Below are 57,671 nucleotides of genomic sequence, written 5' to 3' on the forward strand. Positions count from 1 at the left end.
TCAAAAATCATGTCCGTTTAATGCTATTGATGTATTACTTGATAAGAATACTGTTGTTATAAATGATAAATGTACTGATTGCGGTAACTGTATAGCTGCCTGTGATATAGGAAATTTAATCGATAAAATTGAGTTTTTACCATTAGCTGAATATCTTAATAGTAAAGAGGATGTATATGCAATTGTTGCCCCAGCATACATTGGACAGTTTGGGAAGGATGTAACCCCTGGAAAATTAAGAAAGGCTTTAAAAGCCATAGGTTTTAAAGACATGATTGAAGTTGCATTATTTGCTGATATATTAACGCTTAAGGAAGCTGTTGAATTTAATAAGCATGTACATAGACAGAAGGATTTCATGATTACAAGCTGCTGCTGTCCAATGTGGGTTGCAATGATTAAAAAGTTATATGCTGACCTTGTTCCTCATGTAGCACCATCAGTTTCACCGATGATTGCTAATGGACGTACTATAAAAAAATTATATAATAATGCAAAGGTAGTATTTATAGGCCCATGTGTTGCCAAAAAAGCCGAAGCTAAGGAAAAAGATATTAGTGATGCGGTGGATTTTGTATTAACATTTAAAGAGCTTAAGGAGATATTTGATATATTAAAAATAAAACCTGAAGATTTTTGTGAAGATGAGGGTGAGCATGCATCAAGAGCAGGAAGAATATATGCATATACAGGAGGAGTAAGCAGAGCAGTTTATGATACTGTAAATAAACTTTTCCCAGATAGAAGTATAAAAGTAAAAGCAGTTCAAGGGAATGGAGTTAAGGAATGTAAAGAAATGCTTCAGAGAATATTGAATGGTGAGATTGATGCAAATTTTTTGGAAGGTATGGGCTGTGTTGGAGGATGTGTTGGGGGGCCAAAGGCAATATTAAACAAAGATGAAGGAAAAGAAAATGTGAAAAAATATGGAAGTTCAACAGATATGATAACTCCTATTGATAACCCTTGTGTATATAATATACTAAACCAACTGGGTATTGATAATATATTAGATATTGCTGACGAGGAAAAAGGACAAATATTTGAAAGGAATTTTTAAATTTATTTCAAATAAGTCCCTTTTCCCTTTTTATTTCCTCAAGGCTCTTTGATGTTGCTAAGTTTTTATCTATTTTAAGCTTTTCAAGTAAATCAAATATATCTTTTTCACATTGTGCTTCAATTTCAATATATGGATAAGGAAATACATCTTTATCCCAAGTATCGAATTCAACGATTGCATTGTCTATTAAATAGCTTTCACGAAGCTTGTTTTCTTGTTTTAAATAGGAGAGTTTAATAGAGTCTAAAAAAAGCTTGCACTCTTGAAAGTCAGATACTTCAAATTCATGTTCTTCACAACTTCTATATTTACCTTGGAATAATAATTTTTTTACACAAAGCACAGTTTTGTGGCTATTATTTAATAGATTATGAATTTTTCTTATCCTAATATATCCTTTTGTTTCATTCACATTGTCTGGAAGCTTATAATAAAAGTTTTCCTGGTATTCTTTCTTAATTAAATTTCCTCCTAATGATATGATATCTTTTTTTGTTTTCTCTATATCAATTCCAAGAACTTTTACTTCAATTTCTTTCATATTCTTCCTCCTATATTGTTAAAATATAATATCTATTATAACAAAAAAAATAATTTCTTTGTAAAATCTTTATAATATAAATTTAATAATGTAAAATATCAATATATGAAGAAATTATATTAAATTTGTAAAAGAGGCTTATATATGTTTGGATATGTATTACCTTTTAAACCTGAGCTTAAAATAAAAGAGTATAATATATTTAAATCATATTATTGTGGTGTATGCAGAGCAATTGGAGATAAATCTATTATTTCTCGCTTTGCACTAACTTATGATATGACTTTCTTATCATTATTATTATCATCAATATATGAAGATGAGCAAATATTCAGAAAGAGGTTTTGCTTTTATAAAATGAGAAATGTTGTTCTAGCAGAACCTAATTTATATATAAAATATGCAGCTGATATGAACATAATTTTATATAATAGGAAACTAATAGATAATTATTTAGATACAAAAAATCCGATTTACATTTTATTATCTAATATGTTAAAATCTAAACAATATGCAGATATTGTAAATGAAAAAATTCAAAGAATTGATAATCAGCTAAATGAGCTTAGAAAACTTGAAAGGCTAAAATGTAACAGTATTGATGAAGTAGGGCACTGTTTTGCAAATATAACAGCAGAGATTTTTTCGATATATGATGATAAATATAATAAAATATTAAGGCAGTTCGGCTATAACATTGGTAAGTGGATATATACTATTGATGCATTTGACGACATTGAAAAGGATATAAAAAATAATAATTATAATCCCTGTATCTATAAATTTAATTATAAAGGTAACGATCCAAAGAAATTTAAAATGAGTATTAAGGAAAACATAGAATTTACTCTTTTTATGTGTTTAAATGAGATATCAAAAGCCTTTGAGCTTTTAGAATTAAAAAGAAATAGAGGAATAATTGAAAATATAGTATATATAGGTCTTGAACGTAAAACTATGAATATAATTGAAGGAGGATGTAATTGTGAGAAATCCTTATGAAGTATTAGGGGTAAAGGAAGGAGCTACAAAAGAAGAAATAAAACAGGCATATAGAGAACTTGTAAAGAAATATCATCCTGATAAGTATGCAGATAATCCTTTAAGAGAACTTGCAGAAGAAAAGATGAGGGAAATAAATGAAGCTTATGATTATCTTATGAGAAACGAAGCAGGAAGTTACAATAGTACAAGTGAAAATTATAGATATAGAAGTTATAATGAAAATAATTATGATGATTTTAATAGAGTTAGAACTTTTATAGAAATGAACAATATAAGGGCTGCAGAGGAAGAATTATCACGAATAAGGGTAAGAAATGCAGAATGGTATTATTTAAGAGGAATAATATATATGAAAAAAGGATGGTATAGTGAAGGATACGAAGATTTACAAAGGGCTGTACTTATGGATCCTACAAATATCGAATATAAACAGACTCTAAATAGGTTCATGGAAGCTAATAGAAATTATAGAAGCTATTCATATAAACAAAGAGGAGGGGCAGATCCTGATCTTTGTTCTATTTGTACATGCCTTTTTTGTAGTGACCAGTGCTGTGAATGTATGGGTGGGGATTTAATAAACTGTTGTTAGGAGGCTAACATGTTAAAATCAAAGAATATGAGCATATCTGGAATTACAGTTTCTTTAATAATAATTAGCCTGTATGCTGGTACTATATTAAAGAGCAATAAAATATTTTTTATTGCTCTTGCCACATACTTTGAAGCCATACCAATTATTAGATGCGGGATAAAAACAGGCATTCTGTCATATATTGCCTCATCATTACTTGCTATAATATTGATTCCCAATAAAATTTATGCGTTAATATTTATAACTATTGGAGTATATCCTTTTAGCAAGCTTTTTTTTGAAAGATTTAATACTTTTTTTGAATTCCTCCTTAAATATTTATGGTTTAATGTTACTTGCATTATTATTTATACTTTTTTAACAAAATATATAATGATAAATGATATATTGATAAGAAATAGGGAAACAATATTAATAATGGTTTTGCAATTTATATTTTTTGTTTATGATTATGTATTTACAAGATTTATTATTTTTATTAATTACAGGATATTAAAAGGAGAGTGATTTTGTGGAGATTACAATTATGGCAATAGTAGTTGAACATAGAAATAATAGTGCACCAAAGGTTCAAGAGATATTAACTAAATACGGATGTATAATTAAAGTAAGGCTTGGGCTTCATGAATCTGCCAAAGAGAATTGTTCCGAAAGAGGGCTTATACTTCTTGAACTTGAAGGAAGGGAAGAAGAAATTGAAAAATTAAAAAATGAGCTTATGGGTATTGGAAGCATAAGAGTAAACACTATGAAGGTATGATTAAATCATACCTTTTTGGAGGAATAATTATGGACAAGTTTTACGAACAACTTTTAACAACAAAAAAAAATATTGTGTATATATTTTTAAATATTTTAATGTATATATCAGCAATCATAATTATATTATCTTTAATATTTTCTATTTTAACTTTTAACTTTGCATATTTTATTATATCAGCTATAATTTTATTATTGCTGCCTATTATAAGGTATTTAAGAGATAACCAGTATAAAGAATTTGAGTATATATTTACAAATGGCAATTTGCAGATAGATATAATATATAATAAAAAAGAAGAAAAACAATAATAGATAAAGAAATTAGAGAATTTGAAACTTATGGGAAAATAAATGATATTAAATTAGATAATAAAACAAATAAAATATATTGCATACCCTGGGATAATAAAAATGATGTTTATGTTTTAATTACTAATGAAAATCCAAAAAAAGCATTATATATAGCTCCAGATAGTGAAATGCTTAAATTGATAAATCCTTATTTTTCTTTTGGAAGAAGATAAAACTTATTAAAAAGATATTAGTTGTTTGTTTTATGATATACAAAGGGGGTTAGGTATGAAAAAGATATTATTTATTTTAATTCCATTTTTGCTTATTTTCGGCCTTGGGGTTGGTTCATATTATTATATAAACAATAAAATATACATTCCGACTCCACAGAATTTTTTTACAAGTGAAAAAGAAAAAAATGATGCTAAATATGATGAAGAACACGGTATAATAAATGTGCTATTAATTGGTGTTGATAGTAGAAGTAAGTATGAGGATGCAAGAACAGATTCAATGATTTTAGCAACTCTTGATTTAAATAATAAAAAGATTAAGTTGACTTCTTTTATGAGAGATATGTATGTTCCTATACCTAACCATGGATTAAATAGGATAAACAGTGCTTTTTTCTTTGGGGGACCAGAACTTCTTATAAAAACAATAAATCAAGATTTTAATCTTAATATACAATATTATGTTTCTATTGATTTTAAGGCATTTCAAAATGTAGTTGATACCCTTGGAGGTATAGACATTGAAATAAAGGATTATGAGGTAGAGCAGCTTAATTACTATATAAAAGAAGCAAATTGGAACAATCCTATATATATAAAAGGGGCAGGCTATCAGCATCTTAATGGCCAGCAGGTTCTTTCATACTGCCGAATAAGGAAAGTTGGAAACGGTGATTATGAAAGAACTGAAAGGCAAAGAAAAGTACTGTCTTTACTTGCAGAAAAAGCAAAAAACATGGGTATTTTAAAGTTTCCGGAACTTTTTTCTTCAATACTTCCAAATATAAAAACAAATATCCCAACTTCAAAACTTATGAGTTTTGCCTATTCTACTTTGAAGATGGGTAATACTTCTATTGAAAGCATTAGAATACCAGTAGATGGAACCTTTGAGAGCATGATAGTAAATGGTATGGATGTGCTCGTACCTGATTTAGAAAAGAACATAAAATATTTAGATAGATTTATTTTTTCAATTGGTACAGCTGATTCTTCTAATATGCCTGTATATATGATAAATAATTTCCATTTAGAAGATGAACCGGTTGATAAACGTGGTAAAAATAAAAATATAATAAAAATAGAAATACCTGCCGATGCTATAAGAAATAATTCCGAAAATACCCAAGAAGTTGGAAATTATGATCAGAATGAGGAAGATAATAATCAGTATCCTAATATTGATGAATTAAATGAAAATATAGAAAACGCACCAGCAACTCCATAAAAAAGCGGAATTTAAAATGATTATATCTACTTTGGAGGTTGAGTATGGAAAAACAGAATATACTCATTGTAGAAGACAGCAGGTTTCATGGGGCTATTACGAAGGATATATTAACAAAAAATGGATATGAGGCTATATGGGCTATGTCGGCTGAAGAGGCTATGAAACTTAATGATTTTGATAAATATGATTTGGTATTACTTGATGTAATGCTCCCAGGAATTAATGGATATGAATTTTGCGAAATAATTAAGAATAGAAATCCTCTAATACCTGTTATAATGTTAACTTCAATGGAAGATGAAAAAAGTATGGTAACAGCGCTTGAATCAGGAGCTGATGATTATATAAAAAAGCCTTACAGTATCAAAGAGCTTCTTGCAAGGATGAAGGTTCAACTTAGAACAAGAAAATTACAAACAGAACTAATAAAAAAGAATGAAGAACTTCAGAAGGCTTATGAGACTATTAAAAAATTATCAATTACGGATGTATTAACAGGAGTTTATAATAGGGGGTATATAAAAGAGTATATTGAAAAACTATTAGAAAGTCGTAAAAATAGTAATATTGAACTTGCATGTGGTATGATAGATATAGATAACTTTAAGAATGTAAATGATACTTATGGTCACCTTACAGGGGATATAGTTTTAAAAAGCGTTGGATTAATATGTAAGCAGTGCGTGGGAGATAACGGTAAGGTGATAAGATTTGGAGGGGAAGAATTTCTTATAATAATTGATAAGAATTTAGATAAAACAGAAGAAATTGCAGAAAAAATAAGATATTGGTGTGAAAAGGATAGGTGTTGTGGATTTACTTATACTGTAAGCATAGGTTTAAGTATTTTTAAAGCAGATACAAATAATCTATTTAAAGATTTAGAAGATGGAATAAAAGAGGCTGATAAACTGCTTTATATATCAAAAAATATGGGGAAAAACAAAGTTACCCTAAATAAGGGTTATAATTTATAGTATGTGCGCCTAAATGATATAAAAGGCAATGCATTTTGCATTGCCTTTTATAATTAATATGCACTATTGCTACATCCAAGAACGTTTTTAATCTTATGCTTAACCATTTCCTTTATAGCATCTCTTGCTGGTCCTAAGTATTTTCTTGGATCAAATTCTTCAGGATGTTTTACAAAATATTCTCTAATAGTTGCTGTCATTGCTAATCTTAAATCTGTATCTATGTTTATTTTGCATACTCCCATAGTTGCGGATCTTCTAAGCATGTCTTCAGGTACTCCCTGAGCTCCTGGAAGGTTTCCACCAAACTCATTGCATTTAGCAACAAATTCAGGCATAACAGTTGATGCACCGTGAAGAACAAGAGGGAATCCTTGTAATTTCTTTGTTATTGTTTCAAGTCTTTCAAAGTCAAGGGATGGAGTTCCTTTAAACTTATATGCACCATGGCTTGTTCCGATAGCAACTGCTAATGAATCAACTCCTGTTCTTTCAACGAATTCAACAGCCTGATCAGGATCAGTATATGTAGCTTCTTTTTCAGATACCCTAACAGCATCTTCTACACCTGCAAGTTTACCAAGTTCAGCTTCAACAACAACTCCTTTTGAATGAGCATATTCAACAACTTCTTTTGTAATTCTTATGTTTTCTTCAAAAGGATATTTGGAGCCATCAATCATAACTGATGTAAATCCACTGTCAATACATGCTTTACAGATATCGAAGTTCTCACCATGGTCAAGATGTAAAACTATTGGAAGGTTTGAGTCTTCAACTGCTGCTTCAACAAGCTTCTTTAAATATGTAGGATTAGCATATTTTCTTGCACCAGCAGATACTTGGAGTATTAAAGCAGATTTTTCTTCTTTTGCAGCTTCAACTATTCCTTGTATTATTTCCATGTTATTAACGTTAAAAGCTCCTATTGCATATCCTCCCTTATAAGCCTTTTCAAACATTTCTTTTGAAGTTACAAGTGGCATTTATAATCCTCCTTTAATATTTATTTTATGATTTAAGACTACAGTTTTTAAAATGCAGTCTCTAATGGACATATTTAGTCCCACTGGGACATAAATATTACAATACAATTATATAATATTTTAAAGATAATGCAACTAAAATATATTTTCTAGTGATATTTTTTCCATCTTAGGTATATGGCTTATGTAATGTTTTAGACTTTCCAGTGAAGCAAGGGCATCGGCTTTTTCCTTTGTATCTATAAATTCTTTTGCGGTTTTTAATGAAACTGTTATATTATCTATTTCATGATGATTAGTTATTAGTGCCCATATTTCTTCTATTTTGTTCCACTCCTTAGATGCACTTTCAATTGAACTTTTAGCTTTATTCCATTGGTCGGATTTAATAAAATTTTCAGTATTATTTATATTTTTAAGAATAAGGTTACTTGTATTGCGAAGATATATATATATAATCACTTCTAATATAATTATAGCAGTTAATATTGATAATGAGAAAATTATTATTGATTTTTCATTCCTCATTTTTCGACCTCCTTTGTATAAAAAATTCTCCTTTTGTATCAAACATGGCAATAAAAACATCTTCTATTTTGTCTATTTTGTTTTCTTTTAATATTTTGTTTAACCAATTCATATCATAGCCAGAGATTTTTAAGTTTTTAGTATTTAAAACCCCATCTAATATTATACTTATTGGCAATTTAATTTCAGAATCCTTTATATTTAAATCTTCCTTTGTAGCTGGTGCTTTATTTGATTTTGGGATGATACTTAATTTACCATTGGTTTCAAGTATAGCATATTCAATATCTGATATATTAAAATAGCCTAATATTCTAATCTCTTCTAAAAGATCGGTTAAAGTAAATCTTTGCTTCCTCATTTCTGACTCAATAACTTTTCCGTTTTTTATTAGTATACTTGGAGAGCCACAAACTATCTTTCTTATTCCTTCGATTTTTAGAGATAATAGGGATATAATAATTTCAAGGAGCATTAAAGTAAAAATAGGTATTATACCGTTTCTTAAAGGTATTCCAGTATCTTGCATTGGCACGGCAGCAAGTTCTGATAGCATAATAGCTATTACAAGTTCAAAGGGTTGAAGCTCACCAATTTGTCTTTTACCCATAATTCTCATTACAAAAACAACAAAAGTGTAAAGAATAATTGTTCTTATAAATACAACCACGTAAAACCACCTCGGATTTAGTATCTCTTATATTTTTGCACATTATATATTGAATAAAATTATAAAGATATATTCTTATCTTTCCTCTTGTTATAACTTTTTATTAAAGGTATAATTTCAAATAGTTAGTAAAAATTTAGAAAGGAAACGACCTATGAATAAAATACGATTTGAAAAATTTGAAATGAAATATGGAAATTATTTACCTGATGATTTTAAAAAGTTTATACTAAAATTTGGTGGCGATGCACAGTTTGGGAGTTGCAGGTTTGAGTATCCAGAAAATATTATAAATAATTTGATTAGAATACCTGGGGAGATGGATTTTCATCTAATTCCTTTTGGAGATATTGGAAATGGAGATTATTATTGCTTTTATAAATATGGAGCTTCTGCTAACGATTATTTTATTGGTATTTGGCTTCATGAGACAAGAAACTTTGTTATTTTAGCATCCACTTTTAAGAGCTTTATATATAAATGTCTGCTTGATGATTATTTATCCACACTAATACCTAATGATTCTTTGTCAGAAAGTGAGAATGCTATATCCTGCGAAGAAAGCCTTACAAGATGTAGAATTCTATCTGAAGAGTATAATTTTGATTTTAGTAAGGTTAAGAATATGAAGAACGAATTTGATTATCATAAATTTATGGTTGAGTATGACAACAGGGCCATACAAAGTTTATGCTTTGTTGGAAAGTCGCTGATTAAAAAGAGAGATTCAAAGGGTTTTAATATACTTGAAAAAGTTATGGAACAATGCTGGTTTTATACAGCTCCATATTACTTGATAGGAAAAATTCATTATAATTCTGGCAAGGACTACAATACATATTTTAAAAAAGCTTTAAACACATCCCTTGGAATTACTGGATATAGTTACTGGGAAGAGGATTACCTGGAAATACCTATGGATGTTCATAGAGAAATGGCTTTACTTATAGATGATACCCTAAAAAAGTCAGATAACTTTATTGAAAAGAAAATATATGAAGGTGAGGATCCTTATGATTATAATTTAAGGCTTTCTTGTGCAAGGGAATATATAAAAATCAATGATTATGCTAAAGCTATGGTTGAATATAATAATGCTCTATATTGTTGTGAGGACAAATCTGCAATAAAGGAAATTTTAAAGGAGGCTTATAATGCTGCAAAGGATGGAGGTTTTTTGTATCTTATAGGAATCATTGAAAGTGACATAAGGAAAATTAGATAAGTAAGGAGAGATACAAATGAAAGAAATTAGAGTGAGGATAGCACCAAGTCCAACAGGAAACTGCCATGTTGGAACTGCAAGGAATGCTCTTTACAATTATATATTTGCCAAACAACATAATGGTAAAATGATTTTAAGAATTGACGATACAGATATGAAAAGAAATACAGAGGAATCGGAAAGAGGGATATTTGAAGGTTTGAAATGGGTTGGAATAAATTGGGATGAAGGCCCTGATGTTGGAGGACCTTATGGACCTTATAGACAATCTGAAAGAATAGATATATATAATAGATATATTGACAAGCTAATTGAAGAAGGAAAGGCTTACTATTGTTTTTGCACAGAAGAAGAAATAGAAGCTGAAAGAAAGGAACAGATTCAAAATAAGGAAACTGTTAAATATTCGGGAAAATGCAGAAATTTAACAACAGAAGAAATTAATAAGAAGCTTAAAGAAGGTTGCAAACATGTGGTTAGATTTAAAGTACCTAATAAAATTATCAAGTTTCATGATATTGTAAGAGGAGAGCTTACATGGGATGGAAATATAATGGGGGATTTTGTTATAAGAAAATCTGATGGGATACCAACATATAATTTTGCAACTGCAATAGATGATTTAACAATGAAAATAAGCCACGTTATGAGAAGTCAGGAGCATATTCCAAATACTTTTAATCAGGTTTTAATATTTGAAGCTCTTGGAGCAGAAATACCAGAGTATGTGCATTTTCCACTTCTTTTAAATGAAGATAAAACAAAGATATCTAAAAGAGATGGAGCTTTATATATTGGTGAATATAAAGAAATGGGTTATCTAAAGGAAGCTGTTGCTAATTTCATAGTGCTTCTTGGATGGCATCCTGCTGATGATGAGGAAATCCTGATGATTGAAGATATGATTTCTAAATTTTCTTTAGATAGAATAAACAATTCTAATGTTGTTTTTGATTTTAAAAAGTTAGATTGGTTTAATGGCATTCATATTAGAAAAAAATCAGTTGAAGAGCTTACAGAGCTTGTATTACCATATCTTGAAAAAGCGGAATATTACAATGATGTGGTATGTGAACCTTTAAAATTAAAAAAGATAGTTGAAGTAGAAAGGGAAAGAATTAAAAGGCTTGATGAGGTATGTGAGGTTTTTAAAATGTTCTATATAGAACCTAAATACTATGATTTTGAACTTGTTAAGGAGTATGTAAAAAAAGTTGAAGTTGCAGAAATGGTAGATATGTTAAATAAAGCAATTTCAGAATTAAAAATCATTCAGGAATGGGAAAAGACATTTCTTGAGGATATGATGAGAAGCTTATGTAATAGAATAGGTGTAAAACCTAAAATACTTTTTATGCTTTTAAGAATTGGAGAAACAGGATCCCAAATATCACCACCTCTTTTTGATACTTTTGAAATAATAGGAAAAGATTCAACCTTAAGAAGGCTTGAAGGATTTAAATCTTTTCTTGAAAAACAAATTAATTAATTTTTAGAAACTTTTAATGCGTTTTTACATATAATAAGATACACAATGTAAACTATTAACTTTAAGATTAAGTAAGGGGGGAGAAAATGGACGGAAAAATTAGAGTTACAATGCCTGGTGGAATTGTAAAAGAATGTACTATTGGCAGTACTATCCTTGAAGCTTTAGGTTCAAGTAAGGAGATAGGAGAACCTTTAGTTGCATTAGTTGATGGTGAAGTAGCAGAGCTTTCAAAGAGGTTGCACTATGATGTTACTCTAACCCCGATAGATATTACCAATCCACTTGGACATAGAACTTATATTAGAAGTTTAACATTTCTTTTAATAAGAGCAGTTGAGGATGTATTTAAAGGAGCAAGAGTTACTATTGAACATTCACTAAGTAAAGGATTATATGGGGAAATACATTATACAAGAAAGATAAATGAAAAGGATATTGAGATTATTAAAGAAAAGATGCATGAAATAGTTGAAAAGGATGAGCCGATTGAAAAAATTAAGGTCAAAAAAGAAGAAGCAATTAGGATATTTAAGGATTATGGAATGGATGATAAGTTAAGACTTTTAAAATATATAAATCTTCCTTATATAAATTTGTATAAATGTGGGTATCTCTATGACTATTTTTATGGAACAATGGTCCCATCTACTGGCTATCTTAAGGTATTTGACCTAATATACTATAGTTCAGGTTTTATATTACTTTATCCTTCACAAAAAAACCCTAAAATTGTTTCTGAGTTTAAAGATCTTCCAAAGCTTGCAAAAATATTCAAAGAAACTGAAGATTGGGCAAGAATACATGGGGTTTATGATGTAGGTCTTTTAAATGAAAAAGTTGAGAGCGATGAATTTAAAGATATAGTTCTTGTTGCTGAAGCACTTCATGAAAAGAAAATTGCAAATATTGCAGATAAAATTTATGAAAATAGAGATAGAATAAAGATAGTTTTAATTGCAGGGCCTTCATCCTCAGGTAAAACAACCTTTGCAAAGAGATTGGCTATACAGCTTAAAGTACTTGGAATGAAACCATATCCAATTTCTTTAGATGATTATTTTGTAAACAGGGGTTTAACTCCCAAGGATGAATATGGAAATTACGATTTTGAGTCCATAAATGCTCTCGATCTTGAACTGATTAATAGCCAGTTAACTGATCTATTAAATTATAAAGAGGTTGAACTTCCGACTTTTAATTTCATAAAAGGTGAAAGGGAATGGCTCGGACATAAATACAAGATGGATAAAGATTCAATATTAATAATTGAAGGTATACATGGGCTTAATGAAACTTTAACAAGTACAATTCCTAAAGAAAATAAATATAAAATATATATTAGTGCACTTACTCAGCTTAATATTGATGATCATAACAGGATACCAACTACAGATGTTAGACTTTTAAGAAGAATTGTAAGAGATAATACAAGCAGAGGGAGAAATGCAGAGGCTACCATTTTATCTTGGCCACAGGTGAGGGAAGGAGAGGAGAAAAATATATTCCCTTATCAGGAAGAAGCAGACATAATGTTTAATTCAACTCTTGTATATGAAATGAGCATATTAAAAAAGTATGCTGAGCCCTTACTTAAAATAATAGATGTGAAAAGTCCAGTGTATATTGAAGCATCGAGGCTTTTAACCTTCCTTGGATACTTTAAAGAATCATCGAATGACGAAATAGTACCTTTAAATTCTATATTAAGGGAATTTATTGGTGGTAGCTGTTTTTATAAATAAAGAAATTGAGCCTGTATAATGCTTATTTGATTAAGCACAATTAGCATAACTTTAGCATTATATAGGCTTTAATATTTGTAAAAGTCATGTAATTTTTTAAAAGGGAAGTATTTGACTTGTGATTTTACAATTATATTTAAAACTGTATAATATAAATATATAACAATTCCAAAGGTGGGATTTTAATGGTAAAAATTGCTCTATGTCAAACTAAAGTTAAAGAAAATCTTCAGGCAAATATTGATAATGCTTATAAAATGATAAGTGAGGCCTGTAAGAATGGGGCTAATATTGTTGCACTTGGAGAAATGTTTAATTGTCCTTATGCCGGTAAATATTTTTCTGTTTATGCAGAAGAAGAAAAAAACAGCAAAACTATAGATATGCTAAGGAATTTAAGTAAAGAAAAAGGAATATATATTATTGGAGGATCTGTACCTGAAAAAGAGGATAATAATATATATAATACTGCTTATGTTTTTAATCCAAAAGGAGAGATAATTGCAAAGCATAGAAAGATACATTTATTTGATGTTGATATTGAAAATGGGATAAGATTTTTTGAGTCTGACTACCTTACTGCTGGGAACAGTGTAACAGTATTTGATACAGAATATTTAAAAATAGGACTTTGTATATGTTACGATATAAGGTTTCCAGAACTTATAAGAAAAATGGCTCTTATGGGAGCTAAAATTGTATTTGTACCTGCTGCTTTTAATATGACAACAGGACCAGCCCATTGGGAAATATTATTTAGAACCCGTGCACTTGATAATCAAATTTATATGGCTGGTATATCTCCTGCAAGGGATTATGAAGGTCTTTATACAGCTTATGGACATTCATTAATCGTTAATCCTTGGGGTAAAATTATATCCCAGGCAGGCGAAGGAGAGGAGATAGTTTATTCTGATATAGATGTTAATATAATAAATAAGATAAGAAATGAGCTCCCTCTATTAAAACATAGAAGACCAGAAATTTATGTATAAAAGTTCGGGGGGATGGAATTGAATATTCGAAAGGATATTTTGAAAAGAGTTATAATGGTATTTATAGGTGGGCTTATTACTTCAATAGGTTTAAATGCATTTATAATTCCTCATAAACTTTTAAGTGGAGGAGTTTCTGGTATATCTATAATAATACAATATATAACGGGGATTCCTGCAGGGTACTTAATATTTATTTTTAATATACCTATATTTTTATTTGGAATGAAAGAAGTTGATAGAGATTTTATAATTTTTAGCCTTATTGGCATGCTGTCTTTTTCTATTTTTTTAGTATTAACTGGAAATATAGATGTTTATTTTAGAATTAATGACATACTTTTATCTGCAATATATGGAGGAGTTATTAATGGTATTGGAATGGGGTTAACATTTAGGAATAGAGCATCACAAGGTGGAACTGATATAATAGCTGTTGCTGCCAAGAAAAAATTTGGAATTAATATATCTACAGTATCTTTTTTAATAAATGGGTTAATAGTATTAGCAGGAGCAGCTTTAAATAACATTGAGGCAGCTTTATATACACTTATATCAATGTATATCGGATACTTTATAATGGATAAAGTGATAGAAGGATTTGATAGAAAAAAGATGATATTTATTGTCACTGAAAAGGAAAAAGAAGTATCAGAGGCTATAATGAAAGAAATAGGAAGAGGGATTACTCTTATATATGGTGAAGGTGCTTATACAGGACATTCTAAGAAAATAATATACTGTATAGTAACTGCCACTCAGCTTGCAAAAACTAAAAAGATGATTGAAGATATAGATGAAAAATGTTTTATGTCAATTATAGATGCTTCAGAAGTTCACGGAAAAGGATTTAAAAGACCAGCAATATAAAAAGCCCTTTCAAGGGCTTATCTTTTTTGAATTTTAACTTTACTTACCATTAAAAAAGATAATATTAACATTAATATAGTAGAAATTAGATTATGTTCTAATATAAATATATTCAATAAGCAGTCGAGTGCAATTATCCCACCAGCTACAGTTATTGGAACTCCCATATATACGTTATTAAACTGAGTAACGTTAAACCTTGCAAGTCTATAAGCTCCTGCGATAGGGAAAAGAATTGTAATAATATATCCTATGATACCAAAGTTACTTAAAAATAAGCTCCAACATAGAATTGCAGGTGCAGCTCCAAAGGAAATAAGATCCGATAGAGAATCAAGTTCTTTTCCAAACAGGGTAACAGCATCAAATTTTCTTGCAATCTTACCATCATATCTATCAACAAAAGCAGATATTATAATCATAAGTGCAGCAAGTTTTGTATTATTTGTAAGTGTAAAAAGTATTGAAAGCATACCAAAGGACAAATTTAAAAAAGTAAATATACTTGGTAATAGTTTATAATTCATTATTTAGTCACCCCTATAATTGTAATACCACCTCTTACAATATCACCTTTTTTGACTTTAATTTCAACATCATAAGGTACTATAATTTCAGTACAGGAACCAAATTTAATAAGTCCGAATTTTTCTCCTTGTTTTAGTTCATCGCCTAATTTAGACCAACAAACAATACGTCTTGCTACAAAACCTGTAATTTGATGAACTAATACTCTAATTTTATCATTTTCTATCCCTATTGTATTTCTTTCATTTATTTCGGAAGCATGACTTTTAAAAGCAGGAAGATACTTTCCTGGTCTATAGTTTACGTATGTTACCTTCCCACATATAGGGCTTCTATTTATGTGAACATTGAAAATAGAAAGAAAGATTGTTACTTTTTTAGCTTTTCCCTTTATAAAAGTATCTTCATAGAATTCTGTTATAGCCATTACTTTGCCATCTGCTGGTGATAAAATATTTTTTTCGCAGTACTCAATATTCCTAAAAGGATCTCTAAAAAAGAATAAAACAAATAATGCCAATATCAATGGTATTATTGCAAGTAAAGGAAGAAAATAATATGATAGTATTGTAGCAAGTATTAGAATAATAACATAAGGTATACTTTCTTTTCTGATAGAAATTTTTGTCATAGACATTACCCCTTTAATATGTTTACATATTAGATATTATAACTGTAAAAATAGTATTTTACAAGAAACTGAATTAAACAAATTAAAAAATTGTAGAAAATGAGGTATTGCAGATGAGAGGAAATAGCAATAATCTTAAAAAGTTTTTTGCTATTGTTTTTGTTACAATTATTGTAATTTTTCTAATATATTTAAAAGCTATTATTAAGGTAAACTTTAAATTTTGTAATTATCATATTCTAAAAAGGTTTATTCTATCTTATGGTAAGCTGTCGGTTTTAATTTATATATTAATATATTCATTAAAGCCTTTGGCATTAGTAATACCGGCTTCATTGCTTTCTGTTATATCAGGAGCTTTATATGGACCAATATATGGAACAATGTATTCTATGATAGGAGTATTTATTTCTTCAAGTTTGGCATTTTTTGTTGCAAGGATATTAGGTAAAGAAGCTGTAGATAAAATAGTAAAAGGCAAGATTGCAAAATTAGATGATGATATAGAAAAAAAAGGCTTAATAGTTATGCTAATATTAAGATTATCAGTAGTTTTTCCTTTAGATCCATTAAGTTATGCAGCAGGTTTGACAAAAATAAAATATAGGGATTTTATAATCGGTACAATAGTTGGAACTTTACCAGAAGTTTTTATATATAATTATTTTGGAACTAATATACAAAAGCCTTTTAACAAGTACAACATTTTTTCTATATTATTTATTGTTATTTTAATATTAATATCTTTTATTGTTCAATCAAAAAGAAAGAATAGGATGAATTAATAATATTATTATTTATGGATAAAATAACATCAGGAGGTTGATTGAATGAAAGTAAACGAATTTATGAGCAAAAATATTGTTTCAGCTTCTCCTGATACGCCAATTGTAGAGATTGCAAAGTTGATGAAGGAGCATAATATAGGTTCAGTTCCAGTATTAAAGGATAATAGGGTTATTGGAATTGTTACTGATAGAGACATAGTTTTAAGAGATGTAGCCAGTGGAAAGGATGTTAATAAAGTTACAGCTAAGGATGTTATGACTTCTGGAGTTATAACAGCATCTCCTAATATGGATATACATGATGCCGCCAGAATTATGGCAGAAAAGCAGGTTAGAAGGCTGCCAGTAGTTGAAAATGGCAGACTTGTAGGTATGCTATCACTTGGTGATGTAGCAATTGATTCTAAGCTTGAGGATGATGCTGGAGAAGCTTTAAGTGATATATCTAAACCATCCAATATGATGTAGTAGTTTATGTTCCTGCTATTGCAGGAACATTTTGTATATGGTAATATATTACTCTATGGGGGGATATTATGAAGAAAGCAAGACTTATATATAATCCATATTCAGGTGATAGAACATTTAGAATAAAGCTGGACATGGTAATAGATAAATTGCAAAAGGGAGGATATGAGGTAATCCCACATAGAACGATGTCAGTTGATGATATATATAAAAGTTTTTTTGCTGGAGGAACCTTTGATTGTGTAATAGTATCAGGAGGAGATGGTACAATTAATCATGTAATAAATGCAATGATAAAAAATGATTTAGATGTACCTGTAGGCATAATACCTTCTGGTACGTCAAATGATTTTGCAGCACACTTAAATATACCTAAAAGGGTTAGCCAGGCATGTGATATAATAGTTAAAGGCAATATAATAGAGATTGATGTTGGCAAGATAAATGAAAGATATTTTGTAAATGTTGCAGCAGCAGGACTTTTAACAGACGTATCTCAAAAAATAGATATAAACCTTAAAAACACTCTTGGGAAAATGGCTTATTACATTAAGGGAATAGAACAGTTGCCTAATTTTAAGGCAATACCTATATCTATACAGCACAATGATAATTTAATAGAAGAAATGGTATATTTGTTTGTTATTTTAAACGGTTCCACGGCAGGAGGATTTAAGCTTGCTCCTGATGCTACTGCATTTGATGGTAAGCTTAACCTTATTGCAGTTAAAGAGTGCAATATAATAGAACTTTTCAATTTGTTTATAAAGATGTTAAAAGGAGAACACCTGGAAAGTAGCAATATAATCTACTTAAAAGGAAAAGAATTCGAAATCAATTGTAAGGAAAATATTGAAACCGATATTGATGGGGAATCAGGTCCTGATTTTCCTTTAAATATATCTATTTCGGATAAAAAACTGAAAGTATTTGTACCATAATATAATGTTAAATATGGCGATAATTAAGATTGTAACTTGAAAGGAAAGCCCATATACTGATTAAACAAATAAAATTTTTAAAAAATTAGTAATCAGTATAGGGCTTTTTGTTTATGCTCATATTTTATTTAATATCTTTATGTTTTCTCTTATAAAAAAATTTAATATATGAATACATTGTAAATATTAACAATACAGCAATAATTATAATCTTATTATATTCACCAATAGTTTGCTTTATAACTTCTATATTATCTCCTGTGAGCCTCCCAGCTACAATTAAAAAAGTATTATGTATAATTGTTGCTATTCCTATTGATATAAAAGCAGGTATAGGAGAAAGTTTAAAAAGCCCAGCAGCTATAAAAGTTATAGAACCAATTCCTGGAAGAAATTTATTAATTATTATTGCAAAGGAACCATATTTTTTAAACCATGTTTCTATTCTATTGATTTTATATGAATTAAAATATTTTATAATGAAAGCCTTTGACAGCATTGATTTACCATATTTAAAGCTTAAAATATAAAGCAGCAAACTACTCAAATATGTCCCAGAGAGGGTTGAAAAAAGTAAAAGATATAAGTTTAAATGTTCTTTACTGGTTAAGTATCCTTCTAAAATAGTTATAGTATCTCCAGGATATGGAGGAAATAATATTTGAAGCACTGCATTAATAAAGGAAAATAAATATATAGTAAAAGGATTGTTTGATGAAATATCTTTAATATGTTCTAATATATATTTTTCCATCTAATCACCTTTTAACTTTTGTATATCTTTTTGGTTTTACAGGAGGAATAAGGCATTTTCTATCATATCCTATAAGGTCTTCACGACCAGCCATTTTCAATGCTTTGTAAACAAGATCATAATTTTTAGGATCTTTAAACTGCAGTAGGGCTCTTTGCATAGCCTTCTCATCTAAAGATTTAGGTACATAAACTTTTTCTCCTGTGATAGGATTTAATTCTGTGTAGTACATTGTTGTTGAAAGACTTCCAGGGGTTGGATAAAAATCTTGTACTTGTTCAGGATTATATCCCATATCTCTAATGTATTCTGCAAGCTCAATTGCTGCATTTATATCGCTTCCAGGATGGCTTGACATTAGATAAGGAACCAAAAACTGCTTAAGACCATATTTTTTATTTATTTCAAAGTACTTTTCCTTGAATCTATCGTAAACTTTTCTTGGAGGTTTACCCATAAGCTTTAAAACTTTATAAGAAACATGTTCAGGTGCAACTTTTAGTTGGCCACTAACGTGATACTTAACAAGTTCATTAAAAAATTCATTATTTTTATCATATAGTAGATAATCATATCTAATTCCTGATCTTATGAATACTTTTTTAACTCCTTTAAGCTTTCGAATTTTTCTTAATAAGTTTAAATAATCTAAGTGGCTTACTTCAAGGTTAGGACATGGTGTAGGGAATAAGCACTGCCTGCTTTTACATACTCCATGTTCTAATTGTTTTTCACATGACGGATTTTTAAAATTAGCAGTTGGCCCACCTACATCATGGATATATCCTTTAAATGTAGGAAGCTTAGTTAAAATTTCGGCTTCTTTTAAAATATTTTCGTCACTTCTTGATTGAACTATTCTTCCCTGATGAAAATGCAGTGCACAAAAAGAGCATCCACCAAAGCATCCACGGTTTGACGTTATACTAAACTCTACTTCTTGCAAAGCAGGAATACCACCTAACTTCTTATACATTGGGTGGTAGGTTCTTTTGTAGGGAAGAGAATATATTAAATCTAATTCATCTCTATTTAAAGGCATAGCAGGTGGATTTTGTACTAAATATTTATTTCTGAATCTCTGAACCAGTGTTTTTCCTCTTATAGGATCCTGCTCCTCATACTGAATTTTAAATGCCTTTGCATAGGATTTTTTATCCATACTTACTTCTTCAAAGGATGGCAATTGTATAAAATCTTTAAGTTCATCTATATTATCAGAGATATAACAAATGCCATTTATATTTTTTATATCCTTTATTTTTTTCCCAAAATTTAAAAGGTTTGCAATTTCCATTATAGCTCTTTCGCCCATACCGTATATTAAAAGATCTGCACTGCTATCTATAAGTATAGAATTTCTAACTCTATCATCCCAATAATCATAATGTGCAAATCGCCTTAAACTTGCTTCAATGCCACCTATTATAATTGGTACATCAGAAAAGGCTTCCCTTATTCTGTTGCAATAAACTATAACTGCTCTATCAGGCCTATAACCAGTTTTACCCCCAGGTGAGTAAAAATCATTATTCCTTCTTTTTTTAGCAGCAGTATAGTGATTAACCATTGAATCTATATTACCAGAGGATACCAAAAAAGCTATTTTAGGTCTACCAAGTTTCATAAAACTATCTTTGCTTTTCCAATCAGGCTGAGGTATTATTCCAACTCTAAAGCCATTGTGTTCAAGTAATCTTGTTATAATAGCGTGACCAAATGATGGATGATCAATGTATGCGTCCCCTGATATAAATATAAAATCAAGTTCCTCCCATCCTCGCTTTTTCATATCCTCAATACTAACAGGTAAAAATTCTGACATAATACCACCTCATTCTTTAATTACTATAAATCATAATAGAAATATTAAAAAAATACAATTAAGATATTAAACTTGCTTAAAACAGATTATTTTTAATGAATTAAAAACTAATAAAATTGAAAAAATATATAGCAGGATAGGAGGAGGTAAGTGTGAAAAAAGTGTTTTTATCATGTTGGCTAATATTTACGGGATACTTACTTTATTTAATTATTAGTATGAGCAATATTACATATTTTACTGCATCTTATCAATATGGTTCAAGGGGGGAAACTGTAATTAAAATACAAACAAAACTTAAGAATTGGGGATATTATGATGGCCCAATTGATGGAATATATGGTTATAAAACCTATAGTGCCGTAAAATACTTTCAAAGAAAAAATGGTTTATATCCTGACGGTATTGTAGGACCTAAAACTCTTGCAGCACTGGGAATAAGTGAAAGTAAAAGTTTAGGTAGTGACAGCTATAGTTCAAATCAAAAATTGCTATCAAGGGCTATTTCTGGCGAAGCAAGAGGAGAACCATATATTGGTCAAGTTGCTGTTGGAGGTGTAATAATTAATAGAACAAGAGATCCCAGATTCCCAAATACAATACCTGGCGTAATATATCAACCAGGAGCCTTTACAGCTGTATCTGATGGTCAAATTAATTTAGAGCCTGTCAGCAGTGCAGTTAAAGCATCTATTGATGCACTAAATGGATGGGATCCTTCAGGAGGAGCACTTTATTATTATAATCCAGAAAAAACTACCAATAAATGGATATGGTCAAGGCCGGTTATTAAAGTTATAGGAAAACATGTATTTTGTAAATAGATAATATTAAAAATTTATATTAAATATATTTATAATATCTATTGATTTTTTTAAAATATAATAATATAATATAGTAAGAAATCCGAGTAAATTAATATGAATTAAAAACTATGATCAGGGAAAGTAAATTGTATGGAGTAGACAGAGAGAAACCCCGTGGCTGAGAGGGTTTTATACAGAAGTACAATTGAAGTGCCCCTGTGAGTTTTAGACCGAATCAAGTAGGTTGTTACGGGTTCTCCCGTTATAGGGATATGGCATGATTGTGCCAGATGAATGAGTTGGGCTTATGCTCAAACAGAGTGGAACCGCGGAATTAACCTTCTGCCTCTGTATACAGAGGCAGAAGGTTTTTATATTTATAAAAAAATTAAAAGATTAGGAGTGATATTATGATATATAACAATATTTATGAAACTATTGGTAACACCCCAGTTATAAGACTTAAAAATATTATAAAAGGAGATATGGCTGAAGTTCTTGTTAAGCTTGAGTATTTCAATCCAGGGGGAAGTATTAAAGATAGAATTGCACTATCAATGATTGAAGATGCTGAGAGGAGAGGAATATTAAAACCCAATGGTACTATAATAGAGCCTACAAGTGGAAATACAGGAATAGGCATAGCTATGATAGGTGCAGCAAAAGGATACAGGGTAATTATTGTTATGCCAGAAACAATGAGTATTGAAAGAAGAAAACTTATAAAAGCTTATGGAGCAGAAATTATTTTAACTGAAGGTACAAAGGGAATGAGAGGAGCTATAGAAATGGCTGAAAAACTTGCACAAGAAAATGGCTATTTTATGCCTTTACAGTTTGAAAACTATGCTAACCCATTAGCTCATGAGAAAGCTACGGCATTTGAAATATTAAAGCAAACAGAAGGAAAGCTTGATATATTAGTATGTGGAGTTGGTACTGGCGGTACTATAACTGGAGTTGGAAAAGTTTTAAAAAGGGAGATACCAGGCATAAAGGTTGTTGCAGTTGAACCTAAAGATTCAGCTGTGTTATCTGGTAAAAATCCTGGACCTCATAAAATACAGGGAATTGGAGCAGGATTTGTGCCTAAGATACTTGATTTAGGAATTATTGATGAAATAATTACAGTATCCAATGAAGATGCTATAGAAACTGCAAGAACAGTTGGAAGAAAGGAAGGAGTACTTGTTGGAATATCGTCAGGTGCTGCAATATACGGAGCAATAAAAAAAGCTAAAGAGATAGGCAAAGGTAAAAGAGTATTAACTATTGCCCCTGATACGGGTGAAAGATATTTATCAACGGAATTATTTAATATGGAGTGATTTATATGTTCAAAACGATAATAAATGAAGCAAAAAACATCATGGAAAAAGATCCAGCAGCAAAATCTATTATAGAAGTTATATTATGCTATCCAGGTTTATGGGCTATAATATTCTATAGAATAGCACATAAATTATATTTAAAAAGAAAATTTGTGATTGCAAGAATTATATCCCAAATAGCAAGGAATATTACAGGTATTGAAATTCATCCAGGAGCTAAAATTGGAAAAAATTTATTTATAGATCATGGTATGGGAGTTGTAATAGGAGAAACAGCAGAAATTGGTGATAATGTTACTATATATCATGGTGTAACATTAGGAGGAACAGGAAAGGATAAAGGCAAAAGACATCCTACTGTTGAAGATAATGTAATGATAGGTGCTGGAGCAAAGATACTTGGGCCTATTCGAATCGGCAAGAATGCAAAGGTAGGTGCAAATGCAGTCGTTCTTAATGATGTACCTGCAAATGTTACTGTATGTGGAATTCCTGCTACAATAGTAAAACCAAAAGAGAAAAACGTTTTATATATTTACTCTGATATGGTGATATAAATATAGACATAAAGAACCAGGTTTAAATTATACCTGGTTCTTTTGATTATCTTGTTAAGTTTTGATATATTTGTTCTGGCGTCATACCTGTAGCATCTATAACCGGAACTTTTGTGCTTGTATCTTCAATTCCAAGTAAATCTTTATTGCTACCAGAAACTATTATTGCATCATATTTAGAAATATTAGATGCATTAATAAGCTGACTGCCACTGAACCTTTCGGTCTTAATTCCTTTTTTTTCAAGATATTCTCTAACGTTATCTAAGTTTTGCTCAACTGCAACTTTTTTATTCATATCAATCCCTCCGTAAATATATTGTGTATTTTAATCTTAAATTCTATACTATAATTATATAAATCAATTGTAAAAACATATAAAAAGGTGATATTATAATGATTAAGGATAATATAATAAAATATGCAGGCTCTATTGGTATAGATTGTATTGGATTTTCTGATACCTATTTTGATGATATTTTTCTAAATAGGCTTAAAGAAAGAAGAGAAGCAGGGCATTTATCTGGCTTTGAAGAGGTGGATGAAAATGTAAGGATTGATATCAATAGTTTGCTTGAAGACGCAAAAACTATAATATCAATAGCCATTCCGTATAAAACTATAGAAGTTGATAAATCAAAGCCTTTTTTATCAAAATCATCACTTGGGATTGACTATCATAGGATTTTAAAGGATAAACTAAACAATATATCAGAATTTATAAAAAATACTTACGGTGCAAAGACTATCTATTTTGCTGATACAGGATGTCTTCATGACAGGGAAGTTGCAAAAAAATGTGGAATAGGATTTTATGGTAAAAACACAAGTATTATTACAAAAGAATATGGTTCTTTCGTCTTTTTAGGAGAAATAGTTACAGATTTATTTATTGAGAGGGATGTGGAAATTGAATCTAAGTGTGGTGATTGCACATTATGCTTGGATGCATGTCCTACAAAAGCTTTAGAAAAACCCTATTACTTAAATGCTAAGAAATGTTTGTCCTTTGTTACTCAGAAAAAAGAGATATTAACAGATTATGAAATGAAAAAAATGGGATTGCGATTATATGGTTGTGATGTTTGTCAGGATGTTTGTCCTTATAATAAAAATGTTAAAACTTCAAGTGTAAAGGAATTTTATCCAGATACTTGGAATATAAATATAGATCCTGATAAAATTTTAAAAATGACAAACAATGAATTTAAAAAATATTTTGGCTTAACTTCATCAGGATGGATAGGAAAAAAGAGATTTCAAAGAAACATGATAATTGCTTTAGGGAATAGTAATAATAAAAATTATATTCCTCTTCTTGAAAGTAAGCTGGAAGATGATTATTTAAAATATTATGTAGAAAAATCAATTATAAAGCTGAAGGGGGATTGAGATGTTTAAAGAAAAAGAAGGAGGTTTTTTAGCACGTACACTTATTAATGCTGTTGCAATTTATATAACCGCTGGATTTATAAAGGGAGTAAATATAAGCGGATTTGGGGCTTGTATAGTTGCTTCTGTTGTTTTAGGAATTGTAAATGCAGTAATAAGGCCTATATTAGTGTTGTTTTCTCTACCAATAAATATTTTAACATTAGGTCTTTTTACATTTGTAATAAATGGAATATCTCTTTTAATTGTGTCCATGATAACAAGTGGATTTTATATTTCAAGCCTTGGATCTGCAATTGTTGCATCGTTAATCATTAGCATTGTAAGCTCTGTTATTAGTTTGTTTATTTTATAATAAATAGATGAGGGGATAGATATAATGATTAATTCAAAAATAGCAAGTTTTATATTAAATGCTCCTTCATGGATAATAAAGCCTATTTCAAGGATGGTGACAAGCTTTTATATAAATAAATATGCAAAGATTGAGGTGAGCAACTATAGAAATTTAGATAAAATTGAGGAACCTGTAATATTCGTTTGTAATCATCTAAGCAATTCTGATGGATTGTTACTAAACAAGGTACTTAAACGGTTTAAACCATATTTTGTTGCAGGAGTAAAGCTTGCTTCAAATCCTGTAAGTAGAATAGGTCTTGAAGCAGTCAATATAATACCAATTCATCCTAATACTCCTGATACAGAAGCCTTAAGAAAGTGCATTGAGAAAATAAAGGAAGGAAAGTCAGTTTTAATATTCCCAGAAGGAACCCGTTCAAGAACGGGAAAAATGATTGAAGGGAAAAAGGGTGTAGTGCTTATTGCTAAAAAAACAGGAGTAAAGATAGTACCTTTAGGCATAATAGGAAGTGAAAAGTTAATGCCCATAAATGATAATGATATGTCAAAGGAAAAATTTAACTATGCAAATGTCAAAATTAATATAGGTGAACCTTTTATGCTACCAGAGAAGTTAAATGAGGAAAAGGATAGCTACAATGAAAAATGTTTGAATATGATTATGATAAAAATTGCTGAGCTTTTACCAGAGGAATATAGAGGGGTATATGCAGACAAAATATAATTTTAAAAAAATGGATGAAAATAAATAAGATACATAGAAATACAATATTTAAATTATTTTAAAAATTGAGAAAATAATTTATTTTATTTTTATAGGAGGTAATCTTTATGGGTAGTAAAGCACTACATGAATTTTTAAGTGCTAATATTCAAGAATTAAAGGATAAGGGGCTTTATAGAAAACTTCCTGTGGTAACAGGTCCTACAGGTCCAAGATGTATTATAAATGGCAATGAAGTTATTAATCTTTCTTCTAATAACTATCTTGGTCTTGCAAATGATCCAAGGCTTGTAGAGGCTGCAATAAAGGCGACAGAAAAATATGGTGCAGGTGCAGGAGCTGTAAGAACGATAGTTGGAACCCTTGACATACATGAAGAGCTTGAAGAAAAACTTGCAAAATTTAAACATACTGAAGCTGTAATTGTATTTCAATCAGGGTTTAACTGCAACATGGGTACAGTAAGTGCTCTTATGACAAAGGAAGATGCAATACTTTCCGATGAACTCAATCATGCAAGTATAATTGATGGATGTAGGCTTTCAGGGGCAAAGATTTTAAGATATAAACATAGCGATATGGATGATTTAAAAAGGACAATAAAAGAGGCAAAAGAGAGTGGACAATATAAAAAGCTTATGATTATAACTGATGGAGTATTTTCAATGGACGGTGATATTGCAAAGCTTCCTGAAATAGTTAAAATTGCAGAGGAATATGATGCTTTTACTTACGTAGATGATGCCCATGCATCAGGAGTTTTAGGAAAGAATGGAAGTGGGTCCGTATCCCATTTTAATCTTTATGGAAAGGTAGATTGTCAAATTGGAACATTGTCAAAAGCTATAGGTGTTGTCGGAGGTTATGTAGCCGGTACAAAGGAACTCATAGACTGGCTAAAATTAAGAGGAAGGCCCTTCTTATTTTCAACAGCTATGACTCCAGGAGCTGCTGGAGCATGCATTAAAGCAATTGAGATATTATCAGAAAGTACTGAGCTTGTTGATAGGCTTTGGGATAATACAAGATATTTTAAATCAAAACTTTCATCATTAGGTTATGACATTGGACATAGTGAAACTCCAATAACTCCAGTTATAATTGGCGATGAAGCCAAAGCAATGCAGTTTAGTGATGAATTATTTAAAGAAGGTTTATTTGCACAAGGTATTGCATATCCTACAGTTCCAAGAGGAACTGCAAGAGTTAGGAATATAGTAACTGCTGCTCATACAAAGGAAATGCTTGATGATGCAGTTGAAATATATAGAAAAGTTGGAAAGAGAATGGGGATAATATAAAATTAAAGGCAGGAATACCTGCCTTTTTATTGTGTAAATATGATATTATAATAAATAACATTAAAAAATATACTGTAAGGCAGGTGAAATGTATGAATAAAAATGAAGAAATATTAAACATACTTGAAAAAGAATATGGAGATATTGGGTGCGCACTGAATTTTAAAACGCCTTTTGAACTACTTGTTGCTACTATTCTATCAGCTCAGACAACAGATATTACTGTAAATAAAGCAACTGATATTTTGTTTAAAAAGTATAAAACTCCTTATGATTTTGCAAAAATCGATGAAGAAACATTAGAACCGTATATAAAGAGCTGTGGTTTTTATAAAAATAAAGCTAAAAATATAATAAATGCAAGTAAAAAGATAATATCTGATTTTGGTGGAAAAGTTCCAAGTACCTTAGAAGAATTAACTGCACTCCCAGGTGTTGGAAGGAAAACTGCAAATGTTGTATTATCAAATGCATTTAATATAGATGCAATAGCTGTTGATACCCATGTTTTTAGGGTATCAAATAGGCTCGGACTTGCAAATTCTGATGATGTTTATGAAACAGAAAAACAGCTAATGAAAAACATACCAAAGAAGAAATGGTCAAGAGCTCATCATTGGCTTATCTGGCATGGGAGAAAAATTTGCAGTGCAAGAAACCCAAAGTGTAGTATATGTCAATTAAGCCATCTATGCAAATATTATATTAAGAATAATAAAAATTAATATTTTAAGGAACTAAATATAAATAATTTGTGTCTTTATATTAAAAATCAAATTATAAATAAAATTAAATTATATTTACATCAAATCTAATAATGATATAATAAAAAAGAATGTAATTATGCTTGGGAGGGATAATGTGAAGAAGGGCTTTAAAATAATTATACCGGTATTATTATTAATGATTATTTCTGCTGTTTTTGGAATTATTCTTAGTGATACTGTTTCTGCACAGGAGAGGATATATGAGGGAATAAGTGTAAATGGGGTTAATGTTGGTGGGATGACGAAAGAAGAGGCAAAAAAAGTAATTGAAGAGAAGTTTAATAAAGAGATAAAAAATAAAAAAATAAATATTTATTATGAGAATAATAAATTTGTAATTGATTATAAAACTTTAAAAGCTCATTACGATGTAGATAAGGCTGTAGATGAAGCATTTAAATATGGTAAAGATGGAAATATAATTGAAAAAACTATTAAAAGATATAAATTAAAAAATGATAATTATGATATTAAACTACAGTTTGTTGCTGATACTTCTGTAATAAGCAAAGAAATAAAAACTATATCTAAAAAAATAAACACTGATCCAATTGATGCTAAAATTACATTGACCACTTCAGGTTTTAAAGTTACTCCAGATAAAAATGGTAAAAAAGTTGATGAAAAAAAGCTTGAAGATTTAATAAAGGCCTCTATAAAGCCAACAGGGGGACAGGAAAATATAAATGTACCTGTAAATATAGTTGAAGCTAATATAAAAGCTGAAATGCTATCCAAGATAGATACTAAAATTTCAAGTTTTACAACTAAATTTAATCTTGGAGATGTAAATAGGTCTGGAAATATTAAGGTTGCATCATCTTATGTAAATGGAGCAGTTGTCATGCCAGGTGAGGTTTTTTCTATGAATAAAACACTTGGACCAAGAAGTGAGGCTAAAGGATATAAGGAAGCCCCTGTAATTATTAATGGTACTCATGTTCCAGGTCTTGCAGGAGGAATATGCCAAGTTACAACTACAGTTTATAATGCAGCACTTCTTGCAAACTTTCCAATTTTAGAAAGAAGACCTCACCAATTAAGAGTAGGATATGTTCCGGCAGGAAGAGATGCTACTATTTCTGGCGATGTAATAGATATGAAATTTAAAAATACAAACAAGTACCCTATATATATAAAATCTACTGTAAATGGTGGAAGTATTACTGTAACTATTTATGGTGCAAATGAACATCCGGGACAAACTGTACAGATTACATCTGAGATATTAGAAAAAATACCTGCTGAAACAGAATATGTAAATGATCCTACATTAGTAAAAGGACAAACAATAGTTGAGGAAAAGCCAACTGATGGAATGAAGTCTATAACTTATAGAAAAGTATATCAAAATGGTAAATTAGTAAAAAGTGAGATAATTTCAAAGGACTACTATAAGCCAGGGAAGGGAAAGGTTAGAGTTGGTACAAAAGAAGTTTCAAATTCACAAGATGTTCAAACTAATAGTCAAATAAATAATTCAACCCCATAAGGAGCCTTAAAAGCTCCTTATTGTTTTAAACAATTTATTAGGAAAAGTTTTAGTTTTATAGGCTGGATATGAAATGGTATAGACAAAAAAAAGAAATGATGATAAAATAATCTTGTATTTGCGGGTGTGGCGGAACTGGCAGACGCACTAGATTCAGGTTCTAGCGGGAAACCGTGGGGGTTCAAATCCCTTCACCCGCACCATGTTCAGGGTTTAGACTCAAAGGAGTTTAAACTCTATTTTTATATTTTTTAAGGGGGCATCCCAATGTATTTTTATATAATAAATTATAATTTTAATGAAGAACAGCTGTGTAAATTAGAGATGAAATATTTATTCGACTTAATTCCAAAAAGAAAGTATTTTTTAAGTGAAAAGTATGTTGATGTAAATAGAAGCCCATTTATAAAAGCATCTTTACAAATAATTGCAAAAGCTCAGTCAATTGAGAAGTTAATTAGTATTATCATTGAAAAAAAGATTTCATATAAAAATTTTAAGATTAAATATATAAATATTGAAGGAAAGATGGATTTTGAATTAAAGCATAAGATAGAAGATGCTATTGGGAATGCTATCTTTGGAGATGCTAAAATACATGATCCTGATATAATACTTGGGATAATATATTATGAAGATTACTGGATTCTTGGGGAATATAATAAAAATGAAGGTATTTGGGATATCCATAATAAAAAACCCTGCTATTATTGTAATGCGCTTCCAACAAGGATTTCGAGGGCCGTTGTTAATATAGCCGTTGGTAATGATATGACATTAAAACTTGTTGATCCATGCTGTGGCATAGGAACTGTTGTAATTGAAGCATTGTCAATGGGATTAAATATTGAAGGATATGATATAAACCCAAAGGTAATTGAAGGTGCAAGACGAAATTTAAGATATTTTGGGTATGATGATGTGCTTGAAGTATCAGATATTAAGGATATACGAAAACAATATGATGTTTCAATAATAGATATTCCTTATGGAGTTTTATCAATTACATCAGAGCTTGAACAAATATCAATATTAAAAAATGCAAGGCGAATTTCAAGTAAAATGGTTTTGATAAGTTTAAATCAAATGGATAGAGAAATAAAAGATTCAGGTTTTACTGTAATTGATAGATGTGAAATAATAAAAAGAGACTTTAAACGATATGTAACTGTTTGTATATAACTACCAAAAGAAACACCCATAAATCTGATAATAAAAATATACTTGTTATAGATTTATGGGTGTTATATTAACTTTTTTATTACTTCTTCTATTTAATTATAACATTTGCGATCTTATTTTTATTACAGCATTTTTAAATTGAGGTATTAATGATATAACAAAGCATATTCCAACTTCCGTTCCGACTATAGTTCCATTTACTATAAGAGAATATATTATTGGGTTCATGCCTTCAGGTGCATAATTTGCAAAGAAAAATACTCCTGATAAAAAATGGAAAAATATTCTTCCAAATCCTCCTGCAATAACCCCTATGCTAAAGTTGCTTTTAAAGTATCCAGCAAGTCCAAGGGCACCAAATGCTAAAGGATAATCTAAAAGAACCTGAACCCAATGAACTATGAAAGGATCTTGGATAAGCTGAAGTATTCCATAAACCATTCCTGCAAGTATCCCTTCCGCTGGACCATAAATATAGGCAAATAGCATTAAAGGAATCATGCTTCCAGGGGTTATTGAACCTCCTTGAGGCCAATGATAAAACCTTATATAGGATAATACAAATGATGCAGCAATACATAAACTTGCATGAGTTAATTTCTTTGTTGAAAATGTACTTTTATTAAGGGATTTTTTAATTAAAAAAGATGCTGCAATTAAGGCAATAATAAATGCCCAGGACTGAATTTTTATACTTGAAAAGTCTTTAAAGATGTTTGTAATTAATGACATAAAAAATCCTCCTTTTACACCGTAAAACAGGAGGAGAACTATAATGCTTCCCTTCGCTGGAATTACCCAGTTCAGGTTCAGAGGGTCGAAGGAGTGACCTTCCTCTCAGCTTAACGCTCCCCTAGCATACGGCGAATCTATTTATATTTTATACTAATTATAATATAAAAAATTCAAGTAAAAATCAATAAAATAAAACAAAAATTTGTATAAAACAAAATATCTATGTTATTATATTCTTGGCATATTTTATTAATTAATGCTTGGAGGATGATTAAATGGTTGTGAAATATAAAATGATAGCACTCGATATGGATGGTACTTTATTAAATGATAAAAAAGAAGTTTCACAGGAAAACAAGATAGCTATAAAAAAAGCCTCTGAATTAGGAGTTAAAATAGTCGTTTGTACTGGTAGAATATTCACATCAGCAAGATTTTATGCTTCTCTTATTGGAACAGCGGCACCAATTGTTGCATCAAATGGTGCATATATAAGGGAGAAGGATGAAAATAGAATAATATATAAAAAAGCTATTAATAAAGAAATCCTACCTAAACTTATTAGTGTTATAGAGAGCTTTGGGCTTACACTTCATCTGTATACTAATCAAAGGATATATACTAAAGAATTAGTAAACCTTGCACTTAACTATGTGAGATGGAATGAAGTAGTTTCAGAAGGTGAAAAGGTTGAAGTAAAGGTAGTTAAAGACTTTGAAGATGTTATAAACAGTGAAGAAATATTAAAAGTAGCTTTGGTTTGTGATGATATTGAGCTTTTAAACAAGTTGAGAAGTAAAATTAGTAAAGAATTTGATGTTTCAATTGTATCTTCCAATTTAAATAATATTGAAATTATGGCACAGGGCATATCGAAAGGGAATGCCGTTAAGATACTTGCTGATTACTTTGGCTATAAACGTGAAGAAGTAATATGTGTAGGCGACAGCGAGAATGATATTAGTATGATAGAGTATGCTGGTTTAGGTGTTGCAATGGGAAACGGAATTGACTATGTGAAAAGTATTGCAGATTATATTACAGATACAAATGAGAGAGATGGAGTTGCAAAGGTTATAAATAAATTTATATTAAATGAATAATAAAAATAGGGGGCCAAATAACTATTGGCCTCCTTTTATATAAAAAATTTAAAATAAAGGTAAATAATTCGATTTTTATGTAAAATATTCAATGTTAGAATTAGGAAAATATTTATATATCATATTAGTTATACCAGATTTAAGTTTTTCGGATATATCCTTTGGATAGATGTATTTATAAATTCCATAGGGTCCCCATTTCTTTATTCTATTTTCTTCTTCCATATTAAGTTTAGTATTAGGAAACCTTTGAAGTATAACATTTTTAGCTTTTGCAGTGAATCTATATTGTATAAGTTCAAAACTTAAAGGAGACAAATCAGTATTTGGTATCTTATCTTTAAGTGTTTTAAAGAGCTTATCATATTCTTCTTCCCAATTTTCGTAATACATTATAGGGGCAATTATAAAGCCTAAAGGGTAACCCGCATTGTATATTAAAGAGGAGGCTTTTATTCTATCTTCTATAGTATCAGTATTATGTTCAAAATTTTTAATAATAAACTTTGAGTTTATGCTAAATCGTATTTTTGTATGATTGTTATGATTAATATTCAGAAGGTTATCTATATTGGAATATTTTGTTACAAGCCTTAATCTTCCAAATTCTTTACTTGAAAAGAACTCTATAGTTTTTTTTACAGAACCAGTAATATGTTCAACAGCTATTGGATCGCTTGCACTTGCAATTTCAAAGGTTGTTATTTTCGGTTTTGCCATATTAATATACTTATCTACGTTTTCAAGAATTTCATCTATATTTACATATATCCTTATAAAAGGTTTAAAACTTTGATTTGTTTGAAGATAGCAGTATTCACAGCTTCCAGGGCAACCTGTAACAAGTGAGAATTGATAATCTGCAGAAGGTTTGCAACATTCAAGTTTCATGCTTTTCTTAATACCAATGACAAGGCTTCGTTTACTAAAAGCATAGAATTCGTTTGGGGATTTTTTTACTTCATCAAGTCTATTAAAACTTTTTAATTTATTTATTGGTATTCCAAAAGCTTCAAATTCTCTTATTAATTTTTTGCCAAGTTCATAATTTTCAGCTCCTGGTTCTATAAATACATAGTTTGGTAGAAACTTCATTTTAACACCTCACTTTATAACTTCCTAAATATATAATTTGTTTTAAATAAAAAATTATGTTAAAGTTTTATTTTGAACTGTCGAATAATGACATGACTGGTCGGTATAAAATATTTGAATTTATTTATTTTAGTAGTAAAATAAATATATATAAATAGTAATAAATACCATATAAACAATAATATTAATATAATAGTAAAAATTAATATAAAGGAGGTATGTATATGAATCTTGCAAAGACCCGTATAGGAGAAATAGCTTTAAAAGAAGCCGTCAAATATATGCTAAAGGATCCGGAAAATAATATACCAAAGCTCATAAATTGGGCGGACAAAATATGCATTAGAGAACAAGATAAAAAATATGTTAAATCTGTAAAAAGGTATTTAGATGATAAAGAAAGCAATTGGTATAAGTATGCTTATAAGTTATTTACTGAAGTTCATCCAAATGTTAAGGAGAAAATTGGAATAAATTACTTCTTAAATGCAACCTTTTTTGGGATTCCTATTCAACTTGAAAATGAGAAAAAATACAATTGTAATATACCTTGGGCTATATTAATTGATCCAACTTCTGCATGTAATTTAAAATGTAAAGGTTGCTGGGCAGGAGAATATAACACATGGAATTTAAGTTATGAAGAGTTGGATAAGATTATTACTCAAGGTAAAGAGCTTGGAATTTATATGTATATATTTTCAGGAGGAGAACCTTTAATAAGAAAAAAGGATATTGTAAGACTTTGTGAAAAACATGACGATTGTGCTTTCCTGTCTTTTACAAATGGAACACTTGTTGATGAAGAATTCGCAAAGGATTTACAGAGAATAGGTAATTTTTCATTGGCATTTAGTGTAGAAGGTTTTAAAAATGAAACGGACTTTAGAAGAGGAGAAGGAAGCTTTGACGCTGTAATGAAAGCAATGGATATTCTTAAAAAAGCAGGAATTATATTTGGTTTTTCAACTTGTTATCATAGATATAATACTGAAGCTGTTGCTTCAAAGGAATATATTGACCTTATGATAGAAAAAGGTTGTAGGTTTGGCTGGTATTTTACCTATGTTCCCGTTGGAAGGGATAGTGATACAGATTTTATGGCAACACCACAGCAAAGGGCCTTTATGTATAAGAGAATAAATGAAATAAGAGCAACAGAACCAATATTTGTTTTAGATTTTTGGAATGATGGAGAGTTTTCAGGAGGGTGTATAGCAGGTGGAAAACGTTATTTCCATATAAATGCAAATGGAGATTGCGAACCATGTGCATTCATACACTATTCAAATGTAAACATAAAAGATCATACATTACTTGAAGTTTTGCAATCACCATTATTTATGGCATATAGAAGAAATATTCCTTTTAATCACAACCATTTAAGACCGTGTCCACTTCTTGATAATCCACAAATATTAAAAACAATGGTTCATGATTCACAGGCGTATTCAACTCAAGTATTAGATGATGAAACAGTTGATGAATTGGCTGCAAAAATTGAACCTAAAGCGATTAAATGGGCACAGGTTGCAGAGAGTTTGTGGCAAGAAAAGCATGAAAAAGCACAAAACAGCTAAAAAATGTTTGAAATTATGGCACAATATATTATATGACTTAAAAATAGTCCTATAATATATTGTGCTATTTATTTTTTATATTTTTATTTAAAAAATTAATTGATATAATTAATAATTGAAGTATAAGTATATAATATAACTTTTCAAGGAGGTGTAAGAGTGAATTTAAATATCGTATTATATCAACCTGAAATACCACAAAACACTGGAAATATCGGAAGAACATGCTTGCTTACAAATTCAAAACTCCATCTTATAAAGCCTTTAGGATTTGAAATAAATGATAAACAATTAAAAAGAGCAGGACTTGATTACTGGAATAAACTTGATGTTATATATTATGACAGCTTTGAAGAATTCTTTGAAAAAAATAAAAACAACAGAATTTTTTTATCAACTACGAAAGGAACTAAATTATACTGTGAAGTTAAATATAAAGTTGGAGATTTTATTATGTTTGGAAGGGAGTCTTCTGGAGTTCCACAGTATATTAAGGATATTTTAAAAGATAATCTTATTAGAATACCTATGATTGAAACAAGTGATAGATCTTTAAATTTATCTAATTCAGTTTCTATTATTGCTTATGAAGCTTTAAAACAAATTGGATTTCCTAATATGAAATGATGTTAAAGGTGGGTTAAGATGAAAAAAATATATTTAGTAACTGATAGTACAGCAGATCTTTCAAAAGAATATATTGAAAATAACAACATTATTGTTGCACCATTGACAGTGACATATAAAGGTGTAAGTTATAGAGATAGAGTTGATATAGATACAGAACAGCTTATTTCATTTTTAAAAGAAGGTGATGAACTTCCTACAACATCACAAGTAAATCCACAAAGTTTTTATGAATTATATTCTAAATTATTAAAAGAGGATTGCTATATAATATCTATACATATATCATCAGGAATAAGCGGGACTTTCCAATCTGCAAATATAGCAAAACAGATGATAGGTTCAGAAAAAATATATATCGTTGATTCAAAAAGTGTAAGCTTTGGTACGGGGCTTTTGGTAATACAGGCTAAAAAGATGATTGATGAAGGTTTAGATGTTAAAGATATTTATGAAAGACTTTTGGTCCTTTCAAATAAGGTTAGGGTTGCTTTTATACTTGATACTCTTGAATACATTAAAAAAGGTGGAAGAGTTTCAACAACAAAGGCAACAATAGGAACATTATTAAATATAAAGCCAATTATTCATTCAAAGGATGGAAAACTTTTAATATATGAAAAACCAAGAGGAATAAAAAAAGCAAAGGAAATATTATTAAATTATATAAAAGATTTTAATTGTGATGAAAAAATGGATTTTGCAGTAGGAAGTTTAGGATTTGAAAATGAAATGGATGAATTTATAATAGATGTTAAGGAACTATTAGGAAGAGATGATTTATTGATTTCTGATGTTGGAACTGTAATAGCAACATATTCAGGACCAAACGTAATTGGGATTTATTTTTTTGAAAAATAAATAATAAAATAAAATGCGAATTTACGAGAAACTTAGAATTATGCTTAAAAAATATTAATACTTGTTTTTATTATAAAAATTTAGACAAATAGAGTAATAATTAATAAAAAACAGAATTGAATTTATAATAGCAATAATCTATAATATTAATATAGAAATTATAAATACAATTAAATATTCTGGATGAAGCAAATATGAGAGACCCATTAGGGCGCCGAAGGGGTAAGTTGAATTCGCCAAATTCAATGATACTCTCAGGCAAAAGTATTATTTGCGGACAGAACTCTGGGAATGCAGAGAATGTAATGGTGATAGAGCTATTACATTCTTTTTTATTTTATAAAACAATAAAAAGGTTGTGTAAATTTTGATAGAAAAAATTATTGTAATTACAAATAATAATATTTCCTATGATTATTTTAAAAATAAATATAAAGTCGTTTTTGTTGAAGGAAGCATAATGGATGTACTTATAAGAGTTAGAGATTATATACATAAAGGACACAGGCTATTAACTCATCCACTTATGGGAAGCGTAAAACCAAATGAAACACCCTATAAAACAGTAATAATATCAGAATATTCAAATAATACTCCCGATTTACAATCTATTATGTATATAGAAAATAGCATAGAAGTTGCACAAAATTTGATTAAAAATAAACCCCAAAGGAATTGGCCACAATCTGTGTTAAAGGATTTTGCAATTATAGATTTTGATTTAATTACAAATGCATTAAATAAATAAGGTTAGGGGTGAATTATATGTCAAAAGTTTATGACATAATAATTATTGGAGGTGGACCTGCTGGTCTTTCGGCAGGTATCTATGGTTCACGATCAAAGCTCGATGTTCTTATTATTGAAAAAGGTAAATTTGGAGGTCAAATCACCACTACAGCAGAGCTTGAAAACTATCCAGGTTCAATTGAAAACTGTACAGGGCCTGCACTTGCTGAAAGAATGAAAAAACAGGCTGAAGAATTTGGAACAGAATTTTTAAAAGATGAGGTATTATCAGTTGATTTTACAAAGGACATGAAAATAGTAAGGTGTAGGAATGGAGAATATATGTCTAAAGCAATTATAATTGCATCTGGTGCACAGCCAAAGCCTGGAGGATTTGAAAAGGAGTTTGAGTTTATAGGAAGAGGCGTTTCTTATTGTGCAACATGTGATGCTGACTTTTTTGAAGGCCTTGATGTTGCAGTTATTGGTGGTGGGGATTCTGCAATTACAGAAGCAATTTATTTAACTAAGTTTGCTGAAAGTGTAACTGTAATACACAGAAGAGATTCGTTAAGAGCAACAAAATCCCTGCAAGAAAAGGCATTTAATAATCCGAAAATTAAATTTATTTGGAATAGTGTTGTAACAGCTGCAAATGGAGATGAAATACTTGAGAGCCTTACAATAAAAAATGTTCTAACAGGAGAGTTAAGCGAAATTTTTGTTAATGGAGTTTTTGTATTTGTTGGTCTTAATCCTATAACTTCAGTATTTAAAGGACATATAGAACTTGATGAAAAAGGATATATACCAACAGATGAAACAATGAGAACTAATGTTGAGGGAGTGTTTGCAGCAGGCGATGTAAGAGTAAAATCATTAAGACAGGTTATAACTGCTGCTGCTGATGGTGCAATAGCTGCAGTTGCAGCAGAAGAGTATATAAACGAAAAGTTTAACAAATAGGAGGTTTAAAAATGATAGAAGTAAATAAAGATAATTTTGAATCTGAGGTTTTAAATTGCACTGAAAAGCCTGTTTTTGTTGACTTTTGGGGAGATAAGTGTGAAATATGTAAACAGCTAATGCCAGATATTCACAGGCTTGAAGAAAAATATGGGGATAAATTTAAGTTTTGTAGCTTGAATACAAGCCAAAACAGAAGACTTGCAATAGCACAAAAAGTTTTAGGTCTTCCAACTATGATTGTATATGTTAATGGAGAAAAGGCTGAAGTTTTAACTCCAGATAAAATATCTTCAGCAGATGATATTGAAAATATGCTAAAAAAATTTTAAGTGAATATAAAGGCTTGTCCTTTACATAAAAAATTGGGAGGTGAAGGCTTTGCGCCTTGAATTAGGGAAGATCTATATTAATGACGTAAGGTTTGGCTTAGAAACTGCGGTTAAAGATGGCATCCTTTATATAAACAAAGAAGAACTTTTAAAAGAGGTTGGAGGAGATGAAAGGCTAAAAAGCATCGATGTGGATCTTGCACATCCGGGAGATAAAACAAGAATAATCCCAGTAAAGGATGTTATCGAACCAAGGGTTAAAGTTGAAGGAAGTGGAGGAATATTTCCAGGATTTATTTCAAAAGTAGATACTGTAGGTTCAGGGAAGACTAATGTGCTTAAAGGAACAGCTATTGTAACAACTGGTAAAATAGTTGGTTTCCAAGAAGGAATAATAGACATGTCTGGAGAAGGTGCTAAATATACTCCTTTTTCAAAGACACACAACATTGTTTTAATATGTGAACCTATTGAAGGATTGCCACAACATGAACATGAAGAAGCTGTGAGAATGGTTGGATTAAAAGCAGCAGTATATGTGGGAAAGGCTGGAAAGAATGTTATTCCTGATGAAATAAAGGCCTATGAAACAAAACCTTTACTTGAACAAATAAAAGAATATCCTAATCTACCAAAAGTTGTTTATGTATATATGCTCCAAAGCCAAGGACTGCTTCATGACACTTATGTGTATGGTGTAGATGCCAAAAAGATAATACCAACATTTATTTATCCAACAGAGGTATTTGATGGAGCTATAGTTAGTGGAAATTGTGTATCTGCATGCGATAAGAATCCAACTTATGTTCATATGAATCATCCAATTATTGAGGATTTATATGAAAGGCATGGAAAGGATTATAACTTTATTGGATGTGTCATTACAAATGAGAATGTTTACCTTGCAGATAAGGAACGTTCTTCTAACTATACAGCAAAGCTTCTTGAATACTTAGGTGCTGATGCTGCAATTATTTCTGAAGAAGGCTTTGGGAATCCTGATGCAGATCTTGTTATGAATTGCAATAAAATTGAAGAGAAGGGTATTAAAACTGTTCTTGTAACTGATGAATATGCTGGCCGTGATGGAGCATCTCAGTCTCTTGCTGATTCTACCCCAAAAGGTAATGCAATAGTTACAGCTGGAAATGCAAATGAAATTGTTGTATTACCTCCAATGGACAAGGTAATCGGACATCCTGAGGCTGCAAATGTTATAGCTGGAGGTTTTTCAGGTTCATTAAGACCTGATGGTTCAATTGAGGCTGAGATACAGGTAATAACAGGTGCTACAAGTGAAGTTGGATTTGGATATTTAACTGCTAAATCTTATTAAGGAGGTAATTTATATGATATTAAAGGATAAAAAAGTTATTGCTATAGGAGATAGAGATGGTATACCAGGCCCTGCAATTGAAGAATGTGCAAAGAGTGCAGGAGCTGATGTAGTATTTGCATCAACTGAATGTTTTGTTTGAACAGCCGCTGGTGCGATGGATCTGGAGATCCAACAAAGAGTTAAGGATTTAACAGAAAAATATGGTGCTGAAAATGTTGTTGTTCTTCTTGGAGGTTCAGAGGCCGAAACTGCTGGCCTATCAGCAGAAACTGTAACTGCAGGAGATCCAACCTATGCAGGTCCCCTTGCAGGAGTATCCTTAGGACTTAGGGTTTATCACATTTTAGAAGAAGAAATTAAAAATGAATGTGATCCTAATGTTTTTGATGAGCAGTGTGGAATGATGGAAATGGTTCTTGATGTTGAGGCTATATCAAAAGAGGTACGTTCAATAAGAGAGCAATATACCCAGTTTAAGAATTAAACAGGGGGGATAGAATAGATGATTCGAGTAGTGCATTATTTAAATCAGTTTTTTGCTCAGATTGGTGGAGAGGAAAAGGCAAATATTCCACCTCAGGTTAAGGAAGGTATAGTAGGTCCTGGAATGGCTTTTAAAGCTGCTTTTAAAGGGGAAGCAGAAATTGTTGCTACGGTAATTTGTGGTGACTCATATTTTGCTGAAAACAGCTCAGCTGTTTTAGAAATAGTAGAAATGGTGAAAAAATATAATCCCGATTTATTTATAGCGGGACCTGCTTTTAATGCAGGTAGATACGGTACTGCATGTGGTACTATTGCAAAGGCTGTAAAAGATAATCTTAATATACCTGTTGTTACAGGTATGTATATTGAAAACCCAGGAGTTGATCTTTTTAAGAAGGATATATATATAATTTCAACAAAGGATAATGCTTCGGGTATGAGAGATGCAGTTCCAAAGATGGCTGCTTTAGGATTAAAACTATTAAAAGGTGAAGAAATAGGATCTCCTGAGGTAGAAGGATATATTCCAAGGGGCATTAGGAAGAACTATTTTGCTGTGGATAGAGCTTCAAAGAGAGCAGTGGATATGCTCGTTAAAAAGATAAAAGGAGAGCCCTTTGAAACAGAGTTTGTTATGCCTATATTTGATAAGGTAGATCCTAATCCTGCTATTGAAGATATATCTAAAGTTAAAATAGCTCTTGTAACATCAGGTGGTATAGTTCCAAAGGGAAACCCTGATAAAATTGAATCATCAAGTGCAACAAAATACGGAGAATATAGCATTGAGGGAGTATATGATTTAACAGAGGAAACCTTTGAAACTGCTCATGGAGGATATGATCCCGTATATGCAAATAAGGATGCTGATAGGGTACTTCCTGTTGATGTATTAAGAGACCTTGAAAAGGAAGGGAAGATTGGTAAACTCCATGAAAAATATTATTCAACAGTAGGAAATGGTACAGCAGTAAAAAGTGCTGCAAAGTATGGTGCCGAGATTGCAAAAAAACTAATAGCTGATGGGGTTCAAGCTGTAATTCTAACTTCTACCTGAGGAACTTGTACACGTTGCGGGGCAACGATGGTTAAAGAAATTGAAAGAGCAGGGCTTCCGGTTGTTCATATGTGTACTATAGTTCCTATTTCAAAGACTGTTGGAGCCAATAGAATAGTACCAACGGTTGCAATTCCTCATCCTCTTGGGAATCCAACTCTTTCAAAGGAAGATGAAAAGCATTTGAGAAGAAAGCTTGTAGAAAGAGCTTTGAAGGCTCTTCAAACTCCAATTGATGGGCAGACTGTTTTTGAAGAATAATAGGTAAAAGTCGGGATTAGAGCTGGAGGTATTATATGATAATTATTCTTATAAAAAATAGCTCTCCCGGTTTTTAAATGATAATTCATGGAGGTGTTTTAATGTTTCCAGTTATAAAAGGAGCAAGCTATATCCTAATAAATACTCCTGATATGGTTATTAATAATGGTATAACTCAAACTGTAGAAAGAGAAACCAATCCGGATTCAGAATATTTAAAAAAAATCTCGAATTATTTAAGAAGTTTTGAGGATGTGGTATCTTATCCCGTAAATCAGACTTACATTGGAAATTTGGCCCCTGAAGAACTTGGGGAAATGCCAAGGCCTTGGTATCAAAAAAAGATTGATGGTGCCTCAAGATACGGAAAATTTGGAGAAATAATGCCTGAAGATGAATTCTATGGGCTAATGAAGGTAAGTGATACATTTGATCTTGTTGTACTTGAAAAGAATTTTACAAGTGATATTAAATTAAAATTTGAAGAGCACAAGCTTTTAAAGGATTATATTGCAAAACTTGGTGAAGGGGTGAACTTTGAAGAGATAAAAAGGCTTGTTGAAAGTGCTGGTGCAGAGCCTTTATGTATAAAAGGTGAAATTGTAGGATGTGTAAAAAGAGCCCATGAAATTGATAAGAACCTTTCAGCTCACATAATGACAGAAAATTTAGCAGTTAAGGCCTCTGGTATACTTGCAGTTTTAAATCTTATAGATAGGCTAAATATAAATAAGGATTCAATTGATTATATAATAGAGTGCTCAGAGGAAGCTTGTGGGGATATGAATCAAAGAGGTGGAGGAAACTTTGCAAAATCTATTGGTGAAATAGCAGGACTTAAAAATGCAACAGGATGTGATGTAAGGGGATTTTGTGCAGGGCCTACTCATGCACTAGTAAATGCAGCAGGGCTCATACAGTCTAAAGTATTTAAAAATATCGTGGTAGTTGGAGGTGGGGCTACTGCAAAACTTGGAATGAATGGAAAAGATCATGTTAAAAAGGGATTACCAATACTTGAAGATGTGCTTGGAGGATTTGCGATACTTGTTTCAGAAAACGATGGAGTAAGTCCTGTTATAAGAACAGATGCAGTTGGAAAGCACTCAATTGGTGCTGGGGCATCGCCACAGGCTGTTATTGAAGCTATTGTTGCAGCTCCACTTGAAAAGTTAGGTTACAGTTTTACAGATATAGATTTATATGCACCAGAGATGCAGAATCCAGAAATTACAGAACCAGCAGGTGCAGGTGATGTGCCTATGCAAAACTACAAGATGATAGGGGCACTTGCAGTTAAAAAAGGACAAATAGAAAAAGCATCTCTAACTGAATTTGTAAAAAGCCATGGATATGTAGGCTATGCACCAACTCAAGGTCACGTTCCTTCAGGAGTACCAATTATAGGGCATGGTATAGAAAAAATAAAAGAAGGCAAAATTAACAGATTTATGATTGTAGGAAAAGGAAGTTTGTTTTTGGCAAGAATGACTAACCTTTTTGATGGAATTTCTTTTGTAGTAGAGAAGAATGTTCAAAGGGAAGAAGTTATATCAAAGGAAGATATAAAGAGTATGGTGGCTGAGGCTATGAAAGAATTTGCTTCATATCTACTTAAAAATACGAGGTGATAAAATGTCAAAGGAAAGCGTTAAAAAGTTGATTGGTGAAGTTTTCAATGAAGTAGCTGATGCCATAAAAAATGGGAGTTTTGAAAAAAAAGTGAAGATAGGTCTTACTACTTTTGAAAGTGAGCACGGAGTAAAAGAACTTATTAAAGCTGCTGAAATGGCTGAAAAAAAGTATAAAGATTTTGAAATAGTACTAATAGGTCCTAAAGCAGATACAAAGCTTTATACTTATGAAGCAAACACATATAAAGAAGCTCATAGCATTATGGAAGAACTTATTGATAGAGGCGAAATTGATGGATGCGTTACTCAGCATTATAACTTTCCTATTGGAGTTTCAACTGTTGGTAGGATTATAACACCAGGTAAAGGAAAAGAAATGTTAATAGCAACAACAACAGGTACATCATCAACTAACAGGGTAGAAGGAATGGTTAAAAATGCAATATATGGAATAATAACTGCAAAGGCCTGTGGAATTGAAAATCCTTCTCTTGGAATTTTGAATATAGATGGGGCAAGACAGGTTGAAAGGATTTTAAAGGATATAGATTCAAGGGGATATAAAATTAACTTTGCAAAATCAATAAGATCTGATGGCGGATGTATTATGAGAGGAAACGATCTTTTAGCAGGTACGCCAGATGTGATGGTTACTGATACATTAACTGGTAATCTGCTTATAAAAATATTCTCATCTTATACAACTGGTGGAGATTATGAATCTTTTGGCTATGGCTATGGTCCGGGAATTGGTGCAGGATATAAAAGGCTTATTTGTATAACATCAAGAGCATCTGGGGCACCAGTGGTTTGTGAGGCTCTAAGGTTTTGTGCTACCTGTGCACAAAGTAACATTCTAAACATAGCTGAAGAAGAATTTAAAAAGCTAAATAATGCATGTTTTAATGAAATAATCAAAAATAAAACGTTACAAAATGCAAATAATAATTATAAAGAAATAAAACTTCCTGCAAAGAAAGTAGTAACTCATGCAATATCAGGTATAGATATACTTGACCTTGAAAGTGCAGTTAGAGAATTATTGGAAAGTGGAGTGTATTCTGAAAGCGGAATGGGCTGCACAGGACCTGTTTTGCTTGTTGCAGACGAAGATGCTGAAGCTGCTAAAAATATATTAATGAAAAAGGGGTATATAATTTAACATAATTAGCGACAGAAGCTACTATTTCGTAAAGTAGGGGTAGTTCACTAGTTAATGCTGATTTGTAGTATAAAAAATACTACAAATCAGTACTTCTACTATATTCAAAAAAAATTAACATATACACATAAATTTTGAATAAAAATATATTGAAAATGGTAACTTAAATATTGTAAAGTAAATAAGTAACAAAATTTTTAATAAATTAATTGTAATTAAATTTATACAGTATATGAAGGATTTTTTAAAATGATGAAGAATAATTAAAATAAAATATATTTTATGTAAGGGGGAGTATTAAAAATGAAAAAAATACTTTCGATTATTTTAGCGATTTTTGTTGTTGCAAGCGTTTTTGCGGGGTGTGGCCAAAAACAATCACAGCAACAGCAACAACAGCAGCAAACTGAACAGCCAAAGAAGATTGAAACAAATGTTAAAATTGGTCTTGCAACAGACGAAGGAGGGAAAGGTGATAAGTCCTTTAACGATGCAGCAATTGCTGGTCTTGACAAAATAGCAAGCGAATATACTGTTGAACCTGTTATTCTTGAATCTAAACAAAATGACCAATATGAACCAAATCTTAAAAACCTTGCTTCAGCAAATGATCTTGTTTTTGCTGTAGGTTTTAAGATGCAGGATGCTTTAACAAAAATAGCAAAGGCATATCCAGATAAGAAGTTTGCTATAATTGACTCAGTTGTTGAGCTGCCAAATGTTGAATCAATATGTTTTAAGGAAGAAGAAGGCTCATTCCTTATGGGAGTTATAGCAGCAAAGACTTCTCAAACTGGTAAAATTGGTTTTGTAGGTGGTATTGATATGCCACTTATTCAAAAGTTTGAAGCTGGATTTATAGCTGGTGTTAAATCAGTTAATCCAGAAGCTGCAAAGGATCTTGAAAATAGAAAGAATGTAAAATATGCAAACAGCTTTAGCGATATTAACAAAGGATATGAGCTTGCAAAATCTCTCTACAATTCAGGTTGTGACGTTATATACCATGCAGCAGGTGGAGTAGGACTTGGAGTATTTAATGCTGCAAAGGAAATGAAGAAATGGGCAATTGGTGTTGATTCAGACCAAGCTCAAACAGTTCCAGATGCTAAGGATGTAATTCTTTGTTCAATGCTCAAGAGAGTTGACGTAGGAACATATTCTGCATCAAAAGACACAATAGAGAACAAATTCCAAGGAGGTAAGACATTAGTTCTTGGACTTAAGGAAGATGGAGTTGGCATCTCACCAACAGTTAACCCAGCAGTTCAGCAATCAACACTTGATCTTGCAAATAAATATAAAGAAGCTATAGTTAATGGTACTATAGTTGTACCATCTACACTTGATGATGTAAAGAAATTCCAACCAGTTGAAATTAAATAATAGTTTAAAGAAACATCTTTGGAGGTTTTCTAAAATTTAAGCTAGATGCTCCAGCATCTAGCTTTTTTAAACTTATTATTAGGGAAGGAGGATGAATATGGAAAAAGTTGTAGAAATGCGAGGAATAACTAAAGTATTTCCTGGCGTACGTGCTAACGAAAACGTAAACTTTGAACTAAGAAAAGGCGAGATACATGTTTTGCTTGGGGAAAACGGCGCAGGAAAAACAACTTTGATGAATATACTGTATGGCTTATATCAGCCTGATGAAGGAGAAATCTACATAAATGAAAAAAAAGCAAATATAAAATCCCCATCTGATGCTATCTCTTATGGAATCGGTATGGTACATCAGCATTTTATGCTTGTTCATAATTTTACGGTTGCTGAGAACATAGTTTTAGGTAAGGAACCAAGAAAATTTATTAATATGGATATGAAAAAGGCTGTTGAAGATACAAAAAAGATTGCAGATGCTTACGGATTTAAAATAGATCCTAATGCTGTAATTGAGGACATATCTGTAGGGCAGCAGCAAAAGGTAGAGATATTAAAGGCTTTATATAGAGGAGCTGAGATACTGATACTTGATGAGCCTACAGCAGTTTTAACTCCTCAGGAAATAGAAGAATTAGGTGTAATACTAAAAAATCTTGTAAAAGAAGGAAAATCAATCATTTTAATTACTCATAAGCTTAAAGAAGTAATGGGTATGAGTGATAGAGTAACCATAATAAGAAGGGGAAAGATAATTAATACTGTAAACACAAAAGAAACTAATATTGAGCAGCTTGCAGAGATGATGGTTGGAAGAAAGGTAAATCTTGTAGTTGAAAAAAAGATGGCAAACCCAAAGGAAGTTGTCTTAAAAGTTGAAAATTTAGAGGCTCATGATCATAGAGGTCTTCCTGCGTTAAAAGGAGTTAATTTTGAAGTTAGGGCAGGAGAAATACTTGGTATTGCTGGAGTAGATGGGAATGGTCAATCAGAACTTTTAGAGGTATTAACTGGGCTGAGAAAGCCAGTAGCAGGTAAAGTGGTTTTAAAAGATAAAGATATAACTGGTAAAAACCCAAGGGAGATAATGGAGGCAGGAATTAGCAATATACCTGAAGACAGACATAAAAGAGGACTTGTTTTAAAATATACTCTTGCTGAGAACTCTATTTTAGGAATACATAATAAGCAGCCTTTTGCAAAAGGAATAATGATGGATTATACAAAGATTAAGGAATTTGCAAGAAAGCTCATTGAAGAGTTTGATGTTAGGACACCTAATGAGGATGTTTTAGCTTCAAGCCTTTCAGGTGGAAACCAGCAAAAGATGGTTGTTGCAAGGGAAATAGCAAAGGATCCTGATCTTATAATTGCAGCACAACCAACCCGTGGCCTTGATGTTGGGGCCATAGAGTATATTCATAAAAGACTTGTTGAAGAAAGGGATAAAGGCAGAGCAGTATTATTAGTATCATTGGAACTTGATGAAGTAATGGCATTATCTGATAGGATTGCAGTAATTTATGATGGGAAAATAGTTGGAGTTCTTGATGCTAAAGAAGCAACAGAAAACGATCTTGGAATATTAATGGCTGGAGGAACTTTAGATACATTAAATAAAGGAGGGGTACAATGAAAAAAAATAACTCCAAAAATGATAACTTAAAAGGAATTAAAACTCTTGTTTCATCATTGTTGTTCCCCTTAATTTCAATAATAGTTGCTATGTTTGTTGCTGTTATATTTGTAATGTGGGCAAAGGATATAAGCTTTATTAAAGGTGTTCAGGTAATGTTTAAAGCAATTTGGAATGGTAGCTTTGGAAGAAGGGATAACTTCATAGAAACATTAGTATATGTAATACCTCTTCTTTTTACAGGGCTTGCAAATGCTGTTGCATTTAAGACAGGGCTTTTTAACATAGGAGTTGAAGGCGAGTTTATGATAAGTATAACTGCTGGTGCAATAGTTGGAATGATTCCAGGGATACCACCGGTTATACATATTATATTGGTATTAATTGCAGGAACACTTGCAGGTATAATATGGGCAGGGATACCAGGATATCTAAAGGCTAAAGTAGGCTCAAATGAAGTAGTTAATTCAATTATGATGAATTATATTGCCTTATATTTTTCTAACTATCTTATAATGGGGCCTTTTAACAAAAAAGGACTTGCCCAAACACCTGACATACAGCCTTCAGCGATGCTCTGGAGGTTTTTGGGAAATGATTACAGGCTGAACATAGGACTATTTATTGGACTTATAATGGTTGTTTTAGTATATTTATTATTTTGGAAAACTACATGGGGATATGAGATAAGAGCTGTTGGATTAAATCAGTATGCAGCTGAGTATGGTGGCATAAATATAAAGAAGAATATAATATTTGCAATGGCAATTTCAGGAGGAATAGCAGGACTTGGAGGAGCAGTTTATGTTTCAGGAATTCAGCATCATGCAATACAGATGGTAACATTTACTGGTTATGGATTTGATGGGATTGCAGTAGCGCTTCTTGCTAAGAACAATCCTATAGGTGTAATATTTTCAGCACTTTTATTTGGAGCTTTAAATACAAGTTCAATATCTCTTCAGATGGCAAATATTCCAAAACAGATTGTATTTTTAATACAAGCAATAATATTAATATTTGTTGCTGCTGATTATATTTATAAATGGTTAGCTGAAAAGAGAAGGAAGGGGGCACTTATGAATGAATAATGCAGGAATACCTATAGTTGTAGCACTCCTTGCATCAATGCTAAGGCTTGCAACTCCTTTAATATTTGCTGCCCTCGGAGGATTATTTTCAGAAAAATCGGGGGTTATTAACATAGGACTTGAAGGTATGCTTACAATAGGTGCTTTTTTTGCAGTTTATGGCTCTTTCATAACAAATAACCCTTGGATAGGCATTATATTTGCCATAATTTCAGGAGCTGCTGTAGCATCTATTCATGCTTTTTTAAGTATTCATCTTAAGGCAGACCAGACTATTTCTGGTGTTGCAATAAATATTTTTGCATCTGCAATTACAAGCTATTTACTTATGGTTTTATTTAAAAGACAGGGGCAGACAGATGGTGTAACATCTCTTCCATATCCAAAAGAGGCAATGCTCCATATACCTGTTATTGGAAAGTTCCTTGCAGAATTGAACTGGTATGTATTTATAGCCATAATACTTGTTGTAATTACAAACTACATATTTTATAAAACACCACTGGGACTTAGAATAAGAGCTGTTGGTGAACATCCAAAGGCAGCTGATACTTTAGGTATAAGTGTTTATGGAATAAGGTATTTATGCGTAATATTATCTGGTGCACTTGCAGGTCTTGGTGGAGCATCCCTTTCTTTAAGCAATACAAATCTTTTTAGAGAAGGTATGGTTAGTGGAAAAGGATTTATTGCAATAGCTGCAATGATTTTTGGAAATTATAAGCCTTTTGGGGCACTATGGGCTTGCTTGATATTCGCACTTGCAGATGCTTTCCAAATTGTAGCTCAAGGTTTAGGCTGGCCTTTCCCAACTGAATTTTATTCAGCAATACCTTTTATAATAACAATGATAGTTCTATCAGGGTTTGTTGGTAAAACTGTTCCACCGGCAGCTGATGGTATACCTTATGAAAAAGGAGAGAAATAAGCATCCATTAGGGTGCTTATTTTTTTATGTTAAAGGAACACTTAAAGATAATTCTGAAATATGTTATAATAAACAAGTAAGGGATATGGACTTTACAAATACGAGAAAGCTTTGGAGGTACGCTTATGAAGCTCGATTATAATCTTCAACTGAAACAAGAACAAAAGCTGATAATGACTCAAGAATTACAACTTGCAGTTAAACTCTTGCAGTTAAATTCTGTCGAGCTTAATGAGTATGTTGAAGAACAGCTTGTTGAGAATCCATTACTTGAGAGAGAAGAAAAAGAGGAAAGAGAAGAAGAAAAGGAAGAATTAGTAGAATTTATAAATTATTTAGAGGAATCAAGGGACGATGAAATAAGCTATGATGAAGATAAGGAATATGTATCACCTTTAAATTTTATAATAAAAGAAACGTCTCTTTGGGATTATTTAAGAGAACAGCTAATGCTGATACCTTTAAGCAAAAAAGACAAAAAAATAGGAGAATATATTATCGATTGTATAGATGAAAATGGATATTTAACAATTGATGAAAAAGAAACATGTGAAAAATTAGGTGTAGAGATTGAGGAAGTAAAGAGGATTATTGATTTAATTCATACCTTTGAACCTTATGGTGTTGGTGCAAGGGACATAAAAGAATGCCTAATAATTCAAATAAGAAATAAGGAAATAAATGATCCTATTTTGGAGAATATAATAAATAATATGCTTGAAGAAGTTGGACAGTGCAATATTACAAAGATTGCAAAGGAAAATGGCATAACTTATGAAAAAGCAAAGGAATATATAAATATTATAAAGGCTTTAGACCCTAAGCCAGGTATAAGATATAGTGCAAATGATGTCAGGTATATAGTACCGGATGTTATACTTGAAAAAATAGATGGAAAATATGTTGTTACTGTAAATGAAGATAGTATTCCTCATCTTAAAATAAATAGTCTATATAAAAAGCTTATAAATAATAAGAATTCACCAGAGTACCATTATGTTAAAGAAAAACTATCTTCTGCTATGTGGCTTATAAAAAGCATAGAGCAAAGGATTGATACAATTAAAAAAGTTGTATACGCAATAGTTGAATATCAAATGGACTTTTTTGAGTATGGAATAGACTTAAAACCTCTAACTTTAAAACAAATAGCAGATATGACATCCCTCCATGAGTCAACTGTTAGTAGGGCAGTTAAGGGTAAATATATACAAACTCCAAGGGGATTATTTGAACTTAAAAATTTCTTCATTAAAGGATTACAGACAAAAGGAGGGGAAGATGTTTCGGTATCAAGATTAAAAGATAGAATTAAGGAGATAATAAAAAATGAAAATAAAGAAAAACCCTATTCTGATCAACAAATTGCTGACAAAATGAACGGTGAAGGTTTTAATATATCAAGGAGAACTGTTGCAAAATATAGAGAGGAAATGAATATACCTTCCTCTTCTAAGAGAAAAACTAGATAAATAGTGAATACAGAATTGTAATTATATATTGAAAAAAAATTGAATGAATGTTATATTTAGATTGGGACATTAATTAAAGCCTATGCTTTGTCCCTAAATTATTGCTCGATATGGGACAAAATTAATCCATAGGGACATTATAAATCCAAAGGAAGTGAAATGGTGAATAATATTTTAAACTTCCAGCAGAAGATTATACCAGAAATGATTGAACTATTAAAAAAAAGATATCAAATTTTAAAAAGTATATATTATAGTCAGCCTATAGGAAGAAGGGCATTATCTCAAGAACTTAGTATGGGAGAAAGGATAGTAAGAACAGAGGTAAGTTTTTTAAAAGAGCAAGGACTTGTTGAAATAAATTCTATTGGTATGATGATAACCGAAGAAGGAAAGAATATTCTTGAAAACCTTGAGGAAATGATACACGAAATAAGTGGTCTTTCAAATATTGAAGAAACTCTAAAAAAATATCTTGGCATTTATGAAGTAAAAGTAGTTCCAGGAGATCTAGACTTAGATAGTACTGTTTTAAAAGAGATGGGAAGAATTGCAGCAGATTACGTAAAAGAATTAATTCAGGATAATTATATAATAGCGGTTACAGGCGGGAGCTCTGTAGCTCAGGTTGTAGAAAACTTCCCAAAAGTAAACAAACAAAATCTTCTTGTGATTCCTGCAAGAGGTGGGATAGGAAGAATTGTTGAAACACAGGCAAGTACCTTGGCTTCAAAACTTGCACTAAGGATTGGAGCAAGTTATAAACTTTTACATGTTCCAGATAATTTAAGCCGTGATGCACTTGAAACGATGCTGAATGAACCAGATATAAAAGATACAGTTGAAAAAATTTCAAAATCTAATATACTAATATTTGGAATTGGTAGAGCAGATGAAATGGGGAAAAGAAGAGGCTTAACAGAAGATGAAATTAAAATGCTCCTTCAAAAAGGAGCTGTAGCTGAAGCCTTTGGATGTTATTTTAATAAATATGGTAAAATTGTTGATAAAACTCCTACTATGACTTTGGATTTTGAAGATGTAAAAAACATCGATCACATAGTTGCAATTGCTGGAGGAAAGTATAAAGCTCAGGCTGTTGCAGCAGTTAGAACTAATAATCCTAATATGGTACTTGTTACAGATGAGGGTTGTGCTAAAGAACTTTTAAAGTTAAAGGATGAATCTATTACAAAGTAAAAAACTGCTAAGATTAAAAAATCATAGCAGGTAAAATATATATATAAATAAATATAGGAGGGATAATATGACTATTAAAGTCGCTATCAATGGATTTGGAAGAATAGGAAGGAATGCCTTTAAAATTGCACAAGAAAAATTAAACAGCAACGTAGAAATAGTTGCAATTAACGATTTAACAGACACTAAAACACTTGCACATCTTTTAATGTACGATTCATGCTTTGGAAAGTTCAAGGGAACTGTTGAAGCAAAGGAAAATTCTATTGTTGTTAATGGAAAAGAAATTAAAATTTATGCTGAAAAGGATCCAAAGAACTTACCATGGAAGGAACTTGGAGTAGACATTGTTATTGAATCAACAGGACTTTTTACAAAAAAAGAAAAAGCAGTAGCACACATTGAAGCAGGTGCAAAAAAGGTTATAATTTCAGCTCCTGCAACTGATGAAGATATTACTATAGTTATGGGTGTTAATGAAAATATGTATGACCCAGCAAACCATCATGTAATATCTAATGCATCTTGTACAACAAACTGTCTTGCTCCTTTTGCAAAGGTTATTGATGAAAAGTTTGGAATAGTAAAAGGTTTAATGACAACAGTTCACTCATATACTAATGACCAAAGAATTCTTGACTTACCACATAAGGATTTAAGAAGAGCAAGAGCAGCTGCTGAATCAATAATACCAACAACAACTGGAGCAGCAAAGGCTGTAGGTAAAGTTCTTCCAAACCTTAAGGGTAAGTTAAATGGATTTGCATTAAGAGTTCCAACTCCAACAGTTTCAGTTACTGACCTTGTATGTGAAGTTTCAAAGCCAACAACTGTTGAAGAAGTAAATGCAGCATTAAAGGAAGCTGCAGAAGGTCCATTAAAGGGAATACTTGGCTATGAAGAACAGCCACTTGTATCAATTGATTTCAGAGGAGATGAAAGATCATCAATAGTTGACGCACTTTCAACTATGGTTATTGAAGGTAACATGGTTAAGGTTGTATCTTGGTACGACAATGAATGGGGTTATTCAAATAGAATAGTTGATCTTGTAAATTACGTAGCTGAAAGATTATAATACATAATATATTCCGGGCTGCGGCCGGATGTTATACTGGGATTATGGAAAAGATGTCCGGTTTTTTAAGGCCGGACATTACTTTTATAAAATAAGAAGGAGTGATATTATGAATAAAAAGACAGTTAGAGATATCGATGTAAAAGGTAAAAAGGTTATAGTTAGATGTGATTTCAATGTTCCACAGGATAAAGAAGGAAATATTACAGATGATAGAAGAATAGTTTCTGCTCTTCCAACAATTAAATACTTGTTAGATAATAATGCAAAAGTTATTTTAATGTCTCATCTTGGAAGACCAAAGGAAGGCTATGATGCAAAATATAGCTTAAAGCCTGTTGCAAAGAGGTTATCAGAGCTTTTAAACATAGATGTAAAACTTGCTGAGGATAAAGAAGTTGTTGGAGAAAATGCAGTTAGACTTACTAATGAAATGAAAGAAGGAGAAGTTGTCCTACTTGAAAACGTTAGATTTATTCCAACTGAAACAAAGAATGATATGGAATTTGCAAAAAAATTAGCATCTCTTGCTGATATATTTGTAAATGATGCCTTTGGTACAGCACATAGAGCACATTCTTCAACTGCAGGTATAGCAAGTTACCTTCCAGCAGTTGCAGGCTTTTTAATTGAAAAAGAAATCAGTATTATGGGTAAAGCTCTTGAAAACCCAGAAAGACCATTTGTTGCAATATTAGGTGGTGCAAAGGTTTCAGACAAAATTGGAGTTATAAATAATCTCCTTGAAAAGGTTGACAAATTAATAATTGGTGGTGGTATGGCCTATACTTTCCTAAAAGCGCAGGGAATTAATGTTGGAAAATCACTTGTTGAAGAGGATAAAGTTGAATATGCAAAACAGATGATAGACAAAGCAAATGAAAAAGGAGTTAAGTTATTCCTTCCTGTTGACCATGTTGTTGCTAAGGAATTTAAAGCCGATGCTGAGTGGAAAATATCAAAAACAGAGGTTCCAGAAGGTTATATGGGGCTTGATATAGGTCCAGATACTGTAAAGCTTTTTGAAGAAGCAGTTTTAGATGCAAAGACAGTTATATGGAATGGACCTATGGGAGTATTTGAAATGCCAGCTTTTGCAAATGGAACTAAAAAGGTTGCAGAAGCATTATCTAAAGTTAATGGTACAACTATAATTGGAGGAGGAGACTCAGCAGCAGCTGTTGAACAGCTTGGATATGCTGATAAGATGACTCATATTTCAACTGGTGGAGGAGCATCCCTTGAATTTTTAGAGGGACTTGAACTTCCAGGAATAGCTGCTTTAAATAATAAATAAGTAAGTTGAAAGAGGTTGATAAAATGAGAAAGCCTATAATTGCTGGTAATTGGAAGATGAATAAAACTGGTAAAGAAGCTGCACAATTAGTTTTAGCATTAATAGATAAGGTAAAGGATGCAAAATGTGAGGTTGTATTATGCCCTCCTTTTACATCACTTTCACAGGTAGTTACTTTGGTTGAAAACACAAACATAAAAGTTGGAGCACAAAACATGTATTATGAAGAAAGTGGTGCTTTTACTGGAGAAGTTTCACCATTAATGTTAAAAGAGCTTGGAGTGAAGTATGTTATATTAGGACATAGTGAAAGAAGGCAATACTTTAAAGAAGATGATGAGCTTATAAATAAAAAGGTGAAAGCTTGCTTTCTATATGGTTTAACTCCAATATTGTGTGTTGGTGAAACATTAGAACAAAGAGAAAAAGGAGAGACCTTTGAATTAATAAAAACACAGCTTCAAAAGGACTTAAAGGATGTAAGTGCAGAGGATGTTGCAAGTATGGTAATTGCTTATGAACCTATCTGGGCAATAGGCACTGGTAAAACAGCAACTGCACAGGATGCAAATGATGTTATTAAATTTATAAGACAAAACATTAAAGAGATGTATGACGAAAATACTGCACAGTCCATTAGAATACAGTATGGAGGAAGCGTTAAGGCTTCAACAATAAAAGAACAGATGGCACAAAGCGATATAGATGGAGCATTAGTTGGAGGAGCAAGTTTAAAAGCAGATGAGTTCGCAGCTATCGTTAACTATTAAGGAGGATTATGATGCAAAACAGACTTCGTATGCTACTTATTCTCGATGGATGGGGAATAAATGAAAGAAAAGATGGGAATGCTATAGCTAATGCAAATACAAAGAATTTCAGCTATTATTGGAACAATTACCCTCATACAACTTTAAATGCTAGTGGCCTTGATGTTGGATTGCCAGAGGGGCAGATGGGTAACTCTGAAGTTGGGCATCTTAATATTGGGGCAGGACGTATAATTTATCAGGAATTTACAAGGATAAATAAAGAGATAAATGAAGGAAGATTTTTCAAAAATGAAGCATTTTTAAATGCTATTGAGAATGTTAAAAAATATAATACTAAAATGCATCTTTACGGTTTGCTATCTGATGGAGGAGTACACAGCCATATTGATCATCTTAAAGCCTTATTAAAGCTTTGTAAAGATAAAGGATTAAAGGAAGTTTATGTTCATTGCTTCCTTGATGGACGTGATGTTCCTCCTCAAAGTGCACTTACTTATATTGATGAACTTGAAAATTATATGAAAGAAATTGGAGTAGGAAAGATAGCTACAATTTCAGGAAGATACTATGCAATGGATAGGGATAAAAGATGGGAGAGAGTGCAGCTTGCATACAATGCCTTAGTTAAAGGTGAAGGAGAAATAGCAAGCAGTGCGAAGGAAGCAGTTGAAAAGTCTTATAGTGAAAACAGGGTAGACGAATTTGTGCTTCCAACTGTAATCGTAGAGGATAGCAGACCAATTGCTAAGATTGAAGAGAATGACTCTGTTATATTTTTTAACTTTAGACCTGATAGAGCAAGAGAAATTACAAGAGCATTTGTTGATAAAGAATTTGAAGGGTTTAATAGGGACTATATAAGGGTATACTATGTTTGTATGACATTATATGATAAAACAATAAATAATGTTGATATTGCATACAAACCAGAAAAATATATTAATTCATTAGGAGAATATTTAAGTAAAAATGGTATAAAACAACTTAGAATTGCAGAAACTGAAAAATATGCTCATGTTACCTTTTTCTTTAATAGTGGCATTGAAGCTCCTTATGCAAACGAAGATAGAATATTAATACCATCACCAAAGGTTCCGACTTACGATATGCAGCCAGAGATGAGTGCTTATATTGTTACTGAAAGGGTTTTAAAGGAGATAGACGAAGATAAATATGATTTTATAGTCTTAAATTTTGCTAATCCGGATATGGTTGGGCATACAGGAGTTTATAATGCTGCTGTTGCTGCAATTAATGCTGTTGATGAATGTATTGGCAAGGTAGTTAATAAGGTTCTTGAAAAGAATGGGGTTGTTTATATTACAGCAGATCATGGAAATGCTGAACAGATGATTGATTATGAAACTGGAGAGCCATATACGGCTCATACAACAAATAAAGTTCCTTTTATAGTAATTGGTGAAGGTGATGTAAAATTAAGGGATGGGGGAAGGCTCTGTGATATTTCACCAACAATATTAAAATCAATGGGTCTTGCCATCCCTGAAGAGATGACAGGAGAGCCAATTATTTTATAGGAGGATGATTTTGTGAGAAAATATGTTGAAATTATCGATGTATTTGCAAGGGAAGTATTAGACTCAAGATCAAATCCTACAGTAGAGGTTGAAGTTGAGCTTGAGGATGGTACAGTAGGACGCGCTATTGTTCCTTCAGGTGCTTCAACTGGAGAATTTGAAGCTGTTGAACTTAGGGATAAAGACAGCAGACGCTATAAGGGAAAAGGTGTATTAAAAGCTGTACAGAACGTAAACGAAGTAATAGCTCCA

60 protein-coding genes, 1 tRNA gene, 2 riboswitches and 1 other annotated feature (2 of these 64 running past the window's edge) are annotated in these 57,671 nt (G+C 31.1%); of the genes, 49 read left to right on the top strand and 12 right to left on the bottom strand.

The window, feature by feature from the left end; all coding sequences use genetic code 11:
• Positions 1 to 1,060: the 3' portion of a [Fe-Fe] hydrogenase large subunit C-terminal domain-containing protein gene (locus tag FDN13_RS13335; protein WP_138980845.1), read on the top strand. 272 nt of this gene lie to the left of the window's left edge; 1,060 of the gene's 1,332 nt are visible here — the last part of the coding sequence; its start codon lies beyond the left edge, outside the window; its stop codon occupies positions 1,058 to 1,060.
• 7 nt (positions 1,061 to 1,067) lie between these two features.
• Here the strand turns inward: FDN13_RS13335 and FDN13_RS13340 are convergent, their stop codons facing one another.
• A complete protein-coding gene (locus FDN13_RS13340) occupies positions 1,068 to 1,604 on the bottom strand; it encodes a class IV adenylate cyclase (RefSeq protein WP_138980846.1) in 537 nt (178 codons plus the stop codon).
• A gap of 144 nt (positions 1,605 to 1,748) precedes the next feature.
• Here FDN13_RS13340 and FDN13_RS13345 point away from each other — a divergent pair, with 144 nt between their 5' ends.
• Complete coding sequence (locus FDN13_RS13345) at positions 1,749 to 2,606, top strand: DUF5685 family protein (protein WP_138980847.1); 858 nt, start codon at positions 1,749 to 1,751, stop codon at positions 2,604 to 2,606.
• Positions 2,590 to 3,201 carry a J domain-containing protein gene (locus tag FDN13_RS13350; RefSeq protein WP_138980848.1) on the top strand — a complete coding sequence of 204 codons (612 nt, stop codon included), beginning with the start codon at positions 2,590 to 2,592 and terminating at the stop codon, positions 3,199 to 3,201. Before FDN13_RS13345 ends, FDN13_RS13350 begins: the two co-directional genes overlap by 17 nt.
• On the opposite strand, the gene FDN13_RS13355 is transcribed toward FDN13_RS13350, so the two are convergent.
• Positions 3,198 to 3,422: a hypothetical protein gene (locus FDN13_RS13355; protein ID WP_138980849.1), complete on the bottom strand. Its 225-nt coding sequence runs from the start codon at positions 3,420 to 3,422 to the stop codon at positions 3,198 to 3,200. The two genes, FDN13_RS13350 and FDN13_RS13355, sit on opposite strands and share 4 nt — an antisense overlap.
• A gap of 293 nt (positions 3,423 to 3,715) precedes the next feature.
• Between FDN13_RS13355 and FDN13_RS13360 the strand changes: the two genes are divergently transcribed.
• The 4 genes from FDN13_RS13360 to FDN13_RS13375 all read left to right on the top strand — a co-directional run bounded on the left by FDN13_RS13360 (position 3,716) and on the right by FDN13_RS13375 (position 6,701).
• Positions 3,716 to 3,964, top strand: coding sequence for a hypothetical protein (locus FDN13_RS13360; RefSeq protein ID WP_168190170.1), 249 nt, complete (start codon positions 3,716 to 3,718; stop codon positions 3,962 to 3,964).
• A gap of 29 nt (positions 3,965 to 3,993) precedes the next feature.
• Positions 3,994 to 4,275: a hypothetical protein gene (locus tag FDN13_RS13365; RefSeq protein WP_138980850.1), complete on the top strand. Its 282-nt coding sequence runs from the start codon at positions 3,994 to 3,996 to the stop codon at positions 4,273 to 4,275.
• 270 nt (positions 4,276 to 4,545) lie between these two features.
• A complete protein-coding gene (locus FDN13_RS13370; protein ID WP_138980851.1) occupies positions 4,546 to 5,721 on the top strand; it encodes an LCP family protein in 1,176 nt (391 codons plus the stop codon).
• A gap of 44 nt (positions 5,722 to 5,765) precedes the next feature.
• Positions 5,766 to 6,701: a GGDEF domain-containing response regulator gene (locus tag FDN13_RS13375; protein WP_138980852.1), complete on the top strand. Its 936-nt coding sequence runs from the start codon at positions 5,766 to 5,768 to the stop codon at positions 6,699 to 6,701.
• Positions 6,702 to 6,754: 53 nt separating this feature from the next.
• On the opposite strand, the gene fba is transcribed toward FDN13_RS13375, so the two are convergent.
• The 3 genes from fba to FDN13_RS13390 form a co-directional block, all read right to left on the bottom strand.
• The gene (gene fba, locus FDN13_RS13380; RefSeq protein ID WP_138980853.1) at positions 6,755 to 7,687 is read right to left on the bottom strand and encodes a class II fructose-1,6-bisphosphate aldolase; all 933 of its coding nucleotides are present in this window, start codon (positions 7,685 to 7,687) and stop codon (positions 6,755 to 6,757) included.
• 135 nt (positions 7,688 to 7,822) lie between these two features.
• The gene (locus FDN13_RS13385) at positions 7,823 to 8,215 is read right to left on the bottom strand and encodes a DUF4363 family protein (protein ID WP_168190171.1); all 393 of its coding nucleotides are present in this window, start codon (positions 8,213 to 8,215) and stop codon (positions 7,823 to 7,825) included.
• Positions 8,205 to 8,825: a DUF421 domain-containing protein gene (locus FDN13_RS13390; protein WP_243120227.1), complete on the bottom strand. Its 621-nt coding sequence runs from the start codon at positions 8,823 to 8,825 to the stop codon at positions 8,205 to 8,207. The genes FDN13_RS13385 and FDN13_RS13390 overlap by 11 nt, the downstream gene beginning before the upstream one ends.
• 214 nt (positions 8,826 to 9,039) lie before the next feature.
• Between FDN13_RS13390 and FDN13_RS13395 the strand changes: the two genes are divergently transcribed.
• The 5 genes from FDN13_RS13395 to FDN13_RS13415 all read left to right on the top strand — a co-directional run bounded on the left by FDN13_RS13395 (position 9,040) and on the right by FDN13_RS13415 (position 15,209).
• Positions 9,040 to 10,110: an SMI1/KNR4 family protein gene (locus FDN13_RS13395; RefSeq protein WP_138980855.1), complete on the top strand. Its 1,071-nt coding sequence runs from the start codon at positions 9,040 to 9,042 to the stop codon at positions 10,108 to 10,110.
• 16 nt (positions 10,111 to 10,126) lie between these two features.
• Positions 10,127 to 11,599: a glutamate--tRNA ligase gene (gltX, locus tag FDN13_RS13400; protein WP_138980856.1), complete on the top strand. Its 1,473-nt coding sequence runs from the start codon at positions 10,127 to 10,129 to the stop codon at positions 11,597 to 11,599.
• A gap of 86 nt (positions 11,600 to 11,685) precedes the next feature.
• On the top strand, positions 11,686 to 13,344 hold the full coding sequence (locus FDN13_RS13405) for a nucleoside kinase (RefSeq protein ID WP_138980857.1): 1,659 nt from the start codon (positions 11,686 to 11,688) through the stop codon (positions 13,342 to 13,344).
• Positions 13,345 to 13,529: 185 nt separating this feature from the next.
• Positions 13,530 to 14,339, top strand: coding sequence for a carbon-nitrogen hydrolase family protein (locus FDN13_RS13410; RefSeq protein ID WP_371414826.1), 810 nt, complete (start codon positions 13,530 to 13,532; stop codon positions 14,337 to 14,339).
• Between the two features lie 18 nt (positions 14,340 to 14,357).
• Complete coding sequence (locus FDN13_RS13415) at positions 14,358 to 15,209, top strand: YitT family protein (RefSeq protein WP_138980859.1); 852 nt, start codon at positions 14,358 to 14,360, stop codon at positions 15,207 to 15,209.
• A 17-nt stretch (positions 15,210 to 15,226) separates the two neighbouring features.
• Here FDN13_RS13415 and pssA read toward each other — a convergent pair whose 3' ends face one another.
• On the bottom strand, positions 15,227 to 15,736 hold the full coding sequence (gene pssA / locus FDN13_RS13420; protein ID WP_138980860.1) for a CDP-diacylglycerol--serine O-phosphatidyltransferase: 510 nt from the start codon (positions 15,734 to 15,736) through the stop codon (positions 15,227 to 15,229).
• Positions 15,736 to 16,368 (bottom strand): phosphatidylserine decarboxylase family protein, encoded by a 633-nt coding sequence (locus FDN13_RS13425; RefSeq protein WP_138980861.1) that lies wholly within the window; start codon positions 16,366 to 16,368, stop codon positions 15,736 to 15,738. The genes pssA and FDN13_RS13425 overlap by 1 nt, the downstream gene beginning before the upstream one ends.
• A gap of 113 nt (positions 16,369 to 16,481) precedes the next feature.
• Between FDN13_RS13425 and FDN13_RS13430 the strand changes: the two genes are divergently transcribed.
• The 3 genes from FDN13_RS13430 (at position 16,482) to FDN13_RS13440 (ending at position 18,565) form a co-directional block, all read left to right on the top strand.
• Positions 16,482 to 17,153, top strand: a complete 672-nt coding sequence (locus tag FDN13_RS13430) for a TVP38/TMEM64 family protein (RefSeq protein WP_138980862.1) — start codon at positions 16,482 to 16,484, stop codon at positions 17,151 to 17,153.
• A 45-nt stretch (positions 17,154 to 17,198) separates the two neighbouring features.
• Positions 17,199 to 17,624, top strand: coding sequence for a CBS domain-containing protein (locus FDN13_RS13435; protein WP_138980863.1), 426 nt, complete (start codon positions 17,199 to 17,201; stop codon positions 17,622 to 17,624).
• Positions 17,625 to 17,692: 68 nt separating this feature from the next.
• The gene (locus tag FDN13_RS13440; protein ID WP_138980864.1) at positions 17,693 to 18,565 is read left to right on the top strand and encodes a YegS/Rv2252/BmrU family lipid kinase; all 873 of its coding nucleotides are present in this window, start codon (positions 17,693 to 17,695) and stop codon (positions 18,563 to 18,565) included.
• A 124-nt stretch (positions 18,566 to 18,689) separates the two neighbouring features.
• On the opposite strand, the gene FDN13_RS13445 is transcribed toward FDN13_RS13440, so the two are convergent.
• On the bottom strand, positions 18,690 to 19,319 hold the full coding sequence (locus tag FDN13_RS13445; RefSeq protein ID WP_138980865.1) for a DedA family protein: 630 nt from the start codon (positions 19,317 to 19,319) through the stop codon (positions 18,690 to 18,692).
• A gap of 4 nt (positions 19,320 to 19,323) precedes the next feature.
• Positions 19,324 to 21,144: a YgiQ family radical SAM protein gene (locus tag FDN13_RS13450; RefSeq protein WP_138980866.1), complete on the bottom strand. Its 1,821-nt coding sequence runs from the start codon at positions 21,142 to 21,144 to the stop codon at positions 19,324 to 19,326.
• 152 nt (positions 21,145 to 21,296) lie between these two features.
• On the opposite strand from FDN13_RS13450, the gene sleB reads away from it, so the two are divergent.
• From sleB to epsC, 3 genes are all read left to right on the top strand, one after another.
• The gene (gene sleB / locus FDN13_RS13455; protein ID WP_371414827.1) at positions 21,297 to 21,968 is read left to right on the top strand and encodes a spore cortex-lytic enzyme; all 672 of its coding nucleotides are present in this window, start codon (positions 21,297 to 21,299) and stop codon (positions 21,966 to 21,968) included.
• A 101-nt stretch (positions 21,969 to 22,069) separates the two neighbouring features.
• Positions 22,070 to 22,303, top strand: a binding site (T-box leader).
• Between the two features lie 57 nt (positions 22,304 to 22,360).
• Positions 22,361 to 23,278, top strand: coding sequence for a cysteine synthase A (cysK, locus tag FDN13_RS13460; protein WP_138980867.1), 918 nt, complete (start codon positions 22,361 to 22,363; stop codon positions 23,276 to 23,278).
• A 5-nt stretch (positions 23,279 to 23,283) separates the two neighbouring features.
• Positions 23,284 to 23,838: a serine O-acetyltransferase EpsC gene (gene epsC, locus FDN13_RS13465; RefSeq protein WP_138980868.1), complete on the top strand. Its 555-nt coding sequence runs from the start codon at positions 23,284 to 23,286 to the stop codon at positions 23,836 to 23,838.
• Between the two features lie 46 nt (positions 23,839 to 23,884).
• Here the strand turns inward: epsC and FDN13_RS13470 are convergent, their stop codons facing one another.
• Positions 23,885 to 24,136 (bottom strand): YkuS family protein, encoded by a 252-nt coding sequence (locus FDN13_RS13470; protein ID WP_138980869.1) that lies wholly within the window; start codon positions 24,134 to 24,136, stop codon positions 23,885 to 23,887.
• A 98-nt stretch (positions 24,137 to 24,234) separates the two neighbouring features.
• Here FDN13_RS13470 and queG point away from each other — a divergent pair, with 98 nt between their 5' ends.
• The 8 genes from queG to FDN13_RS13510 all read left to right on the top strand — a co-directional run bounded on the left by queG (position 24,235) and on the right by FDN13_RS13510 (position 31,056).
• Complete coding sequence (queG, locus tag FDN13_RS13475; protein WP_138980870.1) at positions 24,235 to 25,230, top strand: tRNA epoxyqueuosine(34) reductase QueG; 996 nt, start codon at positions 24,235 to 24,237, stop codon at positions 25,228 to 25,230.
• 1 nt (position 25,231) lies between these two features.
• Positions 25,232 to 25,585 carry a phage holin family protein gene (locus tag FDN13_RS13480; RefSeq protein ID WP_138980871.1) on the top strand — a complete coding sequence of 118 codons (354 nt, stop codon included), beginning with the start codon at positions 25,232 to 25,234 and terminating at the stop codon, positions 25,583 to 25,585.
• A 24-nt stretch (positions 25,586 to 25,609) separates the two neighbouring features.
• A complete protein-coding gene (locus FDN13_RS13485) occupies positions 25,610 to 26,314 on the top strand; it encodes a lysophospholipid acyltransferase family protein (protein ID WP_138980872.1) in 705 nt (234 codons plus the stop codon).
• A 107-nt stretch (positions 26,315 to 26,421) separates the two neighbouring features.
• Positions 26,422 to 27,615 carry a glycine C-acetyltransferase gene (locus FDN13_RS13490; RefSeq protein ID WP_138980873.1) on the top strand — a complete coding sequence of 398 codons (1,194 nt, stop codon included), beginning with the start codon at positions 26,422 to 26,424 and terminating at the stop codon, positions 27,613 to 27,615.
• 92 nt (positions 27,616 to 27,707) lie between these two features.
• On the top strand, positions 27,708 to 28,340 hold the full coding sequence (nth, locus tag FDN13_RS13495; protein WP_138980874.1) for an endonuclease III: 633 nt from the start codon (positions 27,708 to 27,710) through the stop codon (positions 28,338 to 28,340).
• Between the two features lie 136 nt (positions 28,341 to 28,476).
• A complete protein-coding gene (locus tag FDN13_RS13500; protein WP_168190172.1) occupies positions 28,477 to 29,874 on the top strand; it encodes a VanW family protein in 1,398 nt (465 codons plus the stop codon).
• A gap of 120 nt (positions 29,875 to 29,994) precedes the next feature.
• Positions 29,995 to 30,077: transfer RNA gene (locus FDN13_RS13505), tRNA-Leu, on the top strand.
• A gap of 64 nt (positions 30,078 to 30,141) precedes the next feature.
• A complete protein-coding gene (locus FDN13_RS13510; protein ID WP_138980876.1) occupies positions 30,142 to 31,056 on the top strand; it encodes a TRM11 family SAM-dependent methyltransferase in 915 nt (304 codons plus the stop codon).
• A gap of 96 nt (positions 31,057 to 31,152) precedes the next feature.
• Here the strand turns inward: FDN13_RS13510 and thiT are convergent, their stop codons facing one another.
• Positions 31,153 to 31,788: an energy-coupled thiamine transporter ThiT gene (gene thiT / locus FDN13_RS13515; RefSeq protein WP_138980877.1), complete on the bottom strand. Its 636-nt coding sequence runs from the start codon at positions 31,786 to 31,788 to the stop codon at positions 31,153 to 31,155.
• Positions 31,789 to 31,819: 31 nt separating this feature from the next.
• A riboswitch (TPP riboswitch) is annotated at positions 31,820 to 31,921 on the bottom strand.
• A 145-nt stretch (positions 31,922 to 32,066) separates the two neighbouring features.
• Between thiT and FDN13_RS13520 the strand changes: the two genes are divergently transcribed.
• Positions 32,067 to 32,894, top strand: coding sequence for a Cof-type HAD-IIB family hydrolase (locus tag FDN13_RS13520; RefSeq protein ID WP_243120228.1), 828 nt, complete (start codon positions 32,067 to 32,069; stop codon positions 32,892 to 32,894).
• 75 nt (positions 32,895 to 32,969) lie between these two features.
• Here the strand turns inward: FDN13_RS13520 and splB are convergent, their stop codons facing one another.
• Positions 32,970 to 33,989: a spore photoproduct lyase gene (gene splB / locus FDN13_RS13525; RefSeq protein ID WP_138980878.1), complete on the bottom strand. Its 1,020-nt coding sequence runs from the start codon at positions 33,987 to 33,989 to the stop codon at positions 32,970 to 32,972.
• Between the two features lie 224 nt (positions 33,990 to 34,213).
• On the opposite strand from splB, the gene FDN13_RS13530 reads away from it, so the two are divergent.
• The 22 genes from FDN13_RS13530 to eno form a co-directional block, all read left to right on the top strand.
• Positions 34,214 to 35,569: a radical SAM protein gene (locus FDN13_RS13530; protein ID WP_138980879.1), complete on the top strand. Its 1,356-nt coding sequence runs from the start codon at positions 34,214 to 34,216 to the stop codon at positions 35,567 to 35,569.
• A 159-nt stretch (positions 35,570 to 35,728) separates the two neighbouring features.
• A complete protein-coding gene (gene trmL / locus FDN13_RS13535; protein WP_138980880.1) occupies positions 35,729 to 36,196 on the top strand; it encodes a tRNA (uridine(34)/cytosine(34)/5-carboxymethylaminomethyluridine(34)-2'-O)-methyltransferase TrmL in 468 nt (155 codons plus the stop codon).
• 18 nt (positions 36,197 to 36,214) lie between these two features.
• The gene (locus FDN13_RS13540) at positions 36,215 to 37,057 is read left to right on the top strand and encodes a DegV family protein (RefSeq protein ID WP_138980881.1); all 843 of its coding nucleotides are present in this window, start codon (positions 36,215 to 36,217) and stop codon (positions 37,055 to 37,057) included.
• Between the two features lie 183 nt (positions 37,058 to 37,240).
• A riboswitch (glycine riboswitch) is annotated at positions 37,241 to 37,337 on the top strand.
• An 87-nt stretch (positions 37,338 to 37,424) separates the two neighbouring features.
• On the top strand, positions 37,425 to 37,805 hold the full coding sequence (locus tag FDN13_RS13545) for a GrdX family protein (RefSeq protein WP_138980882.1): 381 nt from the start codon (positions 37,425 to 37,427) through the stop codon (positions 37,803 to 37,805).
• Positions 37,806 to 37,822: 17 nt separating this feature from the next.
• Positions 37,823 to 38,752, top strand: a complete 930-nt coding sequence (trxB, locus tag FDN13_RS13550; protein WP_138980883.1) for a thioredoxin-disulfide reductase — start codon at positions 37,823 to 37,825, stop codon at positions 38,750 to 38,752.
• An 11-nt stretch (positions 38,753 to 38,763) separates the two neighbouring features.
• A complete protein-coding gene (gene trxA, locus FDN13_RS13555) occupies positions 38,764 to 39,084 on the top strand; it encodes a thioredoxin TrxA (protein ID WP_138980884.1) in 321 nt (106 codons plus the stop codon).
• A 49-nt stretch (positions 39,085 to 39,133) separates the two neighbouring features.
• A complete protein-coding gene (locus FDN13_RS13560; protein WP_138980885.1) occupies positions 39,134 to 40,420 on the top strand; it encodes a glycine/sarcosine/betaine reductase component B subunit in 1,287 nt (428 codons plus the stop codon).
• A gap of 13 nt (positions 40,421 to 40,433) precedes the next feature.
• On the top strand, positions 40,434 to 40,907 hold the full coding sequence (gene grdA / locus FDN13_RS13565) for a glycine/sarcosine/betaine reductase complex selenoprotein A (protein ID WP_138980886.1): 474 nt from the start codon (positions 40,434 to 40,436) through the stop codon (positions 40,905 to 40,907).
• An 18-nt stretch (positions 40,908 to 40,925) separates the two neighbouring features.
• On the top strand, positions 40,926 to 42,227 hold the full coding sequence (grdB, locus tag FDN13_RS13570; protein ID WP_138980887.1) for a glycine reductase complex selenoprotein B: 1,302 nt from the start codon (positions 40,926 to 40,928) through the stop codon (positions 42,225 to 42,227).
• Between the two features lie 101 nt (positions 42,228 to 42,328).
• Positions 42,329 to 43,858: a glycine/sarcosine/betaine reductase complex component C subunit beta gene (gene grdC, locus FDN13_RS13575; RefSeq protein ID WP_138980888.1), complete on the top strand. Its 1,530-nt coding sequence runs from the start codon at positions 42,329 to 42,331 to the stop codon at positions 43,856 to 43,858.
• 4 nt (positions 43,859 to 43,862) lie between these two features.
• Positions 43,863 to 45,023 carry a glycine/sarcosine/betaine reductase complex component C subunit alpha gene (gene grdD, locus FDN13_RS13580; protein ID WP_138980889.1) on the top strand — a complete coding sequence of 387 codons (1,161 nt, stop codon included), beginning with the start codon at positions 43,863 to 43,865 and terminating at the stop codon, positions 45,021 to 45,023.
• Positions 45,024 to 45,326: 303 nt separating this feature from the next.
• Positions 45,327 to 46,409, top strand: a complete 1,083-nt coding sequence (locus FDN13_RS13585) for a BMP family lipoprotein (RefSeq protein WP_138980890.1) — start codon at positions 45,327 to 45,329, stop codon at positions 46,407 to 46,409.
• A gap of 97 nt (positions 46,410 to 46,506) precedes the next feature.
• Positions 46,507 to 48,042 (top strand): ABC transporter ATP-binding protein, encoded by a 1,536-nt coding sequence (locus FDN13_RS13590; RefSeq protein ID WP_138980891.1) that lies wholly within the window; start codon positions 46,507 to 46,509, stop codon positions 48,040 to 48,042.
• Positions 48,039 to 49,133 (top strand): ABC transporter permease, encoded by a 1,095-nt coding sequence (locus tag FDN13_RS13595; RefSeq protein WP_138980892.1) that lies wholly within the window; start codon positions 48,039 to 48,041, stop codon positions 49,131 to 49,133. Before FDN13_RS13590 ends, FDN13_RS13595 begins: the two co-directional genes overlap by 4 nt.
• On the top strand, positions 49,126 to 50,061 hold the full coding sequence (locus tag FDN13_RS13600) for an ABC transporter permease (protein ID WP_138980893.1): 936 nt from the start codon (positions 49,126 to 49,128) through the stop codon (positions 50,059 to 50,061). The genes FDN13_RS13595 and FDN13_RS13600 overlap by 8 nt, the downstream gene beginning before the upstream one ends.
• 125 nt (positions 50,062 to 50,186) lie before the next feature.
• The gene (rpoN, locus tag FDN13_RS13605) at positions 50,187 to 51,533 is read left to right on the top strand and encodes an RNA polymerase factor sigma-54 (protein WP_138980894.1); all 1,347 of its coding nucleotides are present in this window, start codon (positions 50,187 to 50,189) and stop codon (positions 51,531 to 51,533) included.
• 162 nt (positions 51,534 to 51,695) lie between these two features.
• Complete coding sequence (locus FDN13_RS13610; RefSeq protein WP_138980895.1) at positions 51,696 to 52,733, top strand: sugar-binding transcriptional regulator; 1,038 nt, start codon at positions 51,696 to 51,698, stop codon at positions 52,731 to 52,733.
• 67 nt (positions 52,734 to 52,800) lie between these two features.
• A complete protein-coding gene (gap, locus tag FDN13_RS13615) occupies positions 52,801 to 53,811 on the top strand; it encodes a type I glyceraldehyde-3-phosphate dehydrogenase (RefSeq protein WP_138980896.1) in 1,011 nt (336 codons plus the stop codon).
• A 109-nt stretch (positions 53,812 to 53,920) separates the two neighbouring features.
• On the top strand, positions 53,921 to 55,108 hold the full coding sequence (locus FDN13_RS13620; RefSeq protein WP_138980897.1) for a phosphoglycerate kinase: 1,188 nt from the start codon (positions 53,921 to 53,923) through the stop codon (positions 55,106 to 55,108).
• Positions 55,109 to 55,131: 23 nt separating this feature from the next.
• Positions 55,132 to 55,878: a triose-phosphate isomerase gene (tpiA, locus tag FDN13_RS13625; protein ID WP_138980898.1), complete on the top strand. Its 747-nt coding sequence runs from the start codon at positions 55,132 to 55,134 to the stop codon at positions 55,876 to 55,878.
• Positions 55,879 to 55,889: 11 nt separating this feature from the next.
• Complete coding sequence (gpmI, locus tag FDN13_RS13630; protein ID WP_138980899.1) at positions 55,890 to 57,419, top strand: 2,3-bisphosphoglycerate-independent phosphoglycerate mutase; 1,530 nt, start codon at positions 55,890 to 55,892, stop codon at positions 57,417 to 57,419.
• A 12-nt stretch (positions 57,420 to 57,431) separates the two neighbouring features.
• Positions 57,432 to 57,671: the 5' portion of a phosphopyruvate hydratase gene (gene eno / locus FDN13_RS13635; RefSeq protein WP_138980900.1), read on the top strand. Its footprint extends 1,056 nt past the window's final position; only the first 240 of its 1,296 coding nucleotides appear in the window; it begins with the start codon at positions 57,432 to 57,434; its stop codon lies beyond the right edge, outside the window.

Origin of the sequence: Caloramator sp. E03, assembly GCF_006016075.1 — a bacterium.
Lineage (GTDB): Bacteria > Bacillota > Clostridia > Clostridiales > Caloramatoraceae > Caloramator_B.

Bases quoted from the DNA above. Each gene is read 5' to 3' on its own strand.
- FDN13_RS13590 (WP_138980891.1), top strand. From the start codon at position 46,507: ATGGAAAAAGTTGTAGAAATGCGAGGAATAACTAAAGTATTTCCTGGC.
- gpmI (WP_138980899.1), top strand. From the start codon at position 55,890: ATGCAAAACAGACTTCGTATGCTACTTATTCTCGATGGATGGGGAATA.
- gap (WP_138980896.1), top strand. From the start codon at position 52,801: ATGACTATTAAAGTCGCTATCAATGGATTTGGAAGAATAGGAAGGAAT.
- FDN13_RS13470 (WP_138980869.1), bottom strand. From the start codon at position 24,136: ATGAATAAAAAAGTTGCAGTTGAGCAAAACTTAGATAACGTTAGAGAA.
- thiT (WP_138980877.1), bottom strand. From the start codon at position 31,788: ATGTCATTAATTACAAACATCTTTAAAGACTTTTCAAGTATAAAAATT.
- FDN13_RS13485 (WP_138980872.1), top strand. From the start codon at position 25,610: ATGATTAATTCAAAAATAGCAAGTTTTATATTAAATGCTCCTTCATGG.
- FDN13_RS13395 (WP_138980855.1), top strand. From the start codon at position 9,040: ATGAATAAAATACGATTTGAAAAATTTGAAATGAAATATGGAAATTAT.
- trxB (WP_138980883.1), top strand. From the start codon at position 37,823: ATGTCAAAAGTTTATGACATAATAATTATTGGAGGTGGACCTGCTGGT.
- FDN13_RS13620 (WP_138980897.1), top strand. From the start codon at position 53,921: ATGAATAAAAAGACAGTTAGAGATATCGATGTAAAAGGTAAAAAGGTT.
- FDN13_RS13480 (WP_138980871.1), top strand. From the start codon at position 25,232: ATGTTTAAAGAAAAAGAAGGAGGTTTTTTAGCACGTACACTTATTAAT.
- nth (WP_138980874.1), top strand. From the start codon at position 27,708: ATGAATAAAAATGAAGAAATATTAAACATACTTGAAAAAGAATATGGA.
- FDN13_RS13440 (WP_138980864.1), top strand. From the start codon at position 17,693: ATGAAGAAAGCAAGACTTATATATAATCCATATTCAGGTGATAGAACA.
- epsC (WP_138980868.1), top strand. From the start codon at position 23,284: ATGTTCAAAACGATAATAAATGAAGCAAAAAACATCATGGAAAAAGAT.
- FDN13_RS13450 (WP_138980866.1), bottom strand. From the start codon at position 21,144: ATGTCAGAATTTTTACCTGTTAGTATTGAGGATATGAAAAAGCGAGGA.
- FDN13_RS13520 (WP_243120228.1), top strand. From the start codon at position 32,067: ATGGTTGTGAAATATAAAATGATAGCACTCGATATGGATGGTACTTTA.
- fba (WP_138980853.1), bottom strand. From the start codon at position 7,687: ATGCCACTTGTAACTTCAAAAGAAATGTTTGAAAAGGCTTATAAGGGA.
- grdD (WP_138980889.1), top strand. From the start codon at position 43,863: ATGTCAAAGGAAAGCGTTAAAAAGTTGATTGGTGAAGTTTTCAATGAA.
- cysK (WP_138980867.1), top strand. From the start codon at position 22,361: ATGATATATAACAATATTTATGAAACTATTGGTAACACCCCAGTTATA.
- FDN13_RS13510 (WP_138980876.1), top strand. From the start codon at position 30,142: ATGTATTTTTATATAATAAATTATAATTTTAATGAAGAACAGCTGTGT.
- pssA (WP_138980860.1), bottom strand. From the start codon at position 15,736: ATGAATTATAAACTATTACCAAGTATATTTACTTTTTTAAATTTGTCC.
- FDN13_RS13390 (WP_243120227.1), bottom strand. From the start codon at position 8,825: ATGGGTAAAAGACAAATTGGTGAGCTTCAACCCTTTGAACTTGTAATA.
- trxA (WP_138980884.1), top strand. From the start codon at position 38,764: ATGATAGAAGTAAATAAAGATAATTTTGAATCTGAGGTTTTAAATTGC.
- FDN13_RS13345 (WP_138980847.1), top strand. From the start codon at position 1,749: ATGTTTGGATATGTATTACCTTTTAAACCTGAGCTTAAAATAAAAGAG.
- FDN13_RS13375 (WP_138980852.1), top strand. From the start codon at position 5,766: ATGGAAAAACAGAATATACTCATTGTAGAAGACAGCAGGTTTCATGGG.
- FDN13_RS13370 (WP_138980851.1), top strand. From the start codon at position 4,546: ATGAAAAAGATATTATTTATTTTAATTCCATTTTTGCTTATTTTCGGC.
- FDN13_RS13365 (WP_138980850.1), top strand. From the start codon at position 3,994: ATGGACAAGTTTTACGAACAACTTTTAACAACAAAAAAAAATATTGTG.
- FDN13_RS13430 (WP_138980862.1), top strand. From the start codon at position 16,482: ATGAGAGGAAATAGCAATAATCTTAAAAAGTTTTTTGCTATTGTTTTT.
- gltX (WP_138980856.1), top strand. From the start codon at position 10,127: ATGAAAGAAATTAGAGTGAGGATAGCACCAAGTCCAACAGGAAACTGC.
- FDN13_RS13425 (WP_138980861.1), bottom strand. From the start codon at position 16,368: ATGACAAAAATTTCTATCAGAAAAGAAAGTATACCTTATGTTATTATT.
- FDN13_RS13445 (WP_138980865.1), bottom strand. From the start codon at position 19,319: ATGGAAAAATATATATTAGAACATATTAAAGATATTTCATCAAACAAT.
- tpiA (WP_138980898.1), top strand. From the start codon at position 55,132: ATGAGAAAGCCTATAATTGCTGGTAATTGGAAGATGAATAAAACTGGT.
- FDN13_RS13595 (WP_138980892.1), top strand. From the start codon at position 48,039: ATGAAAAAAAATAACTCCAAAAATGATAACTTAAAAGGAATTAAAACT.
- FDN13_RS13490 (WP_138980873.1), top strand. From the start codon at position 26,422: ATGGGTAGTAAAGCACTACATGAATTTTTAAGTGCTAATATTCAAGAA.
- grdC (WP_138980888.1), top strand. From the start codon at position 42,329: ATGTTTCCAGTTATAAAAGGAGCAAGCTATATCCTAATAAATACTCCT.
- FDN13_RS13385 (WP_168190171.1), bottom strand. From the start codon at position 8,215: ATGAGGAATGAAAAATCAATAATAATTTTCTCATTATCAATATTAACT.
- FDN13_RS13435 (WP_138980863.1), top strand. From the start codon at position 17,199: ATGAAAGTAAACGAATTTATGAGCAAAAATATTGTTTCAGCTTCTCCT.
- splB (WP_138980878.1), bottom strand. From the start codon at position 33,989: ATGAAGTTTCTACCAAACTATGTATTTATAGAACCAGGAGCTGAAAAT.
- rpoN (WP_138980894.1), top strand. From the start codon at position 50,187: ATGAAGCTCGATTATAATCTTCAACTGAAACAAGAACAAAAGCTGATA.
- FDN13_RS13410 (WP_371414826.1), top strand. From the start codon at position 13,530: ATGGTAAAAATTGCTCTATGTCAAACTAAAGTTAAAGAAAATCTTCAG.
- FDN13_RS13340 (WP_138980846.1), bottom strand. From the start codon at position 1,604: ATGAAAGAAATTGAAGTAAAAGTTCTTGGAATTGATATAGAGAAAACA.
- FDN13_RS13585 (WP_138980890.1), top strand. From the start codon at position 45,327: ATGAAAAAAATACTTTCGATTATTTTAGCGATTTTTGTTGTTGCAAGC.
- FDN13_RS13530 (WP_138980879.1), top strand. From the start codon at position 34,214: ATGAATCTTGCAAAGACCCGTATAGGAGAAATAGCTTTAAAAGAAGCC.
- FDN13_RS13405 (WP_138980857.1), top strand. From the start codon at position 11,686: ATGGACGGAAAAATTAGAGTTACAATGCCTGGTGGAATTGTAAAAGAA.
- FDN13_RS13540 (WP_138980881.1), top strand. From the start codon at position 36,215: ATGAAAAAAATATATTTAGTAACTGATAGTACAGCAGATCTTTCAAAA.
- queG (WP_138980870.1), top strand. From the start codon at position 24,235: ATGATTAAGGATAATATAATAAAATATGCAGGCTCTATTGGTATAGAT.
- FDN13_RS13600 (WP_138980893.1), top strand. From the start codon at position 49,126: ATGAATAATGCAGGAATACCTATAGTTGTAGCACTCCTTGCATCAATG.